At 40.9% G+C, this 56,670-nt stretch carries 60 protein-coding genes and 1 pseudogene (2 of these 61 cut by a window edge); 43 read left to right on the top strand and 18 right to left on the bottom strand.

From position 1 onward, the window contains the following. On the bottom strand, positions 1-745 hold the 5' portion of the coding sequence (locus tag ACQYAD_RS06520; RefSeq protein WP_430235218.1) for a transposase. The gene continues 707 nt to the left of window position 1, outside the view; 745 of the gene's 1,452 nt are visible here — the first part of the coding sequence; the start codon lies at positions 743-745; the stop codon falls past the left edge of the window. A gap of 357 nt (positions 746-1,102) precedes the next feature. On the opposite strand from ACQYAD_RS06520, the gene ACQYAD_RS06515 reads away from it, so the two are divergent. From ACQYAD_RS06515 to ACQYAD_RS06505, 3 genes are all read left to right on the top strand, one after another. Next, on the top strand, positions 1,103-1,888 hold the full coding sequence (locus ACQYAD_RS06515; protein WP_430237223.1) for an SDR family oxidoreductase: 786 nt from the start codon (positions 1,103-1,105) through the stop codon (positions 1,886-1,888). A 112-nt stretch (positions 1,889-2,000) separates the two neighbouring features. Continuing rightward, entirely contained in the window at positions 2,001-2,876 is an 876-nt protein-coding gene (locus ACQYAD_RS06510) for an NAD(P)-dependent oxidoreductase (RefSeq protein WP_430236508.1), read from the top strand. Positions 2,877-2,973: 97 nt separating this feature from the next. Then, positions 2,974-3,339 (top strand): hypothetical protein, encoded by a 366-nt coding sequence (locus tag ACQYAD_RS06505; RefSeq protein WP_430236506.1) that lies wholly within the window; start codon positions 2,974-2,976, stop codon positions 3,337-3,339. Positions 3,340-3,655: 316 nt separating this feature from the next. Here the strand turns inward: ACQYAD_RS06505 and ACQYAD_RS06500 are convergent, their stop codons facing one another. From ACQYAD_RS06500 to ACQYAD_RS06490, 3 genes are all read right to left on the bottom strand, one after another. Next, positions 3,656-4,819, bottom strand: a complete 1,164-nt coding sequence (locus tag ACQYAD_RS06500) for an aminotransferase A (RefSeq protein WP_430236504.1) — start codon at positions 4,817-4,819, stop codon at positions 3,656-3,658. A 165-nt stretch (positions 4,820-4,984) separates the two neighbouring features. Beyond that, positions 4,985-5,185, bottom strand: a complete 201-nt coding sequence (locus tag ACQYAD_RS06495) for a hypothetical protein (protein ID WP_430236502.1) — start codon at positions 5,183-5,185, stop codon at positions 4,985-4,987. 145 nt (positions 5,186-5,330) lie between these two features. Beyond that, a complete protein-coding gene (locus ACQYAD_RS06490) occupies positions 5,331-5,807 on the bottom strand; it encodes a YkyB family protein (RefSeq protein WP_430236500.1) in 477 nt (158 codons plus the stop codon). Between the two features lie 229 nt (positions 5,808-6,036). Between ACQYAD_RS06490 and ACQYAD_RS06485 the strand changes: the two genes are divergently transcribed. Beyond that, positions 6,037-8,139 (top strand): sensor domain-containing protein, encoded by a 2,103-nt coding sequence (locus tag ACQYAD_RS06485; RefSeq protein ID WP_430236497.1) that lies wholly within the window; start codon positions 6,037-6,039, stop codon positions 8,137-8,139. Positions 8,140-8,170: 31 nt separating this feature from the next. Here ACQYAD_RS06485 and ACQYAD_RS06480 read toward each other — a convergent pair whose 3' ends face one another. Beyond that, positions 8,171-9,040 carry a metallophosphoesterase gene (locus ACQYAD_RS06480; RefSeq protein WP_430236495.1) on the bottom strand — a complete coding sequence of 290 codons (870 nt, stop codon included), beginning with the start codon at positions 9,038-9,040 and terminating at the stop codon, positions 8,171-8,173. A gap of 195 nt (positions 9,041-9,235) precedes the next feature. Between ACQYAD_RS06480 and ACQYAD_RS06475 the strand changes: the two genes are divergently transcribed. The 11 genes from ACQYAD_RS06475 (at position 9,236) to ACQYAD_RS06425 (ending at position 19,405) form a co-directional block, all read left to right on the top strand. Beyond that, positions 9,236-10,447 carry an EAL-associated domain-containing protein gene (locus ACQYAD_RS06475; RefSeq protein ID WP_430236493.1) on the top strand — a complete coding sequence of 404 codons (1,212 nt, stop codon included), beginning with the start codon at positions 9,236-9,238 and terminating at the stop codon, positions 10,445-10,447. A 191-nt stretch (positions 10,448-10,638) separates the two neighbouring features. Further along, positions 10,639-11,154 (top strand): DUF3993 domain-containing protein, encoded by a 516-nt coding sequence (locus tag ACQYAD_RS06470; protein WP_430236491.1) that lies wholly within the window; start codon positions 10,639-10,641, stop codon positions 11,152-11,154. Positions 11,155-11,357: 203 nt separating this feature from the next. Next, on the top strand, positions 11,358-11,594 hold the full coding sequence (locus ACQYAD_RS06465) for a YkuJ family protein (protein WP_430236490.1): 237 nt from the start codon (positions 11,358-11,360) through the stop codon (positions 11,592-11,594). A 307-nt stretch (positions 11,595-11,901) separates the two neighbouring features. Further along, positions 11,902-12,360 carry a cyclic-di-AMP-binding protein CbpB gene (gene cbpB / locus ACQYAD_RS06460; protein WP_430236488.1) on the top strand — a complete coding sequence of 153 codons (459 nt, stop codon included), beginning with the start codon at positions 11,902-11,904 and terminating at the stop codon, positions 12,358-12,360. Positions 12,361-12,407: 47 nt separating this feature from the next. After that, complete coding sequence (locus ACQYAD_RS06455; protein ID WP_430236486.1) at positions 12,408-13,937, top strand: MDR family MFS transporter; 1,530 nt, start codon at positions 12,408-12,410, stop codon at positions 13,935-13,937. A gap of 34 nt (positions 13,938-13,971) precedes the next feature. Next, positions 13,972-14,859: a LysR family transcriptional regulator gene (locus tag ACQYAD_RS06450; protein ID WP_430236484.1), complete on the top strand. Its 888-nt coding sequence runs from the start codon at positions 13,972-13,974 to the stop codon at positions 14,857-14,859. Positions 14,860-14,933: 74 nt separating this feature from the next. After that, positions 14,934-15,644: a 2,3,4,5-tetrahydropyridine-2,6-dicarboxylate N-acetyltransferase gene (dapD, locus tag ACQYAD_RS06445; RefSeq protein ID WP_430236482.1), complete on the top strand. Its 711-nt coding sequence runs from the start codon at positions 14,934-14,936 to the stop codon at positions 15,642-15,644. A gap of 55 nt (positions 15,645-15,699) precedes the next feature. Continuing rightward, positions 15,700-16,833, top strand: a complete 1,134-nt coding sequence (locus ACQYAD_RS06440) for an N-acetyldiaminopimelate deacetylase (RefSeq protein ID WP_430236480.1) — start codon at positions 15,700-15,702, stop codon at positions 16,831-16,833. Positions 16,834-17,191: 358 nt separating this feature from the next. Beyond that, positions 17,192-17,740, top strand: a complete 549-nt coding sequence (locus ACQYAD_RS06435) for a peroxiredoxin (RefSeq protein ID WP_430236478.1) — start codon at positions 17,192-17,194, stop codon at positions 17,738-17,740. 167 nt (positions 17,741-17,907) lie between these two features. Further along, complete coding sequence (locus ACQYAD_RS06430; protein ID WP_430236476.1) at positions 17,908-18,363, top strand: TlpA family protein disulfide reductase; 456 nt, start codon at positions 17,908-17,910, stop codon at positions 18,361-18,363. A 382-nt stretch (positions 18,364-18,745) separates the two neighbouring features. Next, positions 18,746-19,405 carry a potassium channel family protein gene (locus ACQYAD_RS06425; protein ID WP_430236474.1) on the top strand — a complete coding sequence of 220 codons (660 nt, stop codon included), beginning with the start codon at positions 18,746-18,748 and terminating at the stop codon, positions 19,403-19,405. Positions 19,406-19,450: 45 nt separating this feature from the next. Here the strand turns inward: ACQYAD_RS06425 and rnjA are convergent, their stop codons facing one another. Together rnjA and ACQYAD_RS06415 are read right to left on the bottom strand one after the other, a co-directional pair. After that, the gene (gene rnjA, locus ACQYAD_RS06420; protein ID WP_430236472.1) at positions 19,451-21,118 is read right to left on the bottom strand and encodes a ribonuclease J1; all 1,668 of its coding nucleotides are present in this window, start codon (positions 21,116-21,118) and stop codon (positions 19,451-19,453) included. A 6-nt stretch (positions 21,119-21,124) separates the two neighbouring features. Next, positions 21,125-21,334: a DNA-dependent RNA polymerase subunit epsilon gene (locus ACQYAD_RS06415; RefSeq protein WP_430236470.1), complete on the bottom strand. Its 210-nt coding sequence runs from the start codon at positions 21,332-21,334 to the stop codon at positions 21,125-21,127. A 511-nt stretch (positions 21,335-21,845) separates the two neighbouring features. Here ACQYAD_RS06415 and ACQYAD_RS06410 point away from each other — a divergent pair. Beyond that, entirely contained in the window at positions 21,846-22,742 is an 897-nt protein-coding gene (locus ACQYAD_RS06410; RefSeq protein ID WP_430236468.1) for a DMT family transporter, read from the top strand. A 91-nt stretch (positions 22,743-22,833) separates the two neighbouring features. On the opposite strand, the gene def is transcribed toward ACQYAD_RS06410, so the two are convergent. Together def and ACQYAD_RS06400 are read right to left on the bottom strand one after the other, a co-directional pair. Further along, positions 22,834-23,388, bottom strand: coding sequence for a peptide deformylase (gene def, locus ACQYAD_RS06405; RefSeq protein WP_430236466.1), 555 nt, complete (start codon positions 23,386-23,388; stop codon positions 22,834-22,836). Between the two features lie 197 nt (positions 23,389-23,585). Further along, the gene (locus ACQYAD_RS06400) at positions 23,586-23,720 is read right to left on the bottom strand and encodes a YjcZ family sporulation protein (RefSeq protein ID WP_430236464.1); all 135 of its coding nucleotides are present in this window, start codon (positions 23,718-23,720) and stop codon (positions 23,586-23,588) included. A 236-nt stretch (positions 23,721-23,956) separates the two neighbouring features. Here ACQYAD_RS06400 and ACQYAD_RS06395 point away from each other — a divergent pair, with 236 nt between their 5' ends. The 6 genes from ACQYAD_RS06395 to ACQYAD_RS06370 all read left to right on the top strand — a co-directional run bounded on the left by ACQYAD_RS06395 (position 23,957) and on the right by ACQYAD_RS06370 (position 30,395). Then, the gene (locus ACQYAD_RS06395; RefSeq protein ID WP_430236462.1) at positions 23,957-24,625 is read left to right on the top strand and encodes a YkyA family protein; all 669 of its coding nucleotides are present in this window, start codon (positions 23,957-23,959) and stop codon (positions 24,623-24,625) included. Positions 24,626-25,155: 530 nt separating this feature from the next. Further along, on the top strand, positions 25,156-26,271 hold the full coding sequence (gene pdhA / locus ACQYAD_RS06390; RefSeq protein ID WP_430236460.1) for a pyruvate dehydrogenase (acetyl-transferring) E1 component subunit alpha: 1,116 nt from the start codon (positions 25,156-25,158) through the stop codon (positions 26,269-26,271). Positions 26,272-26,274: 3 nt separating this feature from the next. Further along, on the top strand, positions 26,275-27,252 hold the full coding sequence (locus tag ACQYAD_RS06385; RefSeq protein WP_430236458.1) for an alpha-ketoacid dehydrogenase subunit beta: 978 nt from the start codon (positions 26,275-26,277) through the stop codon (positions 27,250-27,252). A 60-nt stretch (positions 27,253-27,312) separates the two neighbouring features. Further along, entirely contained in the window at positions 27,313-28,611 is a 1,299-nt protein-coding gene (locus tag ACQYAD_RS06380) for a dihydrolipoamide acetyltransferase family protein (protein ID WP_430236456.1), read from the top strand. 3 nt (positions 28,612-28,614) lie between these two features. After that, the gene (gene lpdA / locus ACQYAD_RS06375; protein ID WP_430236454.1) at positions 28,615-30,030 is read left to right on the top strand and encodes a dihydrolipoyl dehydrogenase; all 1,416 of its coding nucleotides are present in this window, start codon (positions 28,615-28,617) and stop codon (positions 30,028-30,030) included. Between the two features lie 122 nt (positions 30,031-30,152). Next, complete coding sequence (locus ACQYAD_RS06370; protein WP_430236452.1) at positions 30,153-30,395, top strand: hypothetical protein; 243 nt, start codon at positions 30,153-30,155, stop codon at positions 30,393-30,395. A 101-nt stretch (positions 30,396-30,496) separates the two neighbouring features. Here ACQYAD_RS06370 and ACQYAD_RS06365 read toward each other — a convergent pair whose 3' ends face one another. Further along, on the bottom strand, positions 30,497-30,919 hold the full coding sequence (locus tag ACQYAD_RS06365) for a DUF1885 family protein (protein ID WP_430236451.1): 423 nt from the start codon (positions 30,917-30,919) through the stop codon (positions 30,497-30,499). Positions 30,920-31,079: 160 nt separating this feature from the next. Between ACQYAD_RS06365 and ACQYAD_RS06360 the strand changes: the two genes are divergently transcribed. Next, the gene (locus tag ACQYAD_RS06360; protein ID WP_430236449.1) at positions 31,080-31,379 is read left to right on the top strand and encodes a DUF3055 domain-containing protein; all 300 of its coding nucleotides are present in this window, start codon (positions 31,080-31,082) and stop codon (positions 31,377-31,379) included. A gap of 185 nt (positions 31,380-31,564) precedes the next feature. After that, positions 31,565-31,705: a GapA-binding peptide SR1P gene (locus ACQYAD_RS06355; protein ID WP_430236447.1), complete on the top strand. Its 141-nt coding sequence runs from the start codon at positions 31,565-31,567 to the stop codon at positions 31,703-31,705. A gap of 35 nt (positions 31,706-31,740) precedes the next feature. Here the strand turns inward: ACQYAD_RS06355 and ACQYAD_RS06350 are convergent, their stop codons facing one another. Both ACQYAD_RS06350 and ACQYAD_RS06345 read right to left on the bottom strand, forming a co-directional pair. After that, positions 31,741-33,213 carry an aminotransferase class I/II-fold pyridoxal phosphate-dependent enzyme gene (locus ACQYAD_RS06350; RefSeq protein WP_430236445.1) on the bottom strand — a complete coding sequence of 491 codons (1,473 nt, stop codon included), beginning with the start codon at positions 33,211-33,213 and terminating at the stop codon, positions 31,741-31,743. Positions 33,214-33,562: 349 nt separating this feature from the next. Beyond that, positions 33,563-34,798, bottom strand: coding sequence for an IS110 family transposase (locus ACQYAD_RS06345; RefSeq protein WP_430236443.1), 1,236 nt, complete (start codon positions 34,796-34,798; stop codon positions 33,563-33,565). A 380-nt stretch (positions 34,799-35,178) separates the two neighbouring features. Between ACQYAD_RS06345 and ACQYAD_RS06340 the strand changes: the two genes are divergently transcribed. Both ACQYAD_RS06340 and ACQYAD_RS06335 read left to right on the top strand, forming a co-directional pair. After that, a complete protein-coding gene (locus ACQYAD_RS06340) occupies positions 35,179-36,138 on the top strand; it encodes an NAD(P)H-dependent flavin oxidoreductase (RefSeq protein WP_430236441.1) in 960 nt (319 codons plus the stop codon). 67 nt (positions 36,139-36,205) lie between these two features. Beyond that, positions 36,206-36,478: a UPF0223 family protein gene (locus tag ACQYAD_RS06335; RefSeq protein ID WP_430236439.1), complete on the top strand. Its 273-nt coding sequence runs from the start codon at positions 36,206-36,208 to the stop codon at positions 36,476-36,478. Between the two features lie 70 nt (positions 36,479-36,548). Here ACQYAD_RS06335 and ACQYAD_RS06330 read toward each other — a convergent pair whose 3' ends face one another. Beyond that, positions 36,549-37,172, bottom strand: coding sequence for a YktB family protein (locus ACQYAD_RS06330; protein WP_430236437.1), 624 nt, complete (start codon positions 37,170-37,172; stop codon positions 36,549-36,551). 267 nt (positions 37,173-37,439) lie between these two features. Here ACQYAD_RS06330 and ACQYAD_RS06325 point away from each other — a divergent pair, with 267 nt between their 5' ends. Then, the gene (locus ACQYAD_RS06325) at positions 37,440-37,637 is read left to right on the top strand and encodes a hypothetical protein (RefSeq protein ID WP_430236435.1); all 198 of its coding nucleotides are present in this window, start codon (positions 37,440-37,442) and stop codon (positions 37,635-37,637) included. 248 nt (positions 37,638-37,885) lie between these two features. Continuing rightward, entirely contained in the window at positions 37,886-38,683 is a 798-nt protein-coding gene (locus ACQYAD_RS06320) for an inositol monophosphatase family protein (RefSeq protein WP_430236433.1), read from the top strand. A 1,056-nt stretch (positions 38,684-39,739) separates the two neighbouring features. Here the strand turns inward: ACQYAD_RS06320 and ACQYAD_RS06315 are convergent. Beyond that, positions 39,740-39,925: a YlaF family protein gene (locus ACQYAD_RS06315; protein WP_430236431.1), complete on the bottom strand. Its 186-nt coding sequence runs from the start codon at positions 39,923-39,925 to the stop codon at positions 39,740-39,742. A gap of 201 nt (positions 39,926-40,126) precedes the next feature. Between ACQYAD_RS06315 and typA the strand changes: the two genes are divergently transcribed. The 3 genes from typA to ACQYAD_RS06300 all read left to right on the top strand — a co-directional run bounded on the left by typA (position 40,127) and on the right by ACQYAD_RS06300 (position 42,695). Beyond that, positions 40,127-41,965, top strand: a complete 1,839-nt coding sequence (gene typA, locus ACQYAD_RS06310) for a translational GTPase TypA (RefSeq protein ID WP_430236429.1) — start codon at positions 40,127-40,129, stop codon at positions 41,963-41,965. A 112-nt stretch (positions 41,966-42,077) separates the two neighbouring features. After that, a complete protein-coding gene (locus tag ACQYAD_RS06305; RefSeq protein WP_430236427.1) occupies positions 42,078-42,401 on the top strand; it encodes a YlaH-like family protein in 324 nt (107 codons plus the stop codon). Beyond that, positions 42,402-42,695, top strand: a complete 294-nt coding sequence (locus tag ACQYAD_RS06300; protein WP_430236425.1) for a hypothetical protein — start codon at positions 42,402-42,404, stop codon at positions 42,693-42,695. A 1,142-nt stretch (positions 42,696-43,837) separates the two neighbouring features. Here the strand turns inward: ACQYAD_RS06300 and ACQYAD_RS06295 are convergent. Continuing rightward, positions 43,838-44,038, bottom strand: coding sequence for a YlaI family protein (locus ACQYAD_RS06295; protein WP_430236423.1), 201 nt, complete (start codon positions 44,036-44,038; stop codon positions 43,838-43,840). Between the two features lie 124 nt (positions 44,039-44,162). On the opposite strand from ACQYAD_RS06295, the gene ACQYAD_RS06290 reads away from it, so the two are divergent. After that, positions 44,163-44,618, top strand: a complete 456-nt coding sequence (locus ACQYAD_RS06290; protein WP_430236421.1) for a pyridoxamine 5'-phosphate oxidase family protein — start codon at positions 44,163-44,165, stop codon at positions 44,616-44,618. 18 nt (positions 44,619-44,636) lie between these two features. On the opposite strand, the gene ACQYAD_RS06285 is transcribed toward ACQYAD_RS06290, so the two are convergent. After that, on the bottom strand, positions 44,637-45,221 hold the full coding sequence (locus tag ACQYAD_RS06285; protein WP_430236420.1) for a YhcN/YlaJ family sporulation lipoprotein: 585 nt from the start codon (positions 45,219-45,221) through the stop codon (positions 44,637-44,639). 201 nt (positions 45,222-45,422) lie between these two features. Here ACQYAD_RS06285 and ACQYAD_RS06280 point away from each other — a divergent pair, with 201 nt between their 5' ends. After that, entirely contained in the window at positions 45,423-46,751 is a 1,329-nt protein-coding gene (locus ACQYAD_RS06280) for a PhoH family protein (RefSeq protein WP_430236419.1), read from the top strand. Positions 46,752-46,828: 77 nt separating this feature from the next. Here ACQYAD_RS06280 and ACQYAD_RS06275 read toward each other — a convergent pair whose 3' ends face one another. Then, positions 46,829-47,326: a peptidyl-prolyl cis-trans isomerase gene (locus tag ACQYAD_RS06275; protein WP_430236418.1), complete on the bottom strand. Its 498-nt coding sequence runs from the start codon at positions 47,324-47,326 to the stop codon at positions 46,829-46,831. Positions 47,327-47,534: 208 nt separating this feature from the next. Between ACQYAD_RS06275 and ACQYAD_RS06270 the strand changes: the two genes are divergently transcribed. The 9 genes from ACQYAD_RS06270 to ACQYAD_RS06230 all read left to right on the top strand — a co-directional run bounded on the left by ACQYAD_RS06270 (position 47,535) and on the right by ACQYAD_RS06230 (position 56,235). Then, positions 47,535-47,816 carry a YlaN family protein gene (locus ACQYAD_RS06270; RefSeq protein ID WP_430237221.1) on the top strand — a complete coding sequence of 94 codons (282 nt, stop codon included), beginning with the start codon at positions 47,535-47,537 and terminating at the stop codon, positions 47,814-47,816. A gap of 135 nt (positions 47,817-47,951) precedes the next feature. Continuing rightward, on the top strand, positions 47,952-49,154 hold the full coding sequence (locus ACQYAD_RS06265; protein ID WP_430236416.1) for an FtsW/RodA/SpoVE family cell cycle protein: 1,203 nt from the start codon (positions 47,952-47,954) through the stop codon (positions 49,152-49,154). 469 nt (positions 49,155-49,623) lie between these two features. Then, positions 49,624-50,565, top strand: coding sequence for a heme o synthase (gene cyoE / locus ACQYAD_RS06260; protein ID WP_430236414.1), 942 nt, complete (start codon positions 49,624-49,626; stop codon positions 50,563-50,565). A 180-nt stretch (positions 50,566-50,745) separates the two neighbouring features. Next, positions 50,746-51,804, top strand: coding sequence for a cytochrome c oxidase subunit II (gene coxB / locus ACQYAD_RS06255; protein WP_430236412.1), 1,059 nt, complete (start codon positions 50,746-50,748; stop codon positions 51,802-51,804). Positions 51,805-51,834: 30 nt separating this feature from the next. Next, the gene (gene ctaD, locus ACQYAD_RS06250; protein WP_430236411.1) at positions 51,835-53,706 is read left to right on the top strand and encodes a cytochrome c oxidase subunit I; all 1,872 of its coding nucleotides are present in this window, start codon (positions 51,835-51,837) and stop codon (positions 53,704-53,706) included. Continuing rightward, positions 53,706-54,335 (top strand): cytochrome (ubi)quinol oxidase subunit III, encoded by a 630-nt coding sequence (locus tag ACQYAD_RS06245; protein WP_430237218.1) that lies wholly within the window; start codon positions 53,706-53,708, stop codon positions 54,333-54,335. Before ctaD ends, ACQYAD_RS06245 begins: the two co-directional genes overlap by 1 nt. 2 nt (positions 54,336-54,337) lie before the next feature. Next, a complete protein-coding gene (gene ctaF, locus ACQYAD_RS06240) occupies positions 54,338-54,679 on the top strand; it encodes a cytochrome c oxidase subunit IVB (RefSeq protein ID WP_430236410.1) in 342 nt (113 codons plus the stop codon). Between the two features lie 82 nt (positions 54,680-54,761). Beyond that, on the top strand, positions 54,762-55,673 hold the full coding sequence (gene ctaG / locus ACQYAD_RS06235; protein ID WP_430236408.1) for a cytochrome c oxidase assembly factor CtaG: 912 nt from the start codon (positions 54,762-54,764) through the stop codon (positions 55,671-55,673). Positions 55,674-55,767: 94 nt separating this feature from the next. Next, positions 55,768-56,235: a DUF420 domain-containing protein gene (locus tag ACQYAD_RS06230; protein WP_430236407.1), complete on the top strand. Its 468-nt coding sequence runs from the start codon at positions 55,768-55,770 to the stop codon at positions 56,233-56,235. Positions 56,236-56,282: 47 nt separating this feature from the next. Here ACQYAD_RS06230 and ACQYAD_RS06225 read toward each other — a convergent pair. Beyond that, positions 56,283-56,411: pseudogene (locus tag ACQYAD_RS06225) on the bottom strand (YugN family protein); the annotation flags it as partial. A gap of 103 nt (positions 56,412-56,514) precedes the next feature. Between ACQYAD_RS06225 and ACQYAD_RS06220 the strand changes: the two are divergent. Next, positions 56,515-56,670 (top strand): IS630 family transposase gene (locus tag ACQYAD_RS06220; RefSeq protein WP_430235185.1) (it continues 871 nt past the right edge of the window). Within the gene, positions 56,515-56,670 belong to an annotated coding region that runs on past the window's edge; the region does not span the whole gene.

Here is a 56,670-nt window from a genome sequence, read left to right as displayed (position 1 = left end):
GGAGTTCCGATTTAACACCGCATACAAGCGCTACTTTATGGGCTATGTAAGAAACAGTATTGCTTTTTCTCATAAGTCCAACATTGTCATCCGTAGGGATTTTCGGACAATCGCATGGTTCAGAATGGCCACATTTGCGAACTGCATTTAAAGTGGCTTCGGCTTCGACATGTGTAGTATCGACGGCCAATTGTTCTTCTTTCTCTATAATTCCTTGTTGGATGTTGAAATTCACCATAAGCTGACGAGCCTTTTCCCATAATCCGTTTTCGATCATAATCTGATCAAAACGTTCAAAGGTCCTAAGGCACGGAGTGCTGGTAAAACCGCAAACCATTCGAAAATCAGAGTTCCCCACCACTTGGAAATGAACACTTGTGACCATGACTTCCACATAAAGAAGTGGGGCTAAGAGAAACGATTTTAACAGTACATAAAAGTCAATTCCCTCTCGTCCTCTAGACGATTTTTTTGGCTTCGCACTCACGTCCCTTGGCAAATGTGGAAATAATTCGACTTGAGATTCATCAGAATTCCTTTGATTCCTCTTGTCCCAATTTCGCTGAAACCTTGCATTAATGTACTCTTGTTCAATGGGAGCGAAAACCTCTTCCCAAGGGAAATCAAGCGCCAATTTTACATAAGGAAGGTGGCGCAAAGAGGAGAAGTTGTCTTGCGCAAATGAAAATGAGGGTTGAAGGTAGATTACATTTGAATATGATTTTGGTATAATAGAATCAGTCATAATGAATTCCTTTCGTAATGGTTGTGTTGGTACTTCTATTTTACCAAAGGAGATTCATTATGGCTTTTCTTTTTGTCTAAATAGGCAAAGTTTCTATCTTCCATTAAACCCCTGTAAAAAATTAGGGTAAAAAAATTATAAAACGACCGAATTTGGTCCTATTTCGTCTAAAGTGAGATTTGACAACTCGAAAGGCATTCGTTCCACGCAGTGACCGTGGAAACACTTTTTCAATTAATAATCAAATAAAGTCAATACTATCAAGGGTTCAGGATTTTTGTCCTGTGGCTCATATGAAAAATATTTCGATTATTTAGTATAATAAAGAAGAATGAGACATTTAAGGGGGAAGAAATGATGGAACTAAATTTAGCTGGGAAAACAGCGTTGATTGCAGCATCCAGCCAAGGACTGGGCTTTGCGATTGCGGAGCAGCTTGTAAAAGAAGGCGCCAATGTGATGGTCTCTGGCCGCGTCGAAGAAAAATTAAAACAAAAAGCAAGCGAATTGGAAGCAGTCGGGGCAGGCAAGGTTGCTTATATGCAAGCCGACATTACAAAAACGGATGATATTAAACGGCTTGTAGGCAAAACAGTTGAAACATTCGGCGGTATGGAGCTTCTTGTTAACAATGCCGGTGGCCCGCCTGCGGGATCGTTTTTGGATTTATCGGATGATGATTGGCAATCTGCTTTTGAATTAAATTTACTTTCGTATGTTCGCTTGATTCGCGAGTCCCTGCCCTTTTTGAAAAAACAAGGTGGCAAAATCGTTAATATCGCATCTTCTTCCATTAAAGAGCCGATTCCTGGTTTGATTCTTTCCAATACATTTAGAACGGGGATTGTCGGACTTTCCAAAACCTTGGCGGCGGAGTTGGCACCTTTTAATATATTGGTCAATACGATTGCCCCAGGAAGAATCGCTACAGACCGTGTTGCCCATTTAGACCAGGTAAATGCAGACAAACAAGGGGTGGACAGGCAGACGATTGAAAGGCAAATGAAAGCGGTTATTCCGCTTAAGCGATATGGGACACCTGAAGAGTTTGCAAAGGTGGCTGCCTTTTTGCTGTCAGATGCCAATACATATATGACAGGCAGTTCCTTTTTAGTGGATGGCGGGATGATCAAGTCGATATAAATTTAGCGTATAATGAAAGCTGGTTGGTTATGGCAGAAGTTAAAAACTGTAAGATGATAAGAAACATGAAGCCCGGATGAGAAGGCTTCATGATAGCGTAGGGGGAAGATCTGTGGTAACACCGGAAAATACTATAATTGGTTTTATTGGAACGGGTGTAATGGGAAAAAGCATGGCGAGTCATTTAGTGAAGGCTGGTTTTCCGTTATACGTATATACGAGGACAAAAGAAAAAGCGGATGAATTGCTGGCACAAGGCGCAAAATGGGCTGCGTCGCCGAAAGAAATCGCAAACAGTGCCAATATTGTTTTTACCATTGTTGGCTATCCAAAAGACGTCGAAGAAGTATATCTAGGTGAAAATGGATTGATTCCAAATGGCAAGGCAGGCAGTTTCTATATCGATATGACGACATCGGCGCCAACGCTTGCGGCACGAATTTACGAAGAAGCGAAGAAAGCAGGAATCCATACACTTGATGCTCCGGTTTCAGGAGGTGACATCGGTGCCCAAGAGGCAAAGCTCTCAATCATGGTTGGCGGAGATAAGGCCGATTTTGAATATATCCTTCCATTATTTGAAAAACTTGGAACAAATATTGTGTACCAAGGCAAAGCCGGTTCAGGCCAACATACAAAGATGTGCAATCAAATTGCGATCGCATCAAATATGATCGGGGTTGCTGAAGCAATCATCTATGCGGAAAAAGCAGGCCTTGACCCTGAAAATGTCCTGAAAAGTATCACGAAAGGGGCAGCCGGAAGCTGGTCGCTGAGCAATTTAGCTCCAAGGATGTTGCAACAGGACTTTGCGCCCGGGTTTTATATCAAGCATTTTATTAAAGACATGAAGATTGCCATTGATGAAGCAAATGGAATGGGGATGGACGCTCCAGGTTTACAGCTGGCAAAATCCTTGTACGACCAGCTTGCTGGAAAAGGCGAAGAAAACAGCGGAACCCAGGCGATTTATAAATATTGGAAATAAACTGAAAAAGGGAGGAGAACCGCCTTAAGGTTTTCCTCCCTTTTCTCTTCTAAATAACCCGAGCAGTAAATAATAATGTACCATAGGAGGCGATACGATGGGGTTGTTTGATGACGTAGAAGAAAAATTTTATGATATCGAAGATGGCCGCTATTTGGTACGGATCGAAGGATTTTACCGTGAAAAAACGAAAAATGGCTTAAGGCCAATTCGCTGGGATTTGGTGTTAATCAACGATGCAAAAGGAGCTTTGCCAACCAAGTTTAGTCATATTGAAACCGATGGCGGATTTCGAATTTTAATGGATGAAATCAAGCGATTAGGCTACGAAAAACCAAAATCGGCTAGGGAACTGGAGGCAGTATTAAACGATTTACGGGGCAGTTATGTCGAAATCAGCCTGTTTACCACCGATTTTCAAGAGGGCTATCGCGATGTTCGGTTTTTAAGAAAAATGGGTTAGCCCAGTATAATTCCTCCCGAAAAACAAGAAACTACAAAAGTACTGTTTAAGGGAGGAATGAATATGGCCAAAAAAACGAAAAAGAATGACCCGCAGCAGAAAAATAAAAAGGTTTTGATTCAGCAGTTATGAACCAGGAGGTTGCTCACGAATTTGGTTCAGCAGCAACCAATAAAATTCACAAAGATAAGGCCAAAAAAGAAAAAGCGCCAAAAAACAATGGTAAATACAAAGGACAGTAATAAGGAAGCCTGATGTAATCCCAGAATTAGCGGGACATCAGGCTTTTTTCGTTCAATTGATAAAACCCCTTTACCTATTTGATTCCATGCTCACGGGCGAGGTAAACTTCGATCCGATCAAGCGCTTCTTGCAAGACAGCCATTGCGGAAGCGTAAGAAAGGCGGAAATAGCCTTCGCCATAGGCGGAAAATGCACTCCCTGGAACAACAGCTACCTTCGCCTTGTTCACTAAATCCAGAGCAAAATCAAAGCTGTTTAACTTGATGGAATCCGGGATTTTGATGAAAAAGTAAAAAGCTCCGTCCGGTTTGACAACTGATAGACCAAGTTTGGTCAAGCGGCTGTATACGTATTGCCGCCTTTTTTTGTATTCCTCTTTCATTGCTAGTGCATCGTCCACACCGGCAGTCAAAGCCTCCAATGCAGCCATCTGCGCGATGGAATTGGCACAGGATACATTGTATTGATGGACTTTAAGAATATGCTTGGTTAAATATTCCGGTGCAAACAAAAAACCGATCCTCCATCCGGTCATCGAATGGCTTTTTGATAGCCCGTTGATCAAAATTGTTTTTTCCTTAAGAAAAGAAGCGATTGAGGCATGGGATTGATCATAAACAAGTTCGCTATAAATCTCGTCTGCCAAAATAAATAGATCGCGGTCTTTAACAAGCGTGGCGATATCCTCTAATTCGGATTTTGTTAAACTAACCCCTGTTGGGTTTGAAGGATATGGCAAAACAATACAGCGCGTTTTAGCGGTTAGGGTTTTTTTGAGAATTTCCGCCGTTAAGCGAAACTGGTTTTCAGTAACATCGGCATGAATCGGAATGGCGCCGCACATGCGGATCAACGGTTCGTAGCCCGGGTAGACTGGGCCTGGTAAAATAACTTCCATTCCTTCTGACAAAATCGTTCGAAAGGCGATATCGATTGCTTCGCTTGCTCCAATTGTCACAATGATTTCTGTTTCCGGGTTGTAATGTAAGCTGTATTTTTTTTCAACAAATTGGCTTGCGGCTTGACGTAGTTCCAAAATGCCAGCATTGGGGGTATAGCTGGTGAAATTATCGTGTATGGCCTGAATTCCTGCTTGTTTAACATGTTCTGGGGTAGGAAAATCAGGTTGTCCGATCGTCAATGAGATTAAATCGTCTGAATGGGACACCATATTAAAGAATTTTCGAATCCCTGAAATCTCGAGCTTTTTTACTTTTGAATTAATTAAATGTTCCATCTTTCTTCTTCATCCTTCCAATGGGGCGTCCAATTTCCTGCACAACGCTATTTTACCACACTTTATTGCATGTTCATTATGCTCCGCTGTTTTTTAAATCAAAAATAAAACGGTCTGATTAATCAGACCGTTAAGGTTGGTGTGGAATCTATATCACATAGTTTTTTAATAACCGTAATCCCAATCAATTTCTTCTTCGTGCCAAAAAACAGGTGAAACTGAACCAAAGTCGACAATTTTGTTTTCAAGTTGGCAATTGCACTGGCTGCACCCGCATTGGTTTTTAATTTCTTCGAAAACATCGTGGTCAACATTTTCGAGAAACGTCACAGAATCCTCTTTAAATAAAATGGCTGTTCCTTTCATGGATCAACACCTCTTTATAAATTCTTTACACTTATATTGTAAGCCGGACGGATAGCTCTGTCTAGATCCATGTGACAACGTTCACAAAACGCTCAATTTAAGGAACGGAACGAATGCAAGTTGTGAACAAAACGGGTTTTTCTGCTTAAGAATAACGTTCACCAAGCTTTTTGAAAATTGGTTTTTGATACGTATGGTGGCGATTCTTATTTGATGGCGGCGGAGGGCAATCCGACAAACCTGTGTAGGAGGACAAAATCGCTTTAGCCATGTTAAGTGAAAGGGAAGCTTTCGGATTTCGGACGTGGCTATCCAATTTACCCAAATGAGGGAGTTCGGTAAAATCATGTTTAGATGGCGGGATATGGAAAGTATACTTTCCGCAAGCAACCAATACATCCGATTGCTGTTGGCTGTTTCTAGGGTTTTCCGAAAAATGGAGTCCGATTTTTTTTGCCTTTCCTTCTTTCAAGAGTTTCTTCAATGCTTCATGTTTCAACTTATAAAGAAATTTAGGATTTGGAGCCGTTTTGGCATGGCGATTCACAATATAGATGGCTTGAGAGAGGTTTTCAATTGTTAAATTAAACTGGATTGGGGGATGTTTATGATCACTGTTCAAAATAGTTTCTCCTTTCTACCAATACACAACAATATTATACCTTTTTTTCTGGAAAATAGAAATAAAAGTATGAAAGATAAAAACAGATTAAAGCAAATTTATCTTACTTTTCAGAAGCACTCTGTATTATGATTATACTAGAATGACAATGGAGGTAAATCCTCTATTATCCAAAAACCAATTAATCGAGCAAGAACAAAAATTTTCCCACTGTATAGAGGCTGATAAAATGGAATATATCAATCATGCATTAACAGCAGAACTGGAACATGTAAGCAGCAAAGTTCAGCGGATTCTTTTTGAAATGATTTTTCAGCATGCGACAGATATGGTCTATTTAATGAAAGTGGAAGAAGGCCCGCGCTTTCGTTATTTATTTGTAAATGAATCAGGGCTGAAAAGAGCAAGAATGTCATTGGAATCAATCGGCAAAACGCTGGAGGAAGCATTGCCGCATGAACAGGCGGTACCCCTAAAACGTGAGTATGAAAAGGTAATGAAGAAAAAAGATGTCCTTATTTATTCGGACTATTTCTATATTGAAAATGGGGCAAAAGTTTATGGAGAAACGGTTTTAACACCGGTAAAAGACGAAAGCTCGGCAGTTCGCTACATTGTAGCGATTACAAGGGATGTTACTGAAAAGCACCGGGAGAAAAATGAATTGCTAGAAAGTGAACAGCGGTATCGTTCGATTGTGGACAATAACTTGGACGCGATTTTTTCCATCTCACTTGACGGTCAGTTGATTGAGGCCAATCCGGCAGCTGCCAAATTAACCGGTTTCACTAAAAAGCAATTAGCGAAACGATCGATTTATGATTTTATTGCCGATCGTGACTTGGCCAGTTTTAAATCCATTCTTGAGAGAACAGCTGACGGCTATGCGCTTGAAACCCTTGATTGCCGGCTGGTACATAGCAACGGACGTCTTTTTGATGTCCACTTGAAGACGGTGCCGATTGTAGTGAATGAGCAAATTTCAGGTTTGTATATCATTTGCCGCGATATTTCAGAACAGGCAAAAAATGTTGAAACCATTAAGTTCATGGTTTTGCATGACCAGTTAACCGGTTTGCGAAACCGGAGGGCATTGATTGATGATTTAAATAAGAATATCCGCCGTTTTTCAAGAGAGAAAAAGGCCTTTTCTCTTATTTCAATTGATTTGGATCGTTTTAAATATTTAAATGATTCCCTTGGGCATCTTGTTGGCGATGAAATCCTTAAACGGGTTTCTCAACGGTTGATTGCCTACAAGAGTAAAAATTGTTTTGTCTATCGGCAGGGCGGCGATGAATTTAATCTCTTGCTACTGAATGTGAACCGAATTGAAACAAACCGATTTGTGCAAGGGCTGATTCACAACTTTTCCAAATCGTTTTATTTTAATTCGCAGGAGTATTTTATTTCACCGAGTATCGGAATCAGTATGTACCCGAGCGATGGGAAAGACGCCGAAACCCTGATTAAAAATGCGGATGAAGCATTGTTCCGCGTGAAAGAGCGCGGCAGAGGGCACTATCAATTTTACCGGTCAGATATGAACGCAGTGCTGACCAATGTGGTTGCCCTTGAAACCCATCTGCGCAAGGCAATTGAACTGGAAGAGCTCACTCTTTACTTTCAGCCGCAAATCAATTTAAGGACAAGGGAGATTAAAAGCTTCGAAGCCTTGCTGCGCTGGAACAATGAGGAACTGGGCATGATCTCACCCAATTTGTTTATTCCGTTGGCCGAAGATACAGGGCTGATGATTTCGATCGGCAATTGGGTTATTGAAAAGGCATGCTGGCAAATTCGCGAATGGAATCGCCAGGGGTTTTATGAATTTCGGGTGGCGATTAATATTTCACCAAAACAATTTCAGCAGCCAAACCTTGTCGGTTACATTGCTGAAATGATGAAAAAGTATGAAGTGCATCCCGCATTTTTAGAAATTGAGATTACGGAAGGCGCAATGCAAGATACAAAAGAAGCGATTCCGATTTTGCAAAAAATCAAAGAGCTTGGCATCAAAATTTCAGTTGATGATTTCGGGACAGGTTATTCTTCCTTGAGCTATTTAAAACAATTTCCGATAGATGTTTTGAAAATTGATCAATCGTTTATTCGCGATTTGTTTCATGATGAGAAGGATGCGGCGATTACCTCAACAATTATTCATCTTGGCCAAAGCCTTGGGATGGAAGTAGTTGCCGAAGGAGTCGAAACGATTCAGCAAGTTGAGTTTCTAATCAATGCAAACTGCCATAAAGCTCAAGGATATTTTTACGCAAAGCCGATCCCGCCAAACGAAGTCGAAGAACGTTTCTTAAGAAAAAGAACGTAAAAATCCTTATGTTTTCCCATAAGGGTTTTTCTTAGCCTGATTTTAAGGTGAAGACGGTTAATTCCGGTTTTGCCATGAAACGAAATGGCAGTCTTGTCGTTCCAAGGCCGCGATTGACATAAAGTTTTAGAGGAGAGGATTTTCCGATCGAGTAAAGGCCTTCCGGATACTTTCTTGCATACGGCGGGATTACAAGGGCGCCAAAAAACGGAATTTTCACTTGCCCGCCATGACTGTGTCCGCTTAGCTGCCAATGAATCGGATAAGTTGCCGCTGTATCGGCGAGATCGGGAGCGTGTGATAATAGAAGGGTAAACATATTCATCGGCACTTGTTTGTATGCTGAGGCAAGGTCTGGCCGGCCAAGCATCGCATCATCAATGCCGATAATATAGATGCTGCTGCCATCCATTTGCTGTATCCGTCTTGCTTCGTTTTTTAGAAGAGTGAACTCGGCATCTTGCATAATGTTTTTATAAAGATCGGATCCATATCCACCATGATCATGGTTTCCATATATGCAATATTTTCCTAACGGTGCCGAAAGTTGGGCTAAAACGGGCGCAATATGCTTCCGATTCTTGTATTGATTCGGTGCGTCCATCAAATCGCCGGTAAAAAACACCAGATCAGGTTTTAGAGAATTCATTTTCGTAATTAATTTTTTTAATTGACTAAGTGTGTACTGAAATCCAAGGTGGGTATCGCTGAACTGAATGATGGTGACCCCATCAAAACTTTTAGGGATGAGTGGATGGTGAATTTGAAAGCGGTTAATTTCGAGCAATCCGGGCTCAATTTGATGAGCGTAAAGGATTCCTCCCGAACTTACCCCTACTGCACCAAGCAAGCCGGTAAATGCTTTTTTAAGAAACGTTCTTCTTGTCCATTTTGTTTCCATTGAATTAACCAGCCTTAACGTTTTTTAAGTAAAAATAGGCATTTATCTAAGTGTATCATTTTTGTTGCTTCTGATAGTTTATTTATTCATTGCTTGACCAATCCATTCATAAAATTTTTCCCGCTTTTATAATCGTGAAACGGTTGCGGTGAAAATGGTATGATAGGAGGAGAAATAATGGATGGGGGTATCTGAATGGATCCATTGGATATCTTAACAGACCTTGAAAATGTTGTTCCTTTTTTTCAGCCGATTTTTAGCGCTGATGAACAGCGAGTTATGGGTTATGAAGTAGTAGGCAGATATTTTTCAGACGGTCAGATTATTAGTTTAGGCTCTTTTTTTCAAGATGAGCAAATTCCGGATGAATATAAAGTGGAAGTCGATCAGCTTCTGTTGAAAAAAGCGCTCGACAAAGCGCTTACTGCGAATGAAGATGTCAGTTTTTTCTTTAATCGGTCAGCCGGTTTATTAATGTATGAACATGGAGAGCCGCTTTTGAATGAATTGCTTGAATATGAAAAAAAGGGAATCAACTTGAAAAGAATCGTCCTAGAGATTTCGGAAGACAATTATCCGGGAGATCTTGATCAATTTGACCATCTTTTACGCTATTACCGCACATATGGAATCAAAATAGCGATTGAAAAGATGGGGAGCGACAGTTCTTACTTGGATCGGGTCAGTCAGTTGGAACCGGATATCTTAAAGGTCAACTTACGGGCTCTAAGGTCGGAAGCGAAGGGAAATGCCTTCAATGATGTATTGTATTCTCTTTCCTTGCTGGCCAGAAAGATCGGAGCCGCTTTGCTGTTTGAAAACATTGAAATGGAGTACCAGCTTCAATTTGCCTGGAAAAATGGTGGCAGATACTACCAGGGATTTTATCTTTCATTTCCAAATGGTGAACTTGTTGACCGCGATCTGTTAAAAGATCGTTTGAAGGCAAAATTTCATGATTTTATCACGTATGAAAAGCGAAAACTGGAAAAGTTTTATTTCACTGCAGAGGAATTCCAGGCAAAAGTTTTGGAGATTGTCCAAAAAGCAAAGAAAGGATCCTCTGAAGAGCTGTTTGAATTACTGATTAAAGAAATGAACCAGATTGCCTTTCGGATGTATATTTGTGATGAGGACGGTTTTCAAAATTCTCCCAACATTTTCAAAACACAGCACGGTTGGGTTACCCAGAATGAATATATCGGGAAAAATTGGAGCTGGCGCCCGTATTTTTTGGAAAATATAATTCGCATGCGCAATGAAAGAAAAGGAATTTTATCTGATTTGTACTGTGATATTGAAACAGGTGAGACGATTCGCACGTTCTCGTTTCCGTTAACTGAAAGCGGCTATTTATTTATCGACATCTCTTACCACTATTTATTTGAACATGAAGAATTGCTTTAATCGAGCCATGTCAATGGATTTTTATTCTCTACATCTTGCAACTTCATTGTTTTTTTCGTTGTTTTCTTGGGTAAAGTGACAGAAAAAAGCTTTATTTGTCTATTATTAGCGAACGAATTTGTGACAATTTTAGTACAAATATTGCTAAAATGAATATTATTTGTCATTTGAGCCAAGGAGGAAAGGAAAAAATGAAGAAATTGCTCATTCTTGTAATTTTATTGCTAATCACGGTTGTGCCTTTATCCCCTGAAGCAACATCAGAAATGACAACAAGAAGCGATGTATTTACTTTTTTAAAGGATGCATACAAAGCCCAAGTTTCGTTAAGTGAAAAAGGAAGAACCAAGCAGGAAATTAATGCAATTATCGGACCTTATTTTTCGGACAATTACCAACAGCTTTTTTGGAAAGCAAACATTGTGCAGGAAAAAGGGAAATTTTTAACGTATGGTTCGGATTTTGCACCGTACTATATTCCTTACTATCAATTCTCTAGAAAAACAAAAGTCGTTTTTCTGCCAAATCAAATCTATGTGTTTGAATATTTTCCCGAGAAATTGGACGGACCGGTAGGGTATAAAAGCCATTATGAAGGCTTGTTAATCAAAAAGGGAGCAGGGGGCGAGGGCTGGAAAGTGGACAGTTACCTCTTCGATCAAATTCCGAAAGAAATCATCGCAAAAGGAAACAATCAAACGGAATGATGACCATTTCAGCGGGTGGCAGCGGAAAAAATCTTTCAGAAAAAAATTTTTGTTTGGACAAATAGAGACAGGTATTTTATGCTGTTAATATTGGTATGTAAAAAAAGATTGTTAAATAATTACATCCTTTTATTAGGATAGAAACATGCCAAAGGAGAATTATAATCATATATAGTTCTTCCGTTTGAAAGGAGAGGTAGGAAATGTCACAGCTGCAAGGCATATTAACACGGTTAAAAAACCTTCAAGAACAAGCCAATGGAGGGGAACCGGCACAACGTTTTTTTGAGGTAGACGGCGAAAAAAAATGCCAAGTTACGTTCCATCCGAAAACGGAGACGTTTGAATTAGAAGTGTACAACGAGAAGGAAAAACCAAAACGTTATCAGTTTGACAATATTGATATGATCACCATTGAAATTTTTGATCTCATCCAGTAGGAGCCTTTTGGTTCCTTTTTTCAACTCTTGATTTATGCCAAATGAGAGATCATGTCCTACATACCGAAATTGAGGTGGAAAAAATGCTCCCAACTGTAACTTGTCCAAAATGCAAACAGGAAGCAAACATGGATAAGGTTTTGACCGCTCAGTCAAATCAAAACGTCATTTACGAGTGCCCGAAATGCCATTACCTTGTTAGGAATATTGAGACAAGCAAAGGATAACGGTTTCAAAAACGGACATTTTCGCGGAAACTGTGATAGAATATAAATGGGTTATAACAAAGATTGAGGAGTTTTCGGCGATGATAAGTCTATACAGTGGGGAATTTTTAGAAATCAGCATTCGGAATTTAATGATACCTTCTGAACGGGTGGCACATGTACAAGTGGGCAACAATCTTGAACATGCATTACTCGTTTTAACGAAAAGCGGTTATACCGCGATACCGGTTTTAGATCCTCATTATAAACTCCACGGGTTAATCAGTACTCCGATCCTAATGGATTCTATTCTAGGGCTTGAGCGAATCGAATTTGAAAAGCTCGAGCAAAAAAGGGTGGAGGAAGTGATGAATACGGCAGTTCCGCGTGTGAAAAGCAGCGCGTCATTGCAAACATGTCTGGAATTGCTAGTCAATCACCCGTTCCTGTGCATCGAATCCGAAGAGGGGATTTTTGAAGGGATTCTGCCAAGAAGTACTGTCTTACATCAATTGAATAAGCATATCAGAAAAGTAAGCAAAAACCATATAGAGTCATAAGCTCCCCTTTCCGGGAGCTGTATTTTTTAAGGAGAAGAGGTGCTCTTATGAACGAGACTGAAAAAAGCGGACAGAATCCGAAAAAACAGACAAAACGGCCGCTTGTTTTAGCATCAGTCATGCTGGCAATGTTTATGGGAGCCATCGAAGCAACGATTGTTTCCACTGCGATGCCGGCTGTTGTTGCCGATTTGGGGGGATTCGGTCTTTATAGCTGGATTTTTTCCGCCTATTTGCTAATGAATTCTGTGACGGTGCTGATCTATGGAAAACTTTCCGATTTGTTTGGCCGAAAACCGATTCTTACGTTTGGGATTATCGTCTTTCTAATTGGTTCCATCCTTTGCGGGTTTGCAGTTTCAATGAAGACGCTGATTATTTACAGGCTGATTCAAGGATTTGGAGCTGGGGCGGTAATGCCGATCGCAACAACGATCGTCGGTGATATTTACACAAAAGAAGAGCGGGCGAAAATCCAGGGATACTTATCGAGCGTTTGGGGGATTTCTGCGATTACTGGGCCTGCCATTGGCGGCCTGCTTGTTCAATACGTAAGTTGGCATTATGTTTTCTGGATCAATATTCCGCTAGGTCTGCTCTCATTAGCCGGCTTATGGCTATTCTTGCACGAACACGTTGAAAGGAAAAAACATCATATTGATTATTCGGGGGCAGTGCTTCTTACAGTTGCCATTTCATCGCTTATGTTCGTTCTGGTTGAAGGTGGAGGTAGTATTTCCTGGAATTCACCAATGGCAATTACCTTGTTCACGGTGTTCGCGATTGCACTGATTCTGTTTCTTTTTCAGGAAAAACGAGCTGTTGAACCTGTTATGCCTTTATCCATTTGGAAGGAACGATCCATTTTTGTTGCGAATATCACTTCGTTAACGACAGGCGTGATGCTTATTGGCATTTCAAGTTTTCTGCCTACTTTTGTTCAAGGAGTGATGGAACAGACTCCGATTGTTGCTGGGTTTACATTAACAGCAATGTCGGTTGGCTGGCCGATTGCTTCTGCCGTCTCCGGGCGTTTGCTTTTAAAACTTGGATATCGAATTACTTCCATCCTAGGCGGAGTTGCCCTCATTCTGGGAAGTGCTGTATTTGTCACGATGACGGCCGAAACAGGGCCGTATTGGGCAGCGGCAGGTTCTTTTTTCGTTGGCGTAGGGATGGGGTTAACATCGACTGCGTTTATCGTTTCGATTCAAAGTACTGTAAGCTGGCAACAGCGGGGGATTGCAACAGCTGCCAATATGTTTATGCGCAATTTCGGCAACACGATTGGTGCAGCCTTGTTTGGAGGAATTTTAAACAATGGCTTAATTCGTTTTTTTAACCAAAGTGAAAAAAAGACAGGTGTGAAATTCACGGTTGATTCAACAAATGCTCTATTAAAAGAAACAGATCGCAGCAAGCTGCCGGATTCGTTGCTGCAAGTTCTGCAAAATGGTCTTACGGTTTCGCTTCATTCTGTTTATTTTGTTGTCTTTGTGTTCGCGGTTGTCAGCTTGATCTTTATTTTATTTATTCCAAAAAAAGAGGAAATGAATACACAAGAATTAAGCAACTAACAGTAGGAAACAATGGAATCAAGGAGAGAGAAAATTGTCTTCATTGTCGGAATTTCGGCTGCTTTCGGTTCTCGCCCAGGAAATGAATATGCACAAAGCTGCAGACAGGCTGTTTGTTTCTCAGCCTGCCCTTTCACAGCGGCTGCAAACCATTGAGAAAGAATGGGGGACGAAGCTGTTTATCAGAGGTCATAAAGGTCTTTCACTAACTCCTGCAGGAGAGCAGGTCATTCAATTTGCAAATGAAGTGCTGGCAAGACAGGAAAAAGTAAAGGAAACAATTGCTTCCATGCAAATGGGGATTACAGGAACGCTGAAAATTGCAGCTGCTTCGATTGTTGGCCAAAATTGGCTGCCAAAAGTATTAAAAAAATACGTTGAAACCTATCCCCAAGTCAAAATTTCATTAATAACCGGCTGGAGCAGTGAAATTTTAAAACATTTATACGACAACCAGGCTCATATTGGCATTATCCGCGGCAAACCTGATTGGAAAGGAATTAAAATCCATCTTTTTAAAGATCTTTTGTATTTGGTCGATAAAGAAATTTCCACACCTGAACAATTAATGGAGACTGATCGTCCTTTTATCCAATTTCGCAGTGATTCCAATTACTATCAGGAAATCCTTGATTGGTGGATGCGCATGTTTAAAACTTCACCAAAGCGGACAGTTGTCGTCGATCAGATTGAAACGTGCAAGCAAATGGCGTTTAATGGAATTGGCTACTCGATTTTACCGGCAATAACGCTTGACGAAGCAAGTACAAATATCTTCAAAGTTTCTCTTTTAGATGAAAATCAGGAGCCCCTTAAACGCGATACTTGGTTATTGGGATATGAGTCGGCATTTCAGCTAAAGCAAGTGCAAGCTTTTGTCGATTTAGTGAAAGAGGAGACAGGAATGCAATCATTTAATTGAATGATGATTTTGCTTGTTTTCGCTGCTTGTGTTTGCTAAAGTATTTTTGATCATACATATAGGAGGTTTTCAGAATGAAAATGATGGATGCGAATGAAATCATTTCTTTTATTCAAAATAGCAAGAAATCAACACCCGTTAAAGTTTATGTAAAAGGACAGCTTGAAGGCATCGATTTTGGCAAGGATGCCAAAACGTTCATCAATGGACAAGCTGGTGTGGTTTTTGGTGAGTGGGCGGATATCCAATCAGTGCTCGAGTCCAATAAAGACCGTATTGAAGATGTTGTTGTCGAAAACGACCGCCGCAATTCGGCTATTCCGTTGCTTGACACAAAAAATATAAATGCGCGAATTGAACCAGGCGTAACGATTCGTGATCAAGTGGAAATTGGTGATAATGCGGTGATCATGATGGGTGCGGTGATCAACATTGGTGCTATCATCGGCGAAGGAACGATGATCGATATGAATGTTGTTCTTGGTGGTAGAGCTACGGTTGGTAGGAATTGCCATATTGGTGCCGGAACCGTTCTTGCAGGTGTCATTGAGCCGCCTTCAGCAAAACCAGTGGTAGTTGAAGATGATGTCGTAATTGGAGCAAATGCTGTTGTTCTTGAGGGCGTGACCGTTGGAAAGGGAGCCGTTGTCGCAGCCGGTGCCGTTGTCATTGATGATGTTGCGCCATATACGGTTGTTGCCGGAACCCCTGCTCGCAAAATTAAAGATATCGACGAAAAGACAAAATCCAAAACCGAAATTAAGCAAGAGCTTCGCCAGCTATAATGGAATAATAAATGGAAAGCGTGGAGAACTCCGCGCTTTCTTTTTGGAAAAGGACGTGGAAAACGTGAATCGTTTTGTTAAAATTCGCCGTGATTTGCACCAAATTCCGGAATTGGGTTTTCAAGAAGTAAAGACCCAAAACTATTTGTTAGCGTATATAAACAGCCTTCCTCAAGAACATTTAACGATTAAACAATGGAAGACCGGTTTATTTGTCAAAGTGCATGGTTCAAAACCGACAAAAACAATTGGTTATCGCGCCGACATTGATGGTCTTCCGATTACAGAGGAAACGGGCTTGCCATTTTCCTCCTCTACTCGTGAACGGATGCATGCATGTGGACACGACTTTCATATGAGTATCGCACTTGGAGTGCTGACGTATTTTTCCGAACACCAAATAAAAGATGATTTGCTGTTTATATTTCAGCCTGCTGAGGAGGGACCCGGCGGGGCGGAACCAATGCTGAAATCTGAAATTATGCAGGAATGGCGTCCGGACATGATCATCGGCCTGCATATTGCTCCAGAATATCCAGTCGGATCGATCGCGATAAAAGAAGGCTTGCTTTTTGCCAATACCTCTGAGTTGTTTATTGATCTAAAAGGAAAAGGAGGGCATGCAGCATATCCGCATCAAACCAATGATATGGTCATTGCTGCATGCTCGCTTGTCGGGCAGCTGCAGACGATTGTTTCACGCAATGTTGATCCGTTGGACAGCGCTGTTATTACAATTGGGAAAATAACGGGCGGAACGGTGCAAAACATTATTGCAGAACGAGCGCGTTTAGAAGGAACCATCCGCACCTTGTCGCCTCAATCAATGGAGAAGGTAAAACATCGCATTGAGGCGATTGTCGGCGGAATCCAAGCTGGCTATGAGTGTGAAGCAACAATTGATTATGGTGCAATGTATTACCAAGTATACAATCAGGCAGACTTAACAAGCGAATTTTGCCGCTTTTTAAGACTGCAGACAACAGCAGAAGTAATTGAGTGCAAAGAAGCAATGACCGGTGAAGATTTCGGCTATATGGTAAAAGAAATCCCAGGTTTTATGTTTTGGCTTGGAGTGGATTCAGCTTTTGGGCTTCATCATGCCAAATTAAATCCAAAAGAAGCGGCAATTCCCTTTGCGATTGACACAATTACAAAGTATCTCCTTTTTAAGGGAAATAATCAGTAACGAGTCCAAGGCGTTTTATTTTAATCACCCTGCTGTTATATGGTAAAATGATAGCAAATTAAGGCAAAAATTGACCGCTGACAGCACGTTTATTAATGAAAAAAAAGGGCATCTTATTATAGGATAAAGAAAAAGATGATAATAAATATTTATTTAAATTAATTATCATTTAATATTGACTTCAAATAGCCTTTACTTTATAATTATTATTGTTAGGAATTTGAGTGAACAAAGGCAAGCCTGCGTTTACTCAACTACATAAGATTACCCATTTATTTTTTGTGTAATCTTGAAAAGATAGCAAATGAGAAGTGCTATAGCGTATCTCATTTAATAAAAATATTTGGAGGGATTTAATATGCCAGAACGCATGGTAGGAAAACAAGCTCCACGCTTTGAAATGGATGCAGTAATGCCAAATAAAGAATTTGGAAAAGTAAGCCTTGAGGAAAACATGAAAAACGGTAAATGGACTGTATTGTTCTTTTATCCAATGGACTTTACTTTTGTTTGCCCAACTGAAATTACCGCACTTTCCGATCGTTTTGATGAATTCGAAGATTTAGATGCAGTTGTCATCGGTGCATCGACAGATACGATTCATACTCACCTTGCTTGGATTAAAACAGACCGCAAAGAAAATGGACTTGGCGATCTTAACTACCCACTAGCAGCAGATACAAACCATGTTGTTGCCCGCGACTATGGGGTATTAATTGAAGAAGAGGGTGTAGCACTTCGCGGATTGTTCATTATTGATCCTGAAGGCGAAATGAAATACCAAGTTGTTAACCATAACAATATCGGCCGCGATGTTGACGAAACTCTTCGCGTGCTACAAGCACTGCAAACAGGTGGCCTCTGCCCAGCTAACTGGAAACCAGGTCAAGCAACATTAAACGTTTAATTGCAGCTTGTTTTTTCAATCAGGACCTAACCTGCAACAGTGTTAGGTCTTTTTTTCAACTCGTCACATCGGCGACGCTAATATGAGACAAATGCTAAACTAGGCGGAAAATGAGCTTTTTTCTTCAGTCAATTTTCACTTTGCCAAACATAAGGGAGGTTTTTGCGATGAAATTGCGTGAACAAATGCCGGAACTTTCTGGTGCTACCACATGGCTAAACGGCCAAGTAACAAAAGAAGAATTGGTAGGTGAAAAGCCGACTCTGATTCACTTCTGGTCGATCAGCTGCCATTTATGTAAAGAAGCAATGCCGCAGGTAAATGAATTTCGCGATTCTTTTAAAGATCGTTTAAATGTAGTGGCCGTTCATATGCCAAGGTCAGAAAACGATTTAAATGTGGATGAAATCAAGCTGGTTGCAGCGGAATTTGGCATTACCCAGCCAATTTTTGTCGACAGCGAACACAAGCTGACAGATACTTTTGAAAATCAATATGTTCCAGCATATTACGTTTTTGATCGTGAAGGAAAGTTGCGTCACTTTCAAGCAGGCGGCAGCGGAATGAAAATGCTCGAGAAACGTGTGAACCGTGTTCTCGATGAAACAGAAAAAGCGGAATAAGCCATTAAGCCTCAACGCAAAAAGGACTATTCGTATAAAATACGGATAGTCCTTTTTTGAAATACCAGAATTTATATGTTAACCTTTTTTACGATTGCCGAAAGAGTAAGACATGGAGTCCAATATTCTGAAACAAAATTTTTTTGACCAAAATCAGCATTGAAAAAATTCATAAAAAACAGCATCCTAAATGAAAAGTATATACACAAGAAATTTATTCCATAATTAGAGTGGAAATCAACAGACTAGTTGTCAGAACCAAACTAAAAAGGATCGGGCGGTTTTTCTTATGGTCTTGGAAATTATAAATTTTTACTTTTATTGTGTTAAAATGAAGAGAGTAAATCTGGACATAAAAGCGTTCATATATGGGGGAGTTTGGATGAATAAAGATTTTGCGGTCATTGGTCTCGGGCGATTTGGCGGAAGTATATGCCGGACACTAGCAGAGCTGGGAAAAGACGTGTTGGCAATCGATTTGAACGAAGAGCGGGTAAATGAATTTTCAACCATTGCTTCCCATGCCGTTTCCGGCGATTCGACAGATGAGGCGATGCTTAGAAGCATTGGAATTCGCAATTTTGACCATGTCATTGTTGCGATTGGAGAGGATATCCAATCAAGTATTTTGACAACTTTGATTTTAAAAGAATTAGGCGTTCGCAATGTAACAGCGAAAGCGCAAAATGATTATCATGAAAAGGTTTTAAGAAAAATTGGTGCCGATCATGTCGTTCACCCGGAGAGGGACATGGGGATTCGCATTGCCAACAATATGGCATCAAACAATGTTTTAGATTATTTGGCCTTATCCGACGAGCATAGTATTGTCGAGTTTGTTGCCAGCGAAAAAATCGGCGGCCGGACGATCCTCGATTTGGACATTCGCAAAAAATACGGCGTTAACATTGTCGCGATTAAAAGGGGAAGTCAGATTATTGTTTCGCCGCAGGCAAAAGAAGTAATACAAGCCAATGATGTATTAATTGCCATTGGTAACGACAGTGACCTCGACAAATTTGAACGAAAAGTGATTCAGTGATTATAAAATGAGAAAAAGAGAAGCCACGAAGTGAGGCTTCTCTTTTTATACCTCCATGATGATGGGCAAAATCATTGGACGGCGTTTTGTTTTTTCGTATAGGAACGGTGCAAGGGTGTCGGTAATTTCATTTTTAATTTCCGACCATTGGCTTGTTTTTCGCTCCATCACCTTGTTCAGATGTTTTGTAATTAAATTTTGTGCATCATTGATTAAATCACCGGATTCTCTCATATAGACAAATCCGCGAGAAATAAGGTCAGGCCCTGCTGCAATTTTAAATTCCTTCATGTTAATGCTGACAACGACAACCACAAGCCCTTCCTCCGAAAGAATGCGACGGTCGCGAAGGACAATGTTTCCGATATCGCCAATTCCGCTGCCATCAATATAGACGGAACCAGAAGGAATTTTTCCAGCCACTTGCGCAGTACTGTCAGATAGAGCCAACACTTCGCCATTGTCCATAATAAAACAATTTTCCTCGGCTACTCCGCATTCAACAGCAAGCTTTGCGTGGGTTTTTTGCATCCGATATTCACCGTGGATCGGCATGAAAAACTTTGGCTTGATTAAGCGGAGCATCAGCTTTTGCTCTTCCTGCCCGCCATGACCGGAAGTGTGGATATTGCTTAGTTTTCCGTGGATGACTTCCGCACCTGCACGGGAGAGCATGTTGATCGTTCGACTGACGCTGATGGTGTTTCCTGGAATCGGTGACGATGAGAAGACAACCGTATCGCCCGGAATAATCTGAATTTGGCGATGCGTTCCATTGGCAATCCTTGAAAGTGCCGCCATTGGCTCGCCTTGGCTTCCTGTGCACAAGATCGTAACCTGGTTTGCTGGCAGGCGGTTAATTTGCTGGGCATCAATAAATGTATCTTTCGGTGCGCGTATATAACCTAAATCAAGTCCAATGTTAATTGCTGCTTCCATGCTGCGGCCAAATACTGCAATTTTTCTTCCATTTGCAACCGCTGCTTCTGTTACTTGCTGAAGGCGATGAATATTCGATGCGAAGGTTGCAAAGATCACGCGTCCTTCAACTTTGCGGAAAATATCTTGAATACTGTCGCCAACACGTCTTTCAGACATCGTGAATTCAGGAATTTCACTATTGGTACTATCGGAAAGCAAACATAAAACGCCTTCTTTTCCGATTTCAGCCATTTTCGTTAAATTCGCAGGCTCGCCAACCGGAGTAAAGTCAAATTTGAAATCACCTGTATGAACAATTTGTCCTGGAGGAGTTTTAACAACAATTCCATACGAATCAGGGATACTGTGTGTAGTACGGAAAAAGGTAACAGAAGTTTTGCGAAATTTAATGACGTCATCTTCTTTAATTTCTATCAGCTTTGCGTTTCGTAACAATCCATGTTCTTCAAGCTTGTTTTTAATTAAACCTAGAGCAAGCTTCCCGCCATAAATCGGAATATTGACTTCTTTTAACAAATAAGGAATTCCGCCAATATGATCTTCGTGACCATGGGTGACAAACAACCCTTTGATCTTGTCTTCGTTTTTGACTAAGTACGTGTAATCAGGGATGACGTAATCAATCCCTAAGAGTTCATCTTCAGGGAATTTAATGCCGGCATCAATGACAATAATTTCATCCTGAAATTGGACTGCATACGTGTTTTTGCCAATTTCCCCAAGACCTCCCAGGGCAAAAACAGCTGTTTGATCGTTTTTAACAAATTTCATAAATTATCAATTCTCCAATACTTTAAAGTGTTCGCTCTTTTGTTCATATGTTAAAAAAGCTCCTTTTACTGCTTGTACATATTCAATATTGTAGCCGCGATTGTTGAGTTTTGTTCGTACATCTTTTTCAGATTCAGCTTCAATATAAAGGGTTTTTGTGTTCTCCCTTACAGGTACTTCGGTGTTATTTTCCTGGTAATAAACTTTAAATATCATGATTGATCGCTCCTAACTCCACAGTAACTTTTTCTATTATATAAAAAAATTCTCTGTTTTTCATTTGTTTTCTTTTCATGGATGTTTTTTCCGATTCGTTATAAATACTTGTATTCAGATGAATTGTCAAAATACCGATCCAGGTGCTATTATACCAATTTACAATAAGGAAGGAGCCCTTCGCAAGTTTGAAGGGCTCAAAATTTAAGCAATGGTTTTTTTTCTCAACAAATCTTTCCACTGTTTTAAGAGCTTTTTACGGAGCTTCTTTAACATAGTGGATCATCTCCTTACTTCTTATTTTAAACGATCCTTGTCCAATGTAAAGCAGCCAAGTGAAAATATTGATATTTTCCTGAAAAAAAGGTGGTTGTTTACGATTATTATATGATGAAATGGCTGATTTTTTCATGGATAATGATGGAATTAACACAACTGTAAATCAATTGACAAGAAACAGGGAAGCAGTTAGTGTTTTACTATCAGGAAGAAAAGGAGCAGGGGATTTATAATGGGGAAGTTATATAGTGCATTAATTGCCCTTAGCCTTATTTGGGGAACTTCATTTTTGTTTATGAAGTTATTGTTGGTGGAATTGCCGCCCGCCGCGATTGTCTTTGGCAGAAGTTTTTTCGGTATGCTGATTTTATTAGCAGTGGTCTTGTTTCAGAAAAAGAGGCTCGCATTAAAAAAATTACCTTGGGGAAAGCTGTTTCTCGTTGCATTGACTAACAATGCTTTGCCATGGCTGTTTATCACAACAAGTGAAACAAAGATCTCGTCAAGTATGGCATCGATTATTAATGCCACCACGCCTGTTTGGACACTTGTGATCGGCTTCTTATTTTTTGCATCTCATTTGCGAAAAACTCAATGGTTCGGGATTGTCATTGGTTTTGCCGGAATTATTGTCCTATCCGATCTCAAGCCTGGTGATTTGTTTTCGGGCAATACGCTTGGTGTTCTTTTGATGACGGGGGCAACGATCAGCTATGGAATCGGAGCGCAAATGTCAAAAAAATATCTTTCCAACTTATCGGTTCAAGAAATTTCTTTCTATACTTTGTTCCTTTCTACCATCATTGGATTAGTAACATTGATGTTCTTTGATCCTTCTTCAGCAAAAACTGTTTTCCATTTAGAATTCCTTCTTCCGTTTATTGGTTTAGGAGCTTTTGGATCCGGATTCGCCTATTTGCTGTATTATTTCCTTGTAAAAGAAGGGAGTGCCGAATTTGCTTCGCTCGTTACGTATATCGTTCCGGTTTCTGCGATCATTTGGGGCGCTGTTCTTTTAAAGGAACCCGTACACATCTCCATGCTGCTTGGTTTGATGATTATTTTTGCGGGTGTGTATACTTCTTCGCGAAAACCAAAAGTCTGTTCAGAAAAATCAGCAGTCGCATAAAACCATTACGAAAAGAATTATACATGGTGGAAAAATCTAAGGGCAAAAGCTGTAAAAAGAGAAACCTCGCCTGCATCAGGCGAGGTTTCTTTCATCTTTCAATTGGGATTGCATCGGGACTGACTTTATACGGATCATTTTTGTCAATTAGATCATAGAACATGATGCCGTTTAAGTGGTCAATTTCATGTTGAAACACAATGGCTGGCAGTCCCTTCAGACGTAGTTTCACTTCATGTCCATCTTCATCAAAGCCTTTTACGGTGACACGAGCATGGCGCGGAACATACCCGGGGATGGCCCTGTCGACTGAAAGACAGCCCTCCCCCGCAAGCAGATAGGCCTGCTCAACCGAATGGCTGACGATTTTCGGGTTGAACAGACCATAGCTGTACAGTTTGCCTTTTTCATCATGTACATGAACAGCGATCATTCGCTTTGACACATCAATTTGTGGTGCTGCCAATCCAACGCCTGGGCGCAGTCCATAAGCAGAAGTAATCTCTTCATTTTGACTGTTTTTCACATATTCTAATAGGCTTCTAAGTATTTGTTTATCTTCTTCCGATGGCGGTAACGGTACTTCTGCTGCAATTTGCCTTAAAGTAGGATGGCCATCTCGAATAATATCCTCCATCGTTAACATAATCTTTTCTTCACTCCTGTAAAACGAAAATAGGCTCTCTGTCAATAGAATAACAAACAATCAAGGAAAAGTTAACAAATGTATTTCAGATTAAAAACGTTGATTTATTTTTTCCTTTGTTCCGTTCAAGAAATTGTTGGATTCTTTCTAAATGAAAATGAGAAGGCACATGCCTTCTCGTGTAAAGTCTTCTGTTGTTAGTTCCAGCAGGCACACCCGACAATAATCAATAGAATAAACAAGACAACGATTAAGGCGAAACCTGCACCAAAACCACCGCAGCCTCCTGCAACAGGGTAACCGCAACCATAGCCGCCATAATATCCGTACATAAGGATTCCTCCTCTACTATTATTTTTCACCTCTAGGATTATAGCTGAGGGATTACTATAGCCTATGAAAACAGCCCGCCATTGTATAGGCCGTAGCCTAGCATAAATTAAAAAACGTTCGAATAAAAATAATGGAAAAGGGACAAGCTTCTTCGCTTCACATTCTTTCCAGCCGTCTCTTGTCAGCTTCGATAAGTCTCGATATAGTAAGAATGGTTAAGATTGGGGGATTATTGATGTCTATACCTGTTAAAATCCGTATTCTCTTTATAGTTTCAGCAATATCATTGCTGTTGTCCGGCTGTTTTCAACAGCAAACACCTTCTGAAAAAATGTACACAGTTTTGGAAAAAGTCGCAGTGGCCGAAAAGGGATTTGAGGAGCAGCAAGACCCGCTCGTTGCCGCAGAAAGTAAAGAAGAGAAGCTTTATAATCAAATCATCAAATTGGGAATGAAGCAATATGATCAAATTGTGAAATTATCAGATGAGGCTCTTGCTCTAACGGATAAGCGGCAGAAGTTGATGGAGAAAGAAACACAGAGTTTAAAAGAATCAGAAAAGCAATTTGAAAAGGTGCAGGAGCTTCGAAACGAATTGGAAAAAAGTGAGCTTAAGCAACAAGTAAACCAACTATATACGATTATGATGAAAAGGTATCGGGCTCATGATGTGTTGTACAAGCAGTACCAGCAGGGGATCTCATATGACAGGCAATTGTATCAAATGCTAAAAGATAAAAATGCCTCATTGGATGCCTTAGAAGGACAAATCAATAAATTAAACGATTCTTATAAACAAATTGTCAAGGCGAATAATCAATTTAATGACTTAACAAAACAATACAATGAAAAAAAGCTGGAATTTTACCAAACGGCCGGATTAAAAACAAAACAAACTTCATAACGAGAAAAAATCGGCAGAATCTGCCGATTTTTTTTATAAAGATCTTTAAAAAATATGTCGAAGAATTTGTCAATGGATTTTGTGAAAAATTTATGAACTTTTCTATAACAATTTACAAAAATGAAGCGTTTTTGTAGTACAGTTTTGACTTCTTTAATAGTACAGGTGTGATTTTATAAAAAACGATTTTCTAATATAATAATGATGAAAAATAATAAATCATAGTAATTGACGCGAATTATTTGTTGATGTAAACTCAATGGTGGAAACGAAAATTGTATCAATGTGATTTGAAAAAACAACTGATACAGAAGAAGATGATCGTCGATAAGAGAGTGTATGTTTTTTGTGATCCTTCTTGTGGAACAACTAATTGGAAACATAAAGAATTGTCTTATCTGTCATCCGGTGCCGAAAAATCTTTTATTAAAAACGGTGAATTGCCATTTTAATTAACGATTTTGGGTAACCTAAATTAGTGGATTTTTGCTACTAAAGTCTTAAATGAAAGAAAGGAAAAGGTGACGAAGATGGCTTCCAAAACAAAGAATGCCCAGCTCGACGCAAAACAAGCGCTCGATGCAGTGACAGAACAGTTTCAAACCCTTCAAATTTTAAATGAAGAAGGCGAAGTCGTAAATGAAGCGGCTATGCCTGATTTAAGCGATGAGCAATTGCAGGAATTAATGCGCCGTATGGTGTATACACGAATTCTTGACCAGCGTTCAATTTCGCTGAACCGACAAGGAAGATTAGGTTTCTATGCGCCTACAGCCGGACAAGAAGCATCACAGCTTGCTTCACAGTTCGCACTTGAGAAAGAAGACTTTATTCTTCCGGGTTACCGTGATGTTCCACAAATCATTTGGCATGGACTTCCATTGTACCAAGCGTTTTTATGGTCAAGAGGTCATTTTGAAGGCGGACAAATTCCAGATGGCGTTAACATCGCTATTCCGCAAATTATCATTGGCGCTCAATATGTGCAAACTGCGGGTGTAGCGCTTGGGATGAAAAAACGCGGTGTGAAATCGGTTGCCATTACGTATACAGGCGACGGCGGTACATCGCAAGGAGATTTTTATGAAGGAATCAACTTTGCCGGAGCATTCAAAGCACCAGCGATCTTTATTGTGCAAAACAACCAGTTTGCAATCTCTACACCTGTTGCACTTCAAACTGCTGCAAGTACACTAGCTCAAAAAGCAGTAGCAGCTGGAATTCCTGGAATCCAAGTAGATGGAATGGATCCGCTTGCTGTTTATGCTGCAGTTCGCGAAGCTCGTGAGCGTGCTGTAAATGGTGAAGGACCGACACTTATTGAAACGTTGACATACCGCTATGGTCCACACACAATGGCTGGAGACGACCCAACCCGTTACCGTACGTCTGAATTAGACAATGAATGGGAGAAGAAAGATCCGCTTGTGCGCTTCCGTAAATTCCTGGAGAAAAAAGGTCTGTGGAGCGAAGAAAAAGAAAATGAAGTAATCGAACAAGCGAAAGAAGACATTAAAGAGGCAATTAAAAAAGCAGATGCTGCACCAAAACAAAAAGTGACGGATTTAATGTCTATCATGTACGAAGAAATGCCGCAAACATTGAAAGAACAATATGAAATTTATCAAGCAAAGGAGTCGAAGTAAGTCATGGCTCAAATGACAATGATTCAAGCGATAACGGATGCGCTGCGCACAGAATTAAAAAATGATCCAAATACATTGGTTTTTGGGGAAGACGTTGGTGTAAACGGGGGCGTTTTCCGTGCAACTGAAGGCCTTCAAAAAGAATTTGGCGTAGATCGTGTATTCGATACCCCTCTTGCCGAATCTGGCATCGGCGGTTTGGCTGTTGGTTTGAGCCTGCAAGGATTCCGTCCAATTCCGGAAATTCAGTTTTTTGGTTTCGTTTTCGAAGTCATGGACTCCATTGCCGGCCAAATGGCTCGGTTACGTTACCGTACAGGTGGGAAATTTAATGCCCCTGTAACAATCCGTTCCCCTTTTGGCGGCGGTGTCCATACACCGGATATGCACGCTGACAGTTTGGAAGGACTAATGGCTCAATCTCCAGGGGTGAAAGTGGTTATCCCGTCTACTCCATATGATGCGAAGGGGCTTTTGATTTCTTCCATCCGCGACAATGATCCGGTTGTTTTCCTTGAGCATATGAAATTATACCGTTCATTCCGCCAAGATGTACCTGAAGAAGAGTACACAATTCCATTAGGAAAAGCGGATGTGAAACGTGAAGGAAAAGATGTTTCAATTATTACGTATGGTGCAATGGTACATGAATCGTTAAAAGCTGCTGAAGAGCTTGAAAAAGAAGGATATTCAGCTGAAGTAGTCGATCTTCGCACGATCAGCCCGCTTGATGTTGAAACCATCATTGCTTCAGTTGAAAAAACTGGCCGTGCTATCGTTGTCCAAGAAGCACAAAAACAAGCTGGAATTGCCGCTCAAGTCGTAGCAGAAATCAATGAGCGGGCCATTTTAAGCCTAGAGGCACCAGTGTTGCGCGTAGCGGCCCCTGATACTGTTTTTGCTTTCCCACAAGCTGAATCCGTATGGCTGCCAAATTATAAAGATGTGATTGAAGTTGCAAAGAAAGTATTAACCTTTTAATTTTATTTAGGGGATCGTAACTGTTCCCCCAATAACAAAAACATAGGAGGGTGAATCCCGTTGTCATTCCAATTTAAATTACCGGATATCGGTGAAGGAATTCACGAAGGTGAAATTGTAAAATGGTTTGTAAAACCTGGCGATAAAGTTAAAGAAGATGATGTATTGTGCGAAGTGCAAAATGATAAAGCGGTCGTTGAAATCCCGTCTCCTGTTGAAGGTACCGTTCAAGAAGTACTTGTTGAAGAAGGAACAGTAGCAACTGTTGGACAGGTTCTTGTTACATTTGATGCACCAGGGTATGAAAACCTCCAATTTAAAGGCGATGAAGGTCATGATGCGCCACAAGCAGCACCAGCACCAGCTCCAGAAGCTCCAGCACCGCAAGCTACACCTGAAAAACCCGCTGCAGGAGCAGCACCAAATGCAGAAGTTGATCCAAACCGTCGCGTAGTTGCTATGCCTTCTGTTCGTAAATATGCTCGCGAAAAAGGCGTAGACATTCGCTTGGTTGCAGGCAGCGGAGATAATGGCCGAGTATTAAAGAGCGATATTGACGCATTCCTAAGCGGAGGCACAGCACCGCAAGCGCAAGCGGCGGAACCTGCTAAGGCTGAAGAAACAAAAGCAGCACCAGCGCCAATTCCGCAAGGCGAATATCCGGAAACACGCGAAAAAATGAGCGGAATCCGCAAAGCAATTGCAAAAGCAATGGTCAATTCGAAACATACCGCTCCACATGTTACTCTTATGGATGAAGTAGATGTGACAAAACTTGTTGCCCACCGTAAGAAGTTCAAAGAAGTGGCTGCATCAAAAGGCATTAAACTTACATTCTTGCCATATATCGTAAAAGCCTTAACAAGTGCATTGCGCGAATTCCCTGCACTTAACACTTCTTTAGATGATGCAACAAATGAAATTATCAATAAACATTACTATAATATCGGTATTGCGGCTGATACGGATAAAGGTTTGCTAGTTCCAGTTGTCAAAGATGCTGACCGCAAATCAGTCTTTACTATCTCCAATGAAATCAATGAACTGGCTGGAAAAGCTCGTGACGGCAAGCTTGCACCAAATGAAATGAAGGGTGCTTCCTGTACGATTTCGAATATTGGTTCTGCTGGCGGACAATGGTTTACACCGGTTATTAACCATCCGGAAGTTGCCATCCTAGGTGTTGGCCGAATTGCAGAAAAACCGATTGTCCGAGATGGTGAAATTGTTGCAGCTCCGGTTCTTGCATTGTCACTAAGTTTTGACCACCGCATGATTGATGGTGCGACTGCTCAGCATGCAATGAATCACATTAAGCGCTTATTAAATGATCCTGAACTACTGTTAATGGAGGCGTAATAAATGGTTGTTGGAGATTTCCCAATTGAAACAGACACGATCGTCATTGGTGCGGGACCTGGTGGATATGTGGCAGCAATTCGCGCTGCCCAGCTTGGTCAAAAAGTAACGATTGTTGAAAAAGAATATGTCGGGGGAGTATGTTTAAACGTTGGTTGTATTCCATCTAAAGCATTGATTTCTGCCGGACATCGCTACGAAACCGCTCTTCATTCCGAAGACTTCGGAATTAAAGCAGAAAATGTAAAGGTTGATTTTTCGAAAGTCCAAGAATTTAAAGCTGGCATAGTAAAAAAATTAACCGGTGGCGTTGAAGGATTGTTAAAAGGCAATAAAGTGAACATTGTTCGCGGTGAAGCGTATTTTGTTGATGCCAACACTCTTCGCGTAATGGATGAGAATTCAGCGCAAACATATACGTTTAAAAATGCAATTATTGCTACGGGATCTCGCCCAATTGAACTGCCTACCTTTAAATATTCGAAACGCGTGCTGAATTCAACCGGTGCGTTAAACCTAAGCGAAATTCCACAGAAAATCGTGGTAATCGGTGGAGGCGTTATCGGTATCGAACTTGGCGGTGCGTACGCGAACTTTGGCAGTCAAGTAACCATTTTAGAGGGTGCAGATGAAATCCTTGGCATGGGCGTATTTGACAAACAAATGGCTTCGCTTGTGAAACGAACAATGAAGAAAAAAGGCGCAGAATTTTACACAAAAGCGATGGCAAAAGGCGTTGAAGAAAGAGAAGACGGCGTAACAGTAACATTTGAAGTAAAAGGCGAAGAAAAGAAAATCGATGCTGATTACGTATTTGTTATGGTTGGCCGCCGTCCAAACACGGATGAAATGGGTCTAGAACAAGCAGGCGTAAAAGTAAACGAGCGCGGACTGATCGAAATTGATAAACAATGCCGCACAAATGTAAGCAATATTTACGCGATCGGTGATGTCGTTCCTGGACCGCAGCTGGCACATAAAGCGTCGTATGAGGCAAAAATTGCGGCGGAGGCAATTGCCGGACATCCATCCGAAATTGATTATTTAGGCATTCCTGCAGTTGTTTTCTCTGATCCTGAATTAGCTTCTGTCGGCTATTCCGAAGAACAAGCCAAAAACGAAGGTATTGAAATCAAGGCAGCGAAATTTCCATTTGCCGCAAATGGCCGTGCATTGTCCCTTGACAGCTCGGACGGTTTCTTAAAATTGATCACACGTAAAGAAGACGGTTTAATTATCGGGGCTCAAATTGCAGGTGCAAGTGCTTCCGATATGATCGCAGAACTCGGGCTTGCAATTGAAACAGGAATGACCGCAGAAGACTTAGCATTAACAATTCACGCCCATCCAACTCTTGGGGAGATCACAATGGAAGCTGCAGAAGTAGCACTTGGAACCCCAATTCATATTTTAAAATAATTAACGCAACAAAAGGCCTTTCCTTTAAAAACGGAAAGGCCTTTTTATTTTTTTAAAAAATAACTTTCACGGGACAAACATATATATAAGTAGGATACCTCTTGAGTTTGGTGGTGGGATTGATGAAAATGTATGTAATCATAATTCTCCAATTTATGATCTGGAGCGGATACACGTTAATTGAATGGCTATCGAGCCGGGATCAACTGGTGTATAAAGTGCTGATGTTTTTTGTGTTTTTCTATTTAGCCTTCTTGCTTGGCCGGAAACTGACCGAATCAACAGCAAAAGCGTTTTTTGTTACCACATTAAGCCTCACCATGTACACTTCATTTCATTTCACAATGGTCTATTTCACGGGTTAGTTATTTTTTAACAAAAAAACATTATTCCCACGTTTTTTCTAACCATTACCAACAAAATATTTTTAATCAAAAAAGCCCCGAAACGGAGCTTTTTTAGCTAATTATTTTCGCGGGTAATAATACATAATTCTTCCGTTGAAGAGGTGGAGTTCTCCTTGCAATTTTTTGGCAAGAAACTTGCAAAATTCATTTGCTTTCCCTTTGTCGCCATATGTAGATTCTTCAGGTAACGTAACCTGAATATACGTAGTCGCTGATCCGTCCTCTGTCTCTTCCTGATCAACGCCAATTAAAATAGTGTTGTAACGGTCGCTTGTCGCCGATAAATAAAACCAATCATCTTTTCCTTTTTCTGGATATTTGATTTCATACGGGAAGGAAGAGGCTTCATAATTCCAATTTACTTGATCACCTGTTTTCTCTGTAATGTCCTTGTAATAATGAAAAAAATCTTTTACTTCGTCAAGTGTAACGACTTGTTTTGAAGATGAAGGAACAAGCTTAATGTAGGCCGACTCCGCCATTTCATTTCCCCCTTACGGATCCGATATCTTTTACACTCTTATTCTAGCATTGAAAAAAGAAATATGACAACTATCTGAACAAATGCTTTGCTAATTGTTATTTTTATTAAAAAAGGTTATAATAAAGTTCTAAATATTCCAATAAAAAGGAGGCGCCCCGATGGACTTATTCGAAAAGTTGTATGATGAGCATGAAAACGTCAAGGTAAGATTTGTGGGATTTACAACAGATGACACTCGCTATGATTTTGGAATTGTTTACACAAGCATGTTTTTCGGCAAACCACTTGTTGTCTGCATGCAAACAGGCCGTTCAACACTCCTCGATCCTAAGGATATTGAAGATTTAGACCACTTACAGAATGTATTCCGAATTAGGGAAAAGTATCAAGCAGCTGATTTAGCAGAATTTTTCCGTGAAACCCTTCCGTCCATCCCATTTGTCACCCAATACGAATAAAAGAAATGGAAAAAAGCAGGTCCTTCGGGGTCTGCTTTTTATACTGTTGATAAGAAGTAATTTTTAATAATAATGTTATACAATTTTCTGTTGATAAATTAAATGTGTTATATTATTATAGAGTTAGAGATGAATAAAGCGTTTCCAAAAGTATGATCATTTACGAAGAAAAGGGGAATGAAAAGATGGGTACAATTGTATGCCAGGCTTGCAACTCTACGATTGATCATTTTGAAGATGAAAAAGTCACAGTTCTTTACTCAAAATGCAGCTGTCACCACTGCCAGAGTCAAGAAGGGGATAAAAATACAACAAAAGCAGTCTAATTAAAACAACAGGATCCATTTTCGGATCCTGTTTTTTATCTAATGGCTTTGTATTCTTTAATAACATGGATGGTTTTTAATTCATCGTCTTCTGGTCCTTGGACAGGTAGTCCGGCTTCAAGATTTTCCCGAATATAATGCAAGTTTTCTTTTGTAATGATTTCTCCCGGTATAAAAATTGGTATTCCCGGCGGATAGACCATCACAAACTCGGCAATAATTCTTCCTTCTGATTCCTCAAACGGAATGATTTCTGTTTCAGCGTAAAAAGCATCGCGCGGTGTAAGAGCTAAAACAGGGATGTCTGGTAAAAGTACTTTTAGCGGCTCAACTTTTTCGCTTCGATGTTCGCATTCATCGGCCAGGTCTTTTAGAGCTTTAACGAGCAAATCTCCTTCCGTTTCCGTATCACCAAAAGTAATAATGCAAAGAATGTTGTAAAGATCGGATAATTCAACTTCAATATTGTATTTTTCTCTTAGCCATTTTTCTACATCATACCCTGTCAGGCCTAAATCTTTCACAGAGATAATTAATTTTGTTGGATCATAATCAAAAGTTGCTTTTGAACCAAGAATTTCTTCACCGACACAGTATAGATGATCAAGTTGGTTAATGCGCTCCCGAATGGACTGCGCGAGTTGAATCGTTTTGTCAATCAGCTCCCTGCCTTCTGTCGCCAGGCGTTTTCTGGCAACATCCAAAGAAGCAAGCAGCAAATAGGAAGTAGAGGTTGTTGTCAGCATGCTTAAGATAGATTGCACATGTTTGGCGGAAACAAGGCCTTCACGGACGTTAAGAATGGAACTTTGGGTCATTGAACCGCCAAGCTTGTGAACGCTTGTTGCTGCCATATCGGCTCCTGCCTGCATTGCGGACAGCGGCAGTTTTTCATGAAAATGAATGTGAACACCATGGGCTTCATCTACTAAAACAGGTATGCCGTGGGCGTGAGAAATTTCCACGATTTTCTTTAAATCTGCGGAAATGCCAAAGTAGGTTGGATTAATCACAAGGACTGCTTTGGCATCCGGGTGTTGAGCCAGGGCTTTTTCAACGGCATCTGTTGTAATTCCGTGCGAAATTCCGAGCTGTTCATCAATCTCTGGATGAATGAATACAGGGATGGCTCCGGAAAAGACAATCGCTGACATGACCGATTTATGCACATTTCTTGGAACAATGATTTTATCATCCGGCCCGCAAACTGCCATAACCATTGCCATAATGGCTCCGCTCGTCCCTTGAACGGAAAAAAAAGTATGATCCGCTCCGAAAGCTTCAGCAGCAAGGATTTGTGCTTGTTTGATCATCCCTTTTGGCTGGTGAAGGTCATCAAGCGGTCCAATATTAATAAGATCGATTGAGAGGGCGTTGTCGCCAATAAACTCTCTGAATTCCGGATCAATGCCAGCACCTTTTTTATGTCCCGGAATATGGAATTGTACAGGATTTTTTTTTGCATGTTCACGTAAACCGCTGAATAACGGTGTGTTATATTGAGACAATGTTTTGTAACACCTCTTTACTAGATAATCGCGTAATTATTTAGTTAAACCATAAAACAAACAAATGAAATTATAGCATTATTCCGCCTTTGTGCATAGAAAATCGTTTGATTTTACCCTTTTGGTTTTGATTGCAATTAGTTTTTGTTTTTAAAAGGATTCTTACGCTTTAAAACCGAAATTACTAAATACAACATTCTAATAAGTCCTGCGGTAATATGTCAAGCACAAAATAATTAGTTATTTGGTTATCAAGGATCAAATATCTGAAAAAAGGCAGCACTAAACTAAACCAGTAAAATTTTGGGATTTACTGGAATTAGCAAAAGGATTTATTAGCGCATATGCGTCATATATTTACGCTCCTTTTCGGCGTGTAAATTTGGTGATTGCGTAGTAGCGCATCGACCAAACGCACAAATTTTCTTGCGGTTAGAACGAGTGCTCTTTTGTGCTGATGTTTCGGTACTTCTTTGTATTTCTTCGCGTAGTATTCTTGATACTCGGGAATGTGCCTTCTTACTGAGTTGGCGGCTTCAACTAAGTAATATCTTAGGTATTGATTTCCGTTGCGTGAAAGGGAAGTATCATCCGCAGTAAAACGTCCAGATTGGTGTTTTCGCCAGTACAGACCTGCATATTTGGCTATTTTCGTTTCATCTTCAAAACGGTCAATTTGACCGATCTCAGCGATAATACCAGCTGTGAATACAGGTCCAACACCAGGGATGGATTGAAGAGTCTGAGTCTCTTCTAAGCCAGCCATAATGCGTTCGATTGCCTTTTCAATCTCCTTTACTTGTTTTTGAAGTGTTCTAATCACTTCAATGGATGTACCAAGGAGAACGTCGATTGAATCTTCGACTACCTTATCTAAGCGATACGAAGAACGTACGGCCTTTTGGATGGATTTCGCTACACATTCTGCGTCATTGAAACGGTTTTTTCCTTTTTCCTGAAGAAAACCGGCCAAATCTTCTAACGGCATTTGTGCTAGTTCATCTAGGCTGAACTTTTCTGAGAACATTTCCATCATGGCGTTCCCAAAAACGGATGAATCCACCTCTTGAGAAAAGGTATTACATTTAAAATTCAAGTGTTGTAAGAAATGTTGTTTCTCTTTAGTCACTTGATGGATGAGTTGGTAACGAGAACGAGTCAATTGTTGTAAGGCAATATACTGTTCTTCCTTTACCACGGACATGGAATTACGCCCAAAACGAAGATAGTCAGCTATCACAAAAGCATCAATCTCATCTGTCTTATCCATATCCGAATAGCTTTTCTTAAAATTGGCAATCTGTTTGGGATTCATGACAAAAACCTTGGCACCAAGGCTCTTTAGTGATTCATCATTATGCAAAAACATGGATGGGTGAAAACTATAAACGGACGTAGATTCTAATCCAATTTTTAATGCTTGAACATTTTTGTTCATGGTGCAATCTAGAATATGATCTCGCAGTTGCATGGCGCCTGGAAGATCGTTAGAGACGGTAAAGGATGTAAGCTTTTCTCCTTCATCGTCCAAAATACAAACTTTAATATCAAAAGAACTAATATCTAAACCAACAAATAATTTCATGGGTTGTCCCCTCCTTTCAAATTAGAATCATTGGTGTTTTTCTTGGATGCCCTGAGATATCTCTAGTGTGAACGCCGACCAGCAACCTCGTGTATCAGAACTTGCCCTGATTCGAAAGCCGCCCTAGAGCTACTATCCTCTAGGTTCGAGATTCAGGGAGAACAGCCTGCGAGTAGGAAGCACCGCACGTACACTGAGAAACAGTCTTAAAATGTGGTTAAGCCCACAGGGGGAAAAAGAATTGTCCCAAATGATCCTAATCTCATTATCTAGAAATATCTCGGGACACCCAAGAGATTTGAATGAATTATTACAGGAAAAGTAGGAAATTATGGGCTCTTAAAAAAGGGCCTAAACATAATATACGAGGGGGAGAACGAATGAACTGGGAAACAAGGGTGACGAAATTGCTTGGGATTCGCTATCCAATTATTCAAGGAGGGCTTGCCCATCTCGCCTATTCAGAGCTTGCGGCCGCCGTTTCAAATGCCGGCGGGCTTGGTCAAATAACAGCCATGTCGCTTGATGAGCCCGAGCTGCTTCGAAAGGAAATACAGAAAGTAAAATCGATGACCGTTAATCCGTTTGGGGTTAATTTTGCCATCGGTCAGCATGGCAGATCATTTCAAGATTTTCTTGAAATTGCAATTGAAGAAGAGGTTCCGGTAATTATCATGACAGGGGGAAATCCGGCACCCATTTTTGAACAATTGAAAGGAACGAAAGCGAAGAAGCTTGTTCTGGTTGCTGCCAAAAGACAGGCGATAAAGGCAGAAGAATTAGGAGCAGATGCCGTTATGGTTGTCGGCCAGGAAGGAGGCGGCCATTTAGGGAGGGATGATGTTGGAACCGTCGTACTCATTCCGAAAGTTGTCGACGCCGTTTCCATACCAGTAATTGCTTCAGGAGGCATAGGGGATGGCCGGGGACTAATGGCGGCTCTTAGTTTAGGTGCTGACGGAATTGAGATGGGGACAAGGTTCATTGCAACAAAAGAATGCGTCCATGCATGTGATGCCTATAAAAAGAAACTGATTAACGGGAATGAAACCGATACCGTTGTCGTCAAGCGGTCACTCGGTGCACCAGCCAGGGCAATCGCAGGCCGCTGGACAGAAAAAATTCTTGAAATTGAGAAGAATGGCGGCACTTATGAGGATCTTCGTTCATTCATTAGCGGGGAGGCAAATAAACGATTTATTCAGGATGGGATAGAGGATGAAGGTTTTGCCTGGGCTGGCCAGGTGATGGGGTTAATCAACGATGTTCCTACGGTGGCAGAATTAATCTCCCGGATGATAACGGATGCTGAGCGGATCCGGTCAAACTGGGGGAACTGACCTTCTTGCGTTTGCCATGATTTAACGGTAAATTGGTTGTTGTATCAAACAAAAGCAGGTGAACGAGATGGAATACCAATATCCGATTGATTACAGTTGGACAACTGAGGAAATCGTTGATGTGATCCACTTTTTTGAAGCGATTGAATCAGCATATGAAAAGGGGATCCGGCGGGAAACGCTCATGTCCGCGTATCGCCGGTTTAAAGAAGTTGTCCCAAGCAAAGCGGAAGAAAAGAAACTATGCGGCGAGTTTGAAGAAATCAGTGGTTATTCAGCTTATCGTGCAGTTAAAAAAGCAAAAGAAGCGGCAGCTGATGAGAAAATCCTGCTGAAATGAAAAACAGGCGCCCGATTTTGGACGCCTTTAACTTTTTGAACTCCGAAATCTAAACTTTGTCCAAATTAATTCAAAAAGCCATCAAGTACAATGGTACAAGTGTTTCGAATGTTTCCTTAACAAAATCGACAAATGCTGGACCGTTTTTTAGCAATGGATTGTCTTTTGCTATATGGCGGCCGACAAGAAATTCCGCTTTTTTCACATCTCGAAAGCGTTCAAGTGCACTCCGCAATCCATCTTTCCCCATATTTGCAACAGAATCCGCATCCTTTTTCATATGGTCGAGGGAAATAACAAAATTTTCTGGAATCAGTTTCACCACCTCATCAAAATGGGCAAGAAAATTAGCGGCAATCTCTGCTTTCCTTGGCAACTCATAAATGAAGGCAAGCCAAACAAAGACATGATCATCAAACACACCAACTTGGAAATGCGGATGCTGTTTGTATCCCCGTTTATTATGAGCAATGGCCAGCCAGGTATCTTTCGGCGGATTGACGGTTCTTCTTGCATGCTTTGCAATATGCAAAAACATTTCATTCCCAATCCGTACGGATAAATCGTTTGTCAACCCTTGGCCAATAGTTTGGAATTTTGGCTGGATTCTTTCGCGGATGGCCTCCATCCGTTCATCCAACCCAGCGATTTGAAAGGTATCAAAATCTGTTTTCGTAAATCCTTTAAACTCCAATGTAAACCGTCCTTTCCGTATATCTTACGTTTAGCGCAGCTTATTTCGGGTAAAAAAAAGCAACGAATCATTTAGCAGCGGAGCACAAATGACATGCCTATTCTTGTCCATTATTTTAGCATAACAGCCGTTGAACGGAAAACATCGAGCCTAACAGCCGTATATAGGTATTCGCACAAATTTGTTGCAACATATGAATGCTGCTCATACTATAATAGTAAAAATATTCGAAAAACCAGATTGCTTTGAAGGGAGTGTCTAATCCTTATGAGACAAGTCATGAATACTGCTTCTCGAAGAAAGACGAGTGAAATGGAAAGAACCGCCGTTTTGAGACTGGAAATGGATTATGAATTGGCGACATTATTTGAAGCGATGACGGAAAAAAATAATGATAAAATGAAGGAATGCAAACAAAAGTTAGAAAGAATTCGTCAGGAACTGTTGCGTTTAAAAGCTCTTTAAAAAAACCGTGAGATTTACGTAAGGGAAGAGCTGGAGAATGGAGCAAATTACAATTCACGATCGTTCGACTTGAAACGAACTCCTAATAAGAAAGGGGGGTTCGTTTATTATTTTTTGGTAAAATCGTCAAGCAAGGGAAAGCTAAAAGTTGATGATATCATCATTTTTTACTAAGCTTAGAATATCACTTTTTACTATTTGCCGGGATACATAGGGAATTCAAAGAATGGTTTACGGGAGGGTATAGGATGGATTGGGAAAGGATTGACCGTCATGCAAAGCAATGGACCGAGGAAGCGGGGAATCGAATTCGCTCTTCTTTTGACAAAACATTGAATGTACAAACAAAATCGAATCCGAATGATTTAGTGACAAACATGGATAAAGAAATTGAACAATTTTTTATCACTCAAATTAAAAAAACCTACCCAGATCATCAAATTTTGGGCGAAGAAGGGTATGGCGACGAGATCAAGGAGCAGAAAGGGATTGTCTGGATGCTCGATCCCATTGATGGGACAATGAACTTTATTCATCAGCAACGCAATTTTGCAATTTCCCTTGGTGTGTATGAAGACGGAATCGGAAAAATCGGATATGTGTATGATGTTGTTCACAATGAACTGTACCATGCCATAAAGGGCAAGGGAGCCTTTCTAAATGGCAAACGCTTGCCAATGCTGAAGGAAGCTAAGATGGAAGAGGCAATCATTGCCCTTAATGCGACGTGGGTAGTTGAAAATAAACGAATTGACCACAACCTGATGATTCCACTTGTAAGGGATGCCAGAGGGACAAGATCATATGGAACCGCCGCCCTTGAACTGATTTATGTCGCAACTGGCAGGGTCGATGCGTATATCTCCTTAAGGCTTGCGCCATGGGATTATGCCGGTGGCGCCTTGATTGTTGAGGAATTGGGGGGAGTGGTAACCAACTTAAGAGGCGGAAAATTGGATTTTCTTTCAAAGGATTCTGTTTTTGCCGCAAAACCTGGACTTCACGAAACAATTTTAAAAAAATACCTAAAAGATGGAAAATGGTAAGTTTGTTCCTAAAAAAAAGAGAGCCGGCTGAAACTTGTGCCCGCTCTCTGTTATTTTAGCTAATTTATATGGATAAATTCTGAACGGACGATGGACAGGACGTCCTAGTCAGGCGAGTGCCACAGGATGTTGCAGGTATACGAGCGTGATAAATTCAACTACGCCTCTGTCTTCGCTAAAGGCTCGCCAATCGGCGAGTTTTCTTTATAATATCAGAATTTATATGTTGCCCCTTTTTAACGATTGCCTGAAGAGTAAGACATGGATTCCAATATTCTGAAACGAATCTTTTTGACCAAAATCATGAATCTGTGACATGAAAAGTATACATGCAAGGAATTTATTCCATAACGGCCAAACTAAAAAGGGACGGGCGGCGGCTTTTGCCCGGTTTTTCTTATAATTTTTTAGGGTAAACCGGTCATTACTAGCTCCTCTAATGCCCAATGTTCCTATTTTTCAGGTCTAATCGGTCATTACTAGCTCCCGTAATGCCCAATGTTCCAATTTTTCAGGCCTAAGCGGTCATTACTAGCTCCCGTAATGCCTGCTTCTCCCATTTTTCAGGCCAAACCGGTCATTACTAGCTCCCGTAATGCCCGCTTCTCCAATTTTTTAGGGTAAACCGGTCATTACTAGCTCCCGTAATGCCCGCTTCTCCAATTTTTTAGGCCAAACCGGTCATTACTAGCTCCCGTAATGCCCGCTTCTCCCATTTTTCAGGCCAAACCGGTCATTACTAGCTTCCCTAATGCCCGATTCACCAATTTTTTAGGGTAAACCGGTCATTACTAGCTTCTCTAATGCCCAATGTTCCTATTTTTCAGGCCTAAGCGGTCATTACTAGCTCCCGTAATGCCCGATCCTCCTATTTTTTAGGCCAAACCGGTCATTACTAGCTTCCCTAATGCCCGCTTCTCCCATTTTTCAGGCCAAACCGGTCACTACTGGCTTCACCGGAACGCCCCCCGGAAAGCGAGTGCCTGGAGTGGAAATCAACAGACTCCGTTTATCAGCCAAACTAAAAAGGACCGGGCGGTTTTTGCCCGGTTTTTCTTATAAAGCACCGTTTTCGCGCATTTTTCGCTTTGTTTTAAATCCGAGCCCCATGATCAACACCACAGCGGCTATACAGCCAAGCGTACCGATGATGCTTTTTTCGGCAATTGCAATGCCAATCCCCATAATGCTTGCTGCTGTTATTATCGAATAAACAAGAAAAACCCATTTGATCTGCTTCACTTTTATCCCCCCTTGTCAACGCTTGCAAAATTCTTTTTTTGTTCATTTTTTCTGCCGTAAACAGCCTTGATTCCTTATACTAAACATTGTACAATAAAATGCTTTTAGGTTTCTACAATAAATGTGGTATAATGTTTGAGTTGTGAATGAGAAACTAGAAATAGCATTTATTTTTATGAATAAAGGTAGGAGTGAAATTTTTTGAAATATAGAGAAGATGTCCGCAATATCGCGATTATTGCCCACGTTGACCATGGAAAAACGACTTTGGTTGACCAATTGTTGAAACAGTCCGGAATCTTTCGTTCAAATGAACACATTGAAGAACGTGCAATGGACTCAAATGATCTGGAAAGAGAACGTGGAATTACCATTTTAGCGAAAAATACAGCAATACAATACAAAAATAAACGAATCAATATACTTGATACACCTGGACACGCTGATTTTGGCGGAGAAGTCGAACGGATCATGAAAATGGTTGACGGTGTATTGCTTGTCGTGGATGCGTATGAAGGTTGCATGCCACAAACTCGGTTTGTTTTGAAGAAAGCATTGGAACAAAATTTGACACCAATTGTTGTCGTCAACAAAATTGACCGCGATTTTGCCCGTCCGGCAGAAGTTGTTGATGAAGTTCTCGACCTATTTATTGAACTTGGTGCAAATGAAGATCAGCTGGAATTTCCGGTTGTTTATGCTTCGGCCATTAATGGAACAGCGAGCAAGGATCCGGATCATCAAGAAGAGAACATGCAGTCATTATTCGATGCCATCATTGAGCATATTCCGGCGCCAATTGACAATCGTGAAGAGCCGCTGCAATTTCAAGTAGCGCTTCTTGATTACAACGACTATGTCGGCAGAATCGGGATTGGGCGTGTTTTCCGCGGTTCAATGAAGGTTGGACAACAGGTTGCCCTTATGAAACTAGACGGATCCGTTAAGTCTTTCCGCGTTACGAAAATCTTCGGCTTCTTTGGATTAAAACGTGAGGAAGTCAATGAAGCGTTTGCCGGCGATTTAATCGCTGTCTCCGGAATGGAAGATATTAATGTCGGCGAGACGGTTTGCCCGATCGAATATCAAGAAGCATTGCCAGTATTACGAATCGATGAACCAACACTGCAAATGACCTTCCTGGTAAACAATAGCCCATTTGCTGGCAGAGAGGGCAAATATTTAACAGCAAGGAAAATTGAAGAAAGACTTCGGGCACAATTGCATACCGATGTTAGCTTGCGGGTTGAAAATACGGATTCTCCAGATGCCTGGGTTGTATCCGGACGCGGCGAACTTCACTTATCAATTTTAATTGAAAATATGCGCCGTGAAGGGTTTGAGCTTCAAGTATCAAAGCCGGAAGTCATTGTAAAAGAAATTGACGGCGTTCGCTGTGAACCGGTAGAGCGGGTTCAAATCGATGTCCCTGAGGAGCATACGGGTGCAATTATGGAATCGATTGGCGCGCGTAAAGGCGAACTTCTAGACATGGTCAACAATGGTGCTGGCCAAGTTCGGCTGATCTTTAATGTCCCGGCTCGCGGCTTGATTGGGTATACAACGGAATTTATGACATTAACACGTGGCTATGGTATTATTAACCATACATTTGACAGTTATCAGCCAATGCTTCAAGGACAAGTGGGCGGCAGACGCCAAGGGGTTCTCGTGTCGATGGAGACAGGGAAAGCTTCGACGTACGGAATTATGCAAGTAGAAGACCGCGGCACCATTTTTGTTGAACCGGGTACAGAGATTTACGAAGGAATGATTGTTGGAGAGCACACTCGTGAAAACGATCTTGCTGTCAATGTTACAAAAGTGAAACAGGCGACAAACGTCCGCTCGGCAACAAAAGACCAGACAGCTGTTATTAAAAAGCCGCGGATCATGACATTGGAAGAATCATTGGAATATTTGAATGATGATGAGTATTGTGAGGTTACGCCAATGTCGGTCCGTCTCCGCAAAAAAATTCTCGACAAAAATGAACGGGAAAAATTAGCAAGAAAGAAAAAATATGCGGAATTAAGCTAAACGGTTTGCTCATTGCTTTGGCATCAGTAGAACTACCAGCAGCAGGATGATGCAAAAACACCTCTTTTCTCACTGGTGCAAGCCGCATTCATTCTTTGGGGGGAACTAAAGTATGGTTGGGAATCGCCTTTCGTTTTTTGCTGCGCTGTATAAAGTCAATGAACAGCCGAAGGTTGGCATGTGGCTTCTGTATATAACGATTGTTATTCTTGCTGTAATCGTTTATAAACTGGGATTTGCGAAAAAGTTACCATTGGGGAAATCAGCAATTGTCTATTTTTTTCTCGTCATCGGCTGCACAATCTTAACTTTTTTCGCTGTTTTTTTACCGGTTGCCGAAGGGCTTGTTGTGGCCGCGCTGATTCTGATTATTTATAAAATCCGTTTGCGCCAGGCGAAAAAACAGCAAACAGAAGGCGAAAAGGAGGGGATTTAAGTGCAATCCGTACAAGATGCTCTTTATAACTGGCTTACAATTAAGATCGTAAGTGATGCTCGCCCGGATGACACTGCTGCCAAGGAGACAAAAGACCTTTTTGAAGGGATGCTTTACGGCGATCATGGCCTGTCCGATATTGAAGTGACAAAAGATGAGACAATGTATTATGTCTCATATACCCAAAAAAATAAAAGCAAAAAAACCCGGTTTCCGGTTGAATTGATTGAAATAATGCTCAATCAAATCAACTCCGAACCCGAAAAATATGTCAATTATCCAATAGAAGACTAACACAAGCCCCCCTCGTGCATACATGAGGGGGTGTTATAAAATCAGAATTTATATGTTGGCCTTTTTTGCGATTGCCGGAAGAGTAAGACATGGAATCTAATATTCTGAAACGAGTCTTTTTTGACCAAAATCAGGAATCTGTGGCATGAAAAGTATACATGCAAGGAATTTATTCCATAAGTAAGGTGTTTCGTGGTTGCCTGTTTGAGTTCCGCTCCAGGCGGCTTCGCTTTCCGCGGGCGTGCCGGGGAGCCTCCTCGGCGCTTTTCGCGCCTGCGGGGTCTCCCCCTGCCCCGTACTCCCGCTGGAGTCTTCGCCGCCTTCCGCTCCAATCCACAAAGTGAGCGGAATCAACCATAAGTAAAATGATAGTGATTCTTTATCAAATTTCTACGATAATATATTTTTGGGATTGCCAAATAGGCATGTATCAGGTCTTTTCAGCTATTCACATGCATGGATTTAAATGTGAGAAATACCTTGCGTAAATGGCTTAAATGAGGTCTATGTTTTCCACACTTCAACGATTTAAATATGTCATGCTGCACGATTTTGTATAACGGTCTTACTTCTTCTGCGAAACACTTTTTTCAACGGAGCTTCCTCAGTCTTTAGGGTTTCTTGACCAACATAAGATATGCAAAAATAGGGTTATAGCCGTCGTCACCTTTGTAAGCACGGCAGACGCCTTTCTTCTTATTAGTACAGTTATCAAATGACGAGTTTCGAAAGTGCATTAGGAGCTAAGGAATAAAGGACCGAACTGGTAAAGACCCGATGGTCTGTTTGAAAGTGCCTATATGACTAAGAGTACAAGGGATAATTGCGTATTTCATCATTGCCAAAGCCAATGCGAATAAGAAAAGAAGTGTTCCGCAAAGGAGTACATGGTGTAGAGAACTATCTGATGTCCTCTAGCATAAGATTGCTTGAATCCTAGGGTTCATTCGTTTATGGCACCCAGTTGATTGGAGCGGAAGGTGCCGACTCCTGGGGGATTAGCGTTACAGGCGAGACCCCGCAGGAGCTTGCGACGAGGAGGCTCGGCGAACGCCCCCCGGAAAGCGTGCACCTGGAGCGGAAATCAACAGACTAGTTGTCAGAACCAAACTAAAAAGGGACGGGCGGTTTTTCTTATCGCATTACCATTCGTCATTTTCGGATTTGGGGCGGTATAGCCGAAAGTTTCCGGAATCCAAATGCGCTTTTGTTTTTTCAGCAATTCGGTTAGTGCAGATTTGACACATGTACGTATGGATTGGCCGGTTCCGCAGCCGCTTTGCCTGCAAGGTTTCATCATCTATTACTTCAATCTTGTCACAAATTACACATTTTACTCGCATTTTCACACACCTCAACTCGAATCTTTAAAGCTTACTACTAGTATATCATGCCGGGAAATGATAAGATAATGAAACCGTATAATCAAATTTTCAATTTTAATTAGCCAAAGAAAGGGTTGGTAATATGGCGAATGAAGTGGAAAAAAAATTGATCAAACCTTTATTTGACGAGCTTCAGAAGGAGAGGTTCGTCACGATTGCAACGGTTGATTTCGAAGCAGGCGGGCCGAATGTTAGTGCAATTTCCTGGGTTCTTGCGAAAGACGAAAATACGATCTATTTTGCTGTCGATCAGCGTTCGCGAATCATTCAAAATTTAAAACAGAACCAATTAGCCGTTATAAACCTAATAGCAAATGAATCTACATATTCGATCCAAGGGGTGGCTGGTATCAAACAAGAACGGTTAAATGATGTTCCGTTGAAGCTTGCACTCGTGGAATTGAAAATCAATGAAGTGCGCGACGTGATGTTTTACGGTTCAAAAATAACCGCTGTCCCGCAGTATGACAAAACCTACGATAAAGCTGCCGCTGCTAAATTGGATAACCAGGTCATGGAAGCAATGAAAAAAGCTTAGCCGCTTAGGGCTAGGCTTTTATTTTCGAAAGTTGGATTCCTTTTCTTGTTTGTTTTCCAAGTTCTGCTTTTCGTTTGGCGATAGCTTTTTCTTCTGATCCTCGGGTCCGCTCTTAGGATTCGGCGTGATGATGTCGCCTGGTATTTCGGGCATTAAGCGTCCTGCAATATCAGAAAGTTCGTTCATAATTCCCTGCACAGGCTTTCCTTTCTTTATTTCTGTCCCGATTTCCTTCAAGCGCTGAGTGGTGTCGGGATCGGCTACTACAATGGCGTTTGCTCCATATGGATCTTTCTTTAAGCTCTCAGCAACCGAATATTTGATTGTACCCACCTGAGAACGATCAATTTTTGAATTTACATCAATGCCAACGATGGCATATCTTCCTAAAACCACTGCTGTTGCATCATGAACATTTGGCACGCTTGTAGCAAGCTCAACCAAGTGTTTCGAAATCTCCTGACCCGTTTTTCGATCCACTTCCTGTATTGTACTGTTCTTGACATTCACCGATTGCGGATGGCTGCTTTGCCCGGTATTTTTCGTTTGGTTGCAGGCTGCTAATAGTGAAAAAAGAGCAATTGCAATCAATGCTTTTTTCATTTCAATCCACCTCTTTTTAAACTGATCCATAGATGCACTTATCGATTAAAAAATAAAGACCAGTTGTTCTTTATCTCACAAATATTGTGCGGAATTTCTTCTATCTTTATTCGGATAAACATATATTTTACCAAGGTTTAGGCAATCACGCGTCGGTTCAGAAATATTTACCCTAAATCAAGAGAAGCGGGAGGCGTCAGATTGAGTAAAATTTACGTATTAGATACAAACGTCTTGTTACAAGACCCGTATTCCATTTTCTCTTTTGAGGATAATGAGGTGATTATTCCTGCAGTTGTACTTGAAGAGGTAGACTCGAAAAAAAGGTATATGGATGAAATCGGAAGAAATGCAAGGCATGTTTCACGGATGATTGACAATTTGCGGGCATCCGGAAAATTGCATGAAAAAATCCCCCTTGAAAATGGGGGGACATTGAGGATTGAGCTAAACCACCGTTCTTTTCACGAGCTTCAAGATATTTTTGTTGAAAAAACAAATGATAATCGGATTCTTGCAGTTGCGAAAAATTTATACTTAGAAGAACAAACAAAGGAAAATGGGAAAAAGGTAATCCTTGTTAGCAAAGATGCTCTTGTACGCGTAAAAGCCGATGCGCTTGGGATCAATGCGGAGGATTTTTTAAGCGATCGCGTTGTCGAGGTAGACCATATTTATACCGGCTTTCTCGAGGTCTATGTACCGATTGAATTATTGGGCCGCTTTTATGAAAAGGGAGAGCTACTGTTGGCGGAAATTGCCAACCATCCTTTTTATCCAAACCAGTTTTTACTCATAAAAGATGCGCTCGGAAGTTCATCTTCTGCTGTAGGGATCGTAGAGAAAACAAGCATGAAGGTGAAAAAGCTTGCCTTGAATCAAGAGCATGTATGGGGGATTCATCCTCGCAATGTTCAGCAAACGATGGCGATCGAACTACTTTTGCGTAAAGATATCCCGCTCGTCACAATGATTGGCAAGGCAGGAACGGGAAAAACGCTTTTGGCACTTGCATCGGGCTTACTGCAAACAGAGGATTTGCAAGAATATAAAAAACTGCTTGTTGCCCGGCCAATTGTACCAGTTGGCAAAGATCTGGGTTTCCTGCCAGGGGAGAAGCAAGAAAAGCTGAGACCATGGATGCAGCCAATTTATGACAACCTGGAATTTCTATTTAATACGAAAAAACCTGGCGAACTGGATGCGATTTTGGCGGGAATGGGCTCCATCGAGGTGGAAGCATTGACATACATTCGCGGCAGAAGTTTGCCAGACCAGTTTATTATAGTAGATGAAGCCCAAAATTTAACCAAGCATGAAGTGAAAACGATTTTAACAAGGGTGGGGGAAGGGAGCAAAATTGTGTTAATGGGTGATCCGGAACAAATTGACCATCCTTATTTAGATGCTTATAACAACGGACTGACTTATGTAGTGGAAAAGTTTAAAGACCAGGCGATCTCCGGCCATGTTAAATTGCTGAAAGGGGAGCGCTCCGGGCTTGCAAGATTGGCTGCCGAACTGCTATAAAAAAACCAGCCTCGCTCCAAGTTTCAAATTGAAGAAAGAAACGAACGAACGAGTGCCATGCCGGCACTCGTTTGCAATTACTTTATGATAAAGGCTTTTACATTTTTAATTGGCTGATGCCGGTTTGAGCCATCGCCGTAATAAATGTGAACAGGACCATCTGCACCAAGCGGTTTGCCGTTATCCGAAAATCCAAGAATCAGCTCATGAGCTGTTTTGAATGGCATTTCGACCTGTTTGTCCAAGCACTCAATCACAAGTGACTTGGCATCTTCGTTTGGTTCAGCATTTTCAAGAAAGGGCTTGAACGGCATCGCAAAAGATCCGGTTAATAGTTTTTCTTTTTCATATTTCTTTTCCGATTTCAATGTTGGCGGATAGATGGCACCCTCAATGATTTCACGATCCCAATGTTTTGAGATCGACTTCGTATACGCTTCCAATTCATCTGTGGCATCCTGCTGTGTTTCAAAGTACGTCAGTAAGTCGATTTTCCGATCATCAAAAATCCAAACCCCTGGATCAAGCGTGATCGTGTATTTCACATTTCCTGTAATCAGTAGAATTTTATCCATTGTTGAATCCCCCCAGCTCTTATCAAAACAAGTATAGCTTTTTTTCGCCGATCTGTCATTTCCGGTTTTTAAAGCCATGAAAAACGAAATTTAATATTTGTGTTTCAATTCCAATATGTTTCAATGGATAGACTCTTGCAATTTATGCTAGATAACGGTAAAATTTAAAGATAAGTTGGGTAATCGCTCGGAAACGGGGGGATCAATGTTGGCGTCTGAAATGATCGTGAATCATCAAGAAAAAGCTTACGCCTTGCTGCAGGCTGACGCTGAGAAAATTTTAAAGCTGATTAAAGTGCAAATGGATAATCTTACGATGCCTCAATGCCCTCTTTATGAAGAGGTATTGGATACACAAATGTTTGGTTTATCGAGAGAGATTGACTTTGCGGTTCGCCTCGGTTTAATTGACGGAGAAATTGGAAAAGCCATTTTAGATAAATTAGAGAGAGAACTATCCGCACTTCATGAGGCATCGATAAAAAAATAACAAACAAACTCAAACACAACTGTTTGGGTTTTTTTTCTGTACATATGAATTTTTGAAAAAAGTAGTTTTTCCTCACGTATTAATGTTATTTATCCATTATAATAGAATCAAAACGAAAATTGAGGGCGAGTTTTCATGTTCAAAAAGATTTTAAAGTCATATGACTATTCATTAATCATTGCCATCTTCCTTTTATCGGCTTTTGGTCTCGTAATGGTTTACAGTGCCAGCATGGCGTCAGCCGTCCAAAGATACGGGGTTGCAAGCGACTACTTTTATCAAAGGCAGAAAATCTTTTTGATCGGTGCGGCTGTGATCTTTGTTCTCACTGCATTATTTCCTTATAAAGCGATGAAAAGCAATCGAATTTTAGCGCCGATGGTATTGCTGTCATTAGTGGGACTCTTCGCTCTTTTTGTATTTGGCCATTTGGCAGGCGGGGCGCAAAGCTGGTTCAAGATTGGAGCACTCAGTCTACAACCTTCAGAATTTGTCAAGCTTTGCGTGATTATTTATTTAGCTGCTGTGTACGCTAAAAAGCAAGCCTATGTAAATGAGTTTAACAAAGGAGTGCTTCCTCCGTTAGCTTATTTAGTGTTAGTTAGTGCTTTAATTGCCATCCAGCCGGATTTTGGAACAGCGATGATTATCGTTTTAATTGCTGGCACGATTCTTTTGTCGTCAGGGATGAACTTTAAAAATTTCACTAAGCTGATCCTTATGGGCTTGATTCTCGTCTTGCCATTCATGCTCCTTTTAAAAGGAGAAATTTTCTCGGCAAAGCGTGTGGATCGTTTTGCAGTAATGAACGATCCGTTTGCTACGGAAAAAACCTCCGGCTTCCATTTGGCGAACTCTTACATTGCGATTGGCTCTGGAGGAGTAAACGGCCTTGGTTTGGGGCGGGGTGTCCAAAAGCTCGGTTACTTGCCTGAGGCCCATACGGACTTTATAATGGCTGTTATTGCAGAGGAACTGGGCGTCTGGGGAGTCGGTTTTGTCATCATTCTTCTTGCTTATATTGTACTGCGGGGGATTCGGATTGCTTTAAAATGCACGGACCCTTTTGGTAGTTTGCTGGCGATCGGAATCTCCAGTATGATTGGAATCCAGACATTTATTAATCTGGGAGGGGTTTCTGGATTAATCCCATTAACAGGTGTACCACTTCCGTTTGTCAGCTATGGCGGATCTTCCTTAATCCAGCTGGCAATTGCGACAGGAATCCTCACCAATGTCTCCATGTTTGTCAATTATGAGGAAAAATATAAACCGAAAAAAGAGCAAATAGAAAAATCCGCAAACCAATCCGGTTCCGTTTTTCAAATGCGGACATAAACGAAATGCACACGAGTTAAAACTCTTGTGCGTTTCGTTTCATAAGCAGGAATTTAAACATACAGGGGAAGGGGCTTTGGAAGTTCAAATATTTGTCATAGCGGTTACTTGACAGTATAATGATTGCAAACGAACATCGCAGCACATGTCAAATAGGTTTCGTGCACAGAATCAAAAAAATGCTTTGCTGTATTTTTACTATTTTGATAGTGAATAAAGTAAAATCTTAATTTTCTTCAAAATTTATTCAAAAAAAATTCACAAAAAAGTTTAAAAGTGTGATTAAATATACAGAGAAAGTATTTTTTTCTATTCCAACTCCTAAAACCCGTCACTGTATGCTGCTAAATAAGAAAACAATCGTTCACCATCAAATGACCAGCCACCCCAAGTATTTCAAATAAAAGACGTTTCATGGAATTATGAGCTTGCCACTTATGGGTTAGAATGAGAGTAGGAGGATAACAAGATGACAAATCCGAAAGGTTATAGCGAAGCAGCAATCAATCGAAGTGCTTCACAATTACATACAGATGAAATTGAAAAAACATCCGCATTAAAAGACTTTTTAGCGTTAATAAAAATAGGGATCGTTAATTCGAACTTAATTACGACGTTTACCGGCTTGTGGCTTGCCCTTCATTTTACCGGACAAAGTTTCCTGAATAATCTGGATATTGTGTTTTTTACAATTGTTGGATCGGCCTTTATCATCGCTGGTTCTTGCAGTATCAATAATTTTATTGACCGGGATATTGATCCATTTATGGATCGAACAAAAAGCAGACCTACGGTAACTGGAAAAATCCCTCCGATGAAAGTGCTTGCTCTCGGGCTTTCTCTTATCGGCTTCGGTACGCTGTTTTTATCATTTACCACTCTAACGGCAACGATTATTGGCCTTTTTGGGGTTTTTAGCTATATCGTTCTGTATACAATGTGGTCGAAAAGACAATTTGTGTCCAATACGATTATCGGCAGTCTTTCAGGAGCAGTGCCACCGCTGATTGGCTGGGCCGCTGTGGATGGAAATCTTGATAAAATTGCTTGGTCATTGTTTTTAGTCATGTTTATATGGCAACCACCACATTTCTATGCGCTTGCGATGAGAAGGGTGGAAGAGTACCGGGCTGCAGGAATTCCAATGCTTCCGGTTGTAAAGGGATTTAAGACAACGAAGAAACACATTTTGATTTGGGTGGCTGCGCTGCTACCCATTCCCGTACTCCTTACTTCTTTAGGTATTCCGTTTCTCATTCTGGCCACCGCTTTAAATGTTGGTTGGCTGGTGTTGGGGATTTATGGATATAAGATCAAAGATGATGTGAAATGGGCAAAACGGATGTTTGTTTATTCGCTGCAATATTTAACCATTTTATTCGTTGCAATGGTAATCGTCACCTTAATTTAGTTTTGCTTGAAGAATCGTTCTTCTTTTTTTTCTAGGCTCTGTTAAACGATGTTGTTGATTGTCTCATTTTTGTTAAAAATCAACAGTAATAGTTTACAGAGCCTTTTTATAAAGGGATCTTCCGTTATTTTCTTTGATCTGAAAGAAAAAGAATTTTTAAGCGAAAGAGGGGTTAGGTTGATGAAAAGGCTGGTAAAATGGCGGTTCATCACGTTGATGGCGGTTTTAATGCTTGCACTTTCCGGATGTGGAAAACCGTATTTGTCAACATTGCAGCCTGCCGGGGAAGTTGCCGATATGCAATACGGCATAATGAAATTGAGTACATGGATTATGGTTGTGGTGATTCTTGTTGTCGCAGTAATTTTTATTTTGGTTCTAGTCCGCTTTCGACGTAAGGGGAATGAAATTCCGAAGCAAGTGGAAGGGAATCATAAATTGGAAATGATCTGGACTGTTATTCCGATCCTCCTGCTTGTTATTCTCGCAGTGCCGACTATTGCGGCAACTTTTAAACTTGCAGATGTTTCTGCCGGGGAAAACAAGAATTCGAAGGCGCTCGTTGTCAATGTCCGATCGCATCTTTACTGGTGGGATTTTGAATACCCTGGCCTTGGTATTGTTACGAGCCAGGAACTTGTCGTGCCCACAAATGAAAAGGTTTACTTTAATTTAAAATCAATGGATGTTAAACACTCCTTCTGGATTCCGGCAGTGGGGGGGAAAATGGACACAAATACAGACAATATTAACAAATTCTGGCTCGAATTCGATAATAAAAAATCGAATGAAGCCGGCAATCTGTTCTATGGAAAATGTGCCGAACTTTGCGGTCCATCCCATGCTTTAATGGACTTCAAAGTGAAAGCGATGCCAAAAAGCCAATTTGACGATTGGGTTACAGCGATGAAAAATGTAAAAAAAGCACAGCCAGCCACAACCGATTTGGCTAAACAAGGGCAGGAAATTTTCAATAAAAGCTGTATTGGCTGCCACGCTGTTACACCTGCCAATAATATGCCTGATACGGCCCGGGTTGCGCCAAACTTAACAAATTTTGGCGATCGTTCACGTGTAGCAGGAATTTTGCCACATACAAAAACAGAAGTGAAAAATTGGATTCGAAATCCTGAATCGTATAAGCCCGGAAATAAAATGTCGGGAAAATATCCACAGATGTCGGAAGAACAGCTAAATGCACTGGCAGAATACTTAATGGGGTTAAAAGTTCAACAATAAAGGGGATTTTGTAAAAGGGAGGTTGAATTTGTGAATAGCTATGCTCAAAAAAAGAGATTTGGCAGCACGGTATGGGATTTTCTTACAACGGTTGACCATAAAAAAATTGCCATTTTATACTTTCTCGCTGGAGGAATGTTCTTCCTGATTGGCGGCATCGAGGCACTCTTTATCCGCATTCAGCTTGCTGTTCCAAATAATGATTTTGTTAGTGCGGGTCTTTATAACGAAATTATGACGATGCATGGCACCACGATGATCTTCCTCGCAGCGATGCCGCTTTTGTTCGGCTTTATGAATGCGGTTATGCCGCTGCAAATTGGCGCCCGCGATGTTGCTTTTCCATTTTTAAATGCATTGGGATTTTGGCTGTTTTTCTTTGGCGGGCTGTTTTTAAATCTTTCTTGGTTTTTAGGGGGTGCGCCTGATGCCGGCTGGACGTCCTATGCTTCGTTAACGATTGCTTCAAAAGGCCATGGCGTAGACTTTTATATACTCGGCATTCAGATTTCGGGGATTGGAACATTAATTGGCGGTATAAACTTCCTTGTAACGATTATTAATATGCGTGCCCCAGGGATGACATATATGAGAATGCCGCTTTTTACCTGGACTACTTTTGTAACATCAGGACTTATTTTATTTGCTTTTCCGCCACTGACCATTGGGCTTGTACTGATGATGTTTGACCGCTTGTTCGGAGCAAATTTCTTCAATGTTTCGATGGGGGGGAATACAGTTATTTGGGAGCATCTATTCTGGATATTTGGCCACCCTGAAGTATATATTCTCGTATTGCCATCTTTCGGTATTTTCTCGGAAATTTTTTCAATCTTTTCAAGAAAGCGCTTATTTGGATACTCGTCGATGGTATTTGCGACTGTGTTAATTGGTTTCTTGGGGTTCATGGTTTGGGCGCATCATATGTTTACTACTGGGCTGGGACCTGTTGCCAATGCGATTTTCGCCGTTGCAACAATGGCTATAGGCGTACCGACAGGGATTAAGATCTTCAACTGGCTATTAACGATGTGGGGCGGAAGCGTAAAATTTACAACACCCATGCATTATGCAGTTGCCTTTATTCCATCCTTTGTTGCCGGCGGTGTCACCGGGGTCATGCTTGCGGCAGCTGCTGCTGATTATCAATACCACGATACGTATTTTGTTGTCGCCCATTTCCATTACGTTATTATTGGGGGCGTTGTTCTGGCAATTTTGGCAGGTACCCATTTATATTGGCCAAAAATGTTTGGGACGATGCTAAATGAAACGCTTGGCAAAATTACCTTTTGGTTTTTTGTAATCGGATTTCATTTGACGTTCTTTATTCAGCACTTCCTTGGGCTTTGGGGGATGCCGAGAAGGGTGTTCACATATTTGCCTGGCCAAGGCTTTTCTACGGCCAACTTGGTGAGTACAATTGGTGCGTTTTGCATGGCAGTTGGTGTAATTGTTTTACTGATCAATGTGATGATGACGACGGTAAAAAATGAAAAGGTGGGCAGTGATCCGTGGGGTGACGGAAGAACCCTCGAGTGGTCCATTCCATCGCCGCCGCCTTTTTACAATTTCAAACAACTTCCGCTTGTTCGCGGTTTAGACGCATATTGGTTGGAAAAAATGGATGGGAAAAATGGAATGACCCCCGCTGAACCAATCGGAGATATCCATATGCCAAATTCATCCTTCCTGCCCTTTGTGATTTCTTTCGGGTTGTTTGTTGCCGCATTTGGTGCGATGTATCATGGTGATCACAAACCATGGGCGCTTCCTGTAATGGTGCTCGGCCTGCTTATTTCGCTCAGCTCGATGGTTATCCGCTCCGTTAAGGATGATTATGGTTTTCATATTCACAAAGAAGATTTGCTGAAAGAAAATGATAAGGGGGTTAGGGCATGATGCAAGCAGAAGAGAATTTCACATATGAAACATGGCCAACATCGCCTGAAAAATCAACCCTTGAAGCGAAAAATAAATTTTTGGGCTTTTGGTTATTTTTAGGGGGAGAGACTGTTCTTTTCGCTTCGCTCTTTGCCACGTATCTGGCCCTGAAAGATAAGGTTCCGAATACAAGCCAGGCTTTAGCGAAAGACTTATTTGAACTGCCGCTTACGTTCACAGCTACCATGTTATTGTTAACCAGTTCGTTAACGAGCGTATATGCAATCTATCACATGAAAAACTTTGCGTTCAAAAAAATGCTGCTCTGGTTCGGAGTCACCATTGTTTTAGGAGCTGGATTTCTTGGACTTGAAATCTATGAGTTTAATAAATATGTCCATGAGTTTCATCACACGTTTACAAGCAGTGCATTTGGATCAGCCTTTTATACGCTTGTCGGGTTTCATGGGGCACATGTTACGTTCGGGCTGTTATGGATCCTTACCTTGATGTTTCGAAATGCGAAACGAGGATTAAATCTGTACAATGCCCCTAAATTTTATGTGGCAAGTCTGTATTGGCATTTTATCGATGTGGTTTGGGTATTTATCTTTACAGTAGTTTATTTAATGGGAATGGTGGGATAGAGATGAGTGACCAGCACCAACCACTTCATTCAGCAAATCAGAGAGTTGATATTGAATACCGGCGAAAAAAAAACGCGGAGGAAATGAGGTACCAGATCACTTCTTTTTCCATGATGCTTTTCCTAACGTTTGTCGCTTTTGCAGCAGTCGGCCTTAAAGGGATGACAGCAACCTTCACCGTGCCATTTATTCTGCTATTGGCTGTCGTTCAGGTCATTTTTCAGCTTTATTACTTTATGCACATGAATAAGAAAGGTCATGAAGCTCCATCCCTGTTTCTCTACTCCGGTGCTTTAGTCGGGTTTGTAACGATTTTAACCTTCATTACCATTGTGTGGTGGTGACGGTGGATGAAAGTCGGCTTGAATGCCGATTTTCTTTTCATTTTTACCATGTGTTTGAACTGGAATAAGGATCGATGAGGTGATGCCTGTGCTCTCATTAACTTTTTTTGGGTTTCAAGCCCTTTGGAGCCCTTATTTTTTTGTCCTATTGCTATTTATTTCGGCAGTTTACTTTTTTATCACGGTAAAGATTTGGAGCCGTTTTCAAAACGCAGAGCCGTTAACATCAAAACAAGCAGTATTTTTTGTGACTGGAATGGTTCTTTTTTACACGGTAAAAGGTTCGCCGCTTGATATACTGGCGCATTTGCTGTTTTACGTCCACATGATTCAAATGGCTGTTTTATTGTTGCTGATTCCGCCATTCTTTATTTGGGGTATACCGCAGTGGATATGGAGAAAGGTACTCAGCCTAAGGGTTATTCATTCATTAGTTCGACTCTTTACGAAACCATTACTTTCGCTAGTCCTATTTAATGGATTTTTTTCATTTTACCATGTTCCGTTTATTTTTGACCGGGTAATGCAAAATATGCTGTTGCATGCAGCCTATACGAACTTGCTGTTTTTGTTTGCCTTTTTTATGTGGTGGCCGCTTGTGAATGAATTGCCAGAATACCAGACATTATCCGGGTTGAAGAAAGTGGGGTATATTTTTGCTGCAGGCGTTTTGCTAACTCCTGCATGTGCGTTGATTATTTTTGCAAATACACCAATGTATGCGACGTATGCAGATCCGCTAGCATGGGGGCAAGCTATGAATGTAAGTATGGGCTCTGGGCATATTGCCAAGCTTCATCTTAGCGGCCCAAGTGTTTTCAGTTCCATTTCGCCGCTACATGACCAACAGCTAGGGGGCGTGCTCATGAAGGTGATTCAGGAACTTATTTACGGAGTGTTTCTTGGCCGCGTCTTTTTTGAATGGTATAAAAAAGACCAAAGAGAATCAGAAAAAGAATTGCAGCAGTCATTGCAGCCATCGCTTCTTAAATGATCATCCATCTTTTTCGCAGGACTTACTCATTGAAATGAATGAAGAATTCATCTAAAATTATTTTAGTAAAATTTGCAGAAATTGAGGTGGGTCCATGGCCTTTTCTTTACCGATCCTGCCGACGATAAGTACGTCTTTCATCGTTTTAAGTGCAGCTACGGTTGCGCTCGGCTGGTGGCAAATCAAAAAACGCAACATTGAAGCGCATAAAAAGACGATGCTGGCAGCGGCAGTATTCGCGCTTATCTTTTTTATTATTTATGCTTCAAGAACGATCTTTATCGGCAATACATCTTTTGGCGGTCCTGAAAATGTGAAGCCTTATTACACCTTGTTTTTGATTTTTCACATTACATTGGCAACTGTTGGTGCGGTTTTTGGGATTGTTACACTTTTAACCGGATATAAAAATATTCTGTCAAAGCATCGGAAGCTTGGCCCGATTACCAGCATCATTTGGTTTTTTAGTGCTATTACCGGAGTAGCGGTTTACTTGCTGCTGTACGTTTTTTATAAAGGCGGCCAAACAACTTCGATGATCAAGGCGATTCTTGGTTTCTAGCCAAAGGTGATCCGAAGAAAAAGCCCGCATGGAATCCATGCGGGCTTTCATAAGGAGAATTTTTCAATTTCCGTTTTTATATCCCCAAGTATTTTTTGGCATTGTTCAATAAGTGTGGCTGGGAAGTATTCATCTTCGCCATATTCCACTCCGTGCGGATAATAATACTTACCTATATAAATGGAATTAAAGGATTTTAAGAAAATTTGTCCAATTCTTATAGGTAAATAAAACCTTTAGGAAGGCGGACACATAATGAAAATCCTTCAAAATGAAAACATGGATTCAATTCAGGAAGTTAAAGCTTGTATGCATGGTTTAAGGGATCTACGGATGTTTAAACGTTATCAGGCTATCCTCATGCATTTAAAAGGACGGACTTATGTAGAAATCGCTGACCTTTTAGAATGTACGGAGCAAACTATATATAACTAT

Source organism: Neobacillus sp. SM06, from assembly GCF_050496765.1.
In the GTDB taxonomy this organism is placed as follows: domain Bacteria; phylum Bacillota; class Bacilli; order Bacillales; family Cytobacillaceae; genus JAEVLT01.
Note: the sequence above shows the minus strand (reverse complement) of the source record. Positions and strands in the feature narration are given on the sequence as shown.

Bases quoted from the DNA above. Each gene is read 5' to 3' on its own strand.
- ACQYAD_RS06515 (WP_430237223.1), top strand. From the start codon at position 1,103: ATGGAACTAAATTTAGCTGGGAAAACAGCGTTGATTGCAGCATCCAGC.
- ACQYAD_RS06505 (WP_430236506.1), top strand. From the start codon at position 2,974: ATGGGGTTGTTTGATGACGTAGAAGAAAAATTTTATGATATCGAAGAT.
- ACQYAD_RS06500 (WP_430236504.1), bottom strand. From the start codon at position 4,819: ATGGAACATTTAATTAATTCAAAAGTAAAAAAGCTCGAGATTTCAGGG.
- ACQYAD_RS06495 (WP_430236502.1), bottom strand. From the start codon at position 5,185: ATGAAAGGAACAGCCATTTTATTTAAAGAGGATTCTGTGACGTTTCTC.
- ACQYAD_RS06485 (WP_430236497.1), top strand. From the start codon at position 6,037: ATGGAATATATCAATCATGCATTAACAGCAGAACTGGAACATGTAAGC.
- ACQYAD_RS06480 (WP_430236495.1), bottom strand. From the start codon at position 9,040: ATGGAAACAAAATGGACAAGAAGAACGTTTCTTAAAAAAGCATTTACC.
- ACQYAD_RS06475 (WP_430236493.1), top strand. From the start codon at position 9,236: ATGGATCCATTGGATATCTTAACAGACCTTGAAAATGTTGTTCCTTTT.
- ACQYAD_RS06470 (WP_430236491.1), top strand. From the start codon at position 10,639: ATGAAGAAATTGCTCATTCTTGTAATTTTATTGCTAATCACGGTTGTG.
- ACQYAD_RS06465 (WP_430236490.1), top strand. From the start codon at position 11,358: ATGTCACAGCTGCAAGGCATATTAACACGGTTAAAAAACCTTCAAGAA.
- cbpB (WP_430236488.1), top strand. From the start codon at position 11,902: ATGATAAGTCTATACAGTGGGGAATTTTTAGAAATCAGCATTCGGAAT.
- ACQYAD_RS06455 (WP_430236486.1), top strand. From the start codon at position 12,408: ATGAACGAGACTGAAAAAAGCGGACAGAATCCGAAAAAACAGACAAAA.
- dapD (WP_430236482.1), top strand. From the start codon at position 14,934: ATGAAAATGATGGATGCGAATGAAATCATTTCTTTTATTCAAAATAGC.
- ACQYAD_RS06435 (WP_430236478.1), top strand. From the start codon at position 17,192: ATGCCAGAACGCATGGTAGGAAAACAAGCTCCACGCTTTGAAATGGAT.
- ACQYAD_RS06430 (WP_430236476.1), top strand. From the start codon at position 17,908: ATGAAATTGCGTGAACAAATGCCGGAACTTTCTGGTGCTACCACATGG.
- ACQYAD_RS06425 (WP_430236474.1), top strand. From the start codon at position 18,746: ATGAATAAAGATTTTGCGGTCATTGGTCTCGGGCGATTTGGCGGAAGT.
- rnjA (WP_430236472.1), bottom strand. From the start codon at position 21,118: ATGAAATTTGTTAAAAACGATCAAACAGCTGTTTTTGCCCTGGGAGGT.
- ACQYAD_RS06415 (WP_430236470.1), bottom strand. From the start codon at position 21,334: ATGATATTTAAAGTTTATTACCAGGAAAATAACACCGAAGTACCTGTA.
- ACQYAD_RS06410 (WP_430236468.1), top strand. From the start codon at position 21,846: ATGGGGAAGTTATATAGTGCATTAATTGCCCTTAGCCTTATTTGGGGA.
- def (WP_430236466.1), bottom strand. From the start codon at position 23,388: ATGTTAACGATGGAGGATATTATTCGAGATGGCCATCCTACTTTAAGG.
- ACQYAD_RS06400 (WP_430236464.1), bottom strand. From the start codon at position 23,720: ATGTACGGATATTATGGCGGCTATGGTTGCGGTTACCCTGTTGCAGGA.
- ACQYAD_RS06395 (WP_430236462.1), top strand. From the start codon at position 23,957: ATGTCTATACCTGTTAAAATCCGTATTCTCTTTATAGTTTCAGCAATA.
- pdhA (WP_430236460.1), top strand. From the start codon at position 25,156: ATGGCTTCCAAAACAAAGAATGCCCAGCTCGACGCAAAACAAGCGCTC.
- ACQYAD_RS06385 (WP_430236458.1), top strand. From the start codon at position 26,275: ATGGCTCAAATGACAATGATTCAAGCGATAACGGATGCGCTGCGCACA.
- lpdA (WP_430236454.1), top strand. From the start codon at position 28,615: ATGGTTGTTGGAGATTTCCCAATTGAAACAGACACGATCGTCATTGGT.
- ACQYAD_RS06370 (WP_430236452.1), top strand. From the start codon at position 30,153: ATGAAAATGTATGTAATCATAATTCTCCAATTTATGATCTGGAGCGGA.
- ACQYAD_RS06365 (WP_430236451.1), bottom strand. From the start codon at position 30,919: ATGGCGGAGTCGGCCTACATTAAGCTTGTTCCTTCATCTTCAAAACAA.
- ACQYAD_RS06360 (WP_430236449.1), top strand. From the start codon at position 31,080: ATGGACTTATTCGAAAAGTTGTATGATGAGCATGAAAACGTCAAGGTA.
- ACQYAD_RS06355 (WP_430236447.1), top strand. From the start codon at position 31,565: ATGGGTACAATTGTATGCCAGGCTTGCAACTCTACGATTGATCATTTT.
- ACQYAD_RS06345 (WP_430236443.1), bottom strand. From the start codon at position 34,798: ATGAAATTATTTGTTGGTTTAGATATTAGTTCTTTTGATATTAAAGTT.
- ACQYAD_RS06340 (WP_430236441.1), top strand. From the start codon at position 35,179: ATGAACTGGGAAACAAGGGTGACGAAATTGCTTGGGATTCGCTATCCA.
- ACQYAD_RS06335 (WP_430236439.1), top strand. From the start codon at position 36,206: ATGGAATACCAATATCCGATTGATTACAGTTGGACAACTGAGGAAATC.
- ACQYAD_RS06325 (WP_430236435.1), top strand. From the start codon at position 37,440: ATGAGACAAGTCATGAATACTGCTTCTCGAAGAAAGACGAGTGAAATG.
- ACQYAD_RS06320 (WP_430236433.1), top strand. From the start codon at position 37,886: ATGGATTGGGAAAGGATTGACCGTCATGCAAAGCAATGGACCGAGGAA.
- ACQYAD_RS06305 (WP_430236427.1), top strand. From the start codon at position 42,078: ATGGTTGGGAATCGCCTTTCGTTTTTTGCTGCGCTGTATAAAGTCAAT.
- ACQYAD_RS06295 (WP_430236423.1), bottom strand. From the start codon at position 44,038: ATGCGAGTAAAATGTGTAATTTGTGACAAGATTGAAGTAATAGATGAT.
- ACQYAD_RS06290 (WP_430236421.1), top strand. From the start codon at position 44,163: ATGGCGAATGAAGTGGAAAAAAAATTGATCAAACCTTTATTTGACGAG.
- ACQYAD_RS06285 (WP_430236420.1), bottom strand. From the start codon at position 45,221: ATGAAAAAAGCATTGATTGCAATTGCTCTTTTTTCACTATTAGCAGCC.
- ACQYAD_RS06275 (WP_430236418.1), bottom strand. From the start codon at position 47,326: ATGGATAAAATTCTACTGATTACAGGAAATGTGAAATACACGATCACG.
- ACQYAD_RS06265 (WP_430236416.1), top strand. From the start codon at position 47,952: ATGTTCAAAAAGATTTTAAAGTCATATGACTATTCATTAATCATTGCC.
- cyoE (WP_430236414.1), top strand. From the start codon at position 49,624: ATGACAAATCCGAAAGGTTATAGCGAAGCAGCAATCAATCGAAGTGCT.
- coxB (WP_430236412.1), top strand. From the start codon at position 50,746: ATGAAAAGGCTGGTAAAATGGCGGTTCATCACGTTGATGGCGGTTTTA.
- ACQYAD_RS06245 (WP_430237218.1), top strand. From the start codon at position 53,706: ATGCAAGCAGAAGAGAATTTCACATATGAAACATGGCCAACATCGCCT.
- ctaF (WP_430236410.1), top strand. From the start codon at position 54,338: ATGAGTGACCAGCACCAACCACTTCATTCAGCAAATCAGAGAGTTGAT.
- ctaG (WP_430236408.1), top strand. From the start codon at position 54,762: ATGCCTGTGCTCTCATTAACTTTTTTTGGGTTTCAAGCCCTTTGGAGC.
- ACQYAD_RS06230 (WP_430236407.1), top strand. From the start codon at position 55,768: ATGGCCTTTTCTTTACCGATCCTGCCGACGATAAGTACGTCTTTCATC.